The 57671-nt window shown below is 73.4% G+C and carries 53 protein-coding genes and 1 pseudogene (2 of these 54 only partly in view); 35 read left to right on the top strand and 19 right to left on the bottom strand.

The features are described from left to right. On the top strand, positions 1-7 hold the 3' portion of the coding sequence (locus EKG83_RS10785) for an SMI1/KNR4 family protein (RefSeq protein WP_170191986.1). It extends 497 nt beyond the left edge of the window; 7 of the gene's 504 nt are visible here — the last part of the coding sequence; the start codon falls outside the window, past its left edge; the stop codon is at positions 5-7. Between the two features lie 146 nt (positions 8-153). On the opposite strand, the gene EKG83_RS10790 is transcribed toward EKG83_RS10785, so the two are convergent. Next, positions 154-342 carry a hypothetical protein gene (locus EKG83_RS10790; protein ID WP_033435819.1) on the bottom strand — a complete coding sequence of 63 codons (189 nt, stop codon included), beginning with the start codon at positions 340-342 and terminating at the stop codon, positions 154-156. 336 nt (positions 343-678) lie between these two features. Here EKG83_RS10790 and EKG83_RS10795 point away from each other — a divergent pair, with 336 nt between their 5' ends. After that, positions 679-2760 carry a cellulase family glycosylhydrolase gene (locus tag EKG83_RS10795; RefSeq protein WP_084717198.1) on the top strand — a complete coding sequence of 694 codons (2082 nt, stop codon included), beginning with the start codon at positions 679-681 and terminating at the stop codon, positions 2758-2760. Between the two features lie 49 nt (positions 2761-2809). Here the strand turns inward: EKG83_RS10795 and EKG83_RS10800 are convergent, their stop codons facing one another. Next, positions 2810-3175: an RNA-binding S4 domain-containing protein gene (locus tag EKG83_RS10800; RefSeq protein ID WP_033435820.1), complete on the bottom strand. Its 366-nt coding sequence runs from the start codon at positions 3173-3175 to the stop codon at positions 2810-2812. 45 nt (positions 3176-3220) lie between these two features. Beyond that, positions 3221-4402: a serine hydrolase domain-containing protein gene (locus EKG83_RS10805; protein WP_033435821.1), complete on the bottom strand. Its 1182-nt coding sequence runs from the start codon at positions 4400-4402 to the stop codon at positions 3221-3223. 135 nt (positions 4403-4537) lie between these two features. On the opposite strand from EKG83_RS10805, the gene EKG83_RS10810 reads away from it, so the two are divergent. The 3 genes from EKG83_RS10810 to EKG83_RS10820 are packed head-to-tail and all read left to right on the top strand — an operon-like array spanning position 4538 to position 6703. After that, complete coding sequence (locus tag EKG83_RS10810; protein WP_033435822.1) at positions 4538-5641, top strand: sensor histidine kinase; 1104 nt, start codon at positions 4538-4540, stop codon at positions 5639-5641. Then, positions 5638-6318 carry a response regulator gene (locus tag EKG83_RS10815; protein ID WP_033435823.1) on the top strand — a complete coding sequence of 227 codons (681 nt, stop codon included), beginning with the start codon at positions 5638-5640 and terminating at the stop codon, positions 6316-6318. The genes EKG83_RS10810 and EKG83_RS10815 overlap by 4 nt, the downstream gene beginning before the upstream one ends. 7 nt (positions 6319-6325) lie before the next feature. After that, positions 6326-6703 carry a VOC family protein gene (locus EKG83_RS10820; RefSeq protein WP_033435824.1) on the top strand — a complete coding sequence of 126 codons (378 nt, stop codon included), beginning with the start codon at positions 6326-6328 and terminating at the stop codon, positions 6701-6703. Between the two features lie 120 nt (positions 6704-6823). Here EKG83_RS10820 and EKG83_RS10825 read toward each other — a convergent pair whose 3' ends face one another. The 4 genes from EKG83_RS10825 to EKG83_RS10840 all read right to left on the bottom strand — a co-directional run bounded on the left by EKG83_RS10825 (position 6824) and on the right by EKG83_RS10840 (position 11463). Beyond that, the gene (locus tag EKG83_RS10825; protein WP_033435825.1) at positions 6824-8017 is read right to left on the bottom strand and encodes an MFS transporter; all 1194 of its coding nucleotides are present in this window, start codon (positions 8015-8017) and stop codon (positions 6824-6826) included. Positions 8018-8103: 86 nt separating this feature from the next. After that, the gene (locus tag EKG83_RS10830) at positions 8104-9459 is read right to left on the bottom strand and encodes an MFS transporter (protein ID WP_153278888.1); all 1356 of its coding nucleotides are present in this window, start codon (positions 9457-9459) and stop codon (positions 8104-8106) included. A gap of 139 nt (positions 9460-9598) precedes the next feature. Then, positions 9599-10087 carry a MarR family winged helix-turn-helix transcriptional regulator gene (locus tag EKG83_RS10835; protein ID WP_033435826.1) on the bottom strand — a complete coding sequence of 163 codons (489 nt, stop codon included), beginning with the start codon at positions 10085-10087 and terminating at the stop codon, positions 9599-9601. Positions 10088-10140: 53 nt separating this feature from the next. Next, a complete protein-coding gene (locus tag EKG83_RS10840) occupies positions 10141-11463 on the bottom strand; it encodes a glycoside hydrolase family 6 protein (protein ID WP_282916602.1) in 1323 nt (440 codons plus the stop codon). 214 nt (positions 11464-11677) lie between these two features. Here EKG83_RS10840 and EKG83_RS10845 point away from each other — a divergent pair, with 214 nt between their 5' ends. The 4 genes from EKG83_RS10845 (at position 11678) to EKG83_RS10860 (ending at position 18544) form a co-directional block, all read left to right on the top strand. After that, on the top strand, positions 11678-14683 hold the full coding sequence (locus EKG83_RS10845) for a GH92 family glycosyl hydrolase (RefSeq protein WP_084717199.1): 3006 nt from the start codon (positions 11678-11680) through the stop codon (positions 14681-14683). 655 nt (positions 14684-15338) lie between these two features. Then, the gene (locus tag EKG83_RS10850; RefSeq protein ID WP_033435827.1) at positions 15339-16760 is read left to right on the top strand and encodes a serine hydrolase domain-containing protein; all 1422 of its coding nucleotides are present in this window, start codon (positions 15339-15341) and stop codon (positions 16758-16760) included. A gap of 36 nt (positions 16761-16796) precedes the next feature. Further along, positions 16797-17897, top strand: coding sequence for a sensor histidine kinase (locus tag EKG83_RS10855; protein WP_051767058.1), 1101 nt, complete (start codon positions 16797-16799; stop codon positions 17895-17897). Then, positions 17894-18544: a response regulator gene (locus tag EKG83_RS10860; RefSeq protein WP_033435828.1), complete on the top strand. Its 651-nt coding sequence runs from the start codon at positions 17894-17896 to the stop codon at positions 18542-18544. Before EKG83_RS10855 ends, EKG83_RS10860 begins: the two co-directional genes overlap by 4 nt. On the opposite strand, the gene EKG83_RS10865 is transcribed toward EKG83_RS10860, so the two are convergent. From EKG83_RS10865 to EKG83_RS10880, 4 genes are all read right to left on the bottom strand, one after another. Then, entirely contained in the window at positions 18534-19205 is a 672-nt protein-coding gene (locus EKG83_RS10865; RefSeq protein WP_211269332.1) for a MerR family transcriptional regulator, read from the bottom strand. The genes EKG83_RS10860 and EKG83_RS10865 overlap by 11 nt on opposite strands. A 153-nt stretch (positions 19206-19358) precedes the next feature. Continuing rightward, positions 19359-20306: a hypothetical protein gene (locus EKG83_RS10870; RefSeq protein WP_153278005.1), complete on the bottom strand. Its 948-nt coding sequence runs from the start codon at positions 20304-20306 to the stop codon at positions 19359-19361. Beyond that, entirely contained in the window at positions 20303-21136 is an 834-nt protein-coding gene (locus tag EKG83_RS10875; protein ID WP_051767059.1) for a TIGR02452 family protein, read from the bottom strand. Before EKG83_RS10875 ends, EKG83_RS10870 begins: the two co-directional genes overlap by 4 nt. A gap of 111 nt (positions 21137-21247) precedes the next feature. Then, the gene (locus tag EKG83_RS10880; RefSeq protein ID WP_033435830.1) at positions 21248-21886 is read right to left on the bottom strand and encodes a hypothetical protein; all 639 of its coding nucleotides are present in this window, start codon (positions 21884-21886) and stop codon (positions 21248-21250) included. A 17-nt stretch (positions 21887-21903) separates the two neighbouring features. On the opposite strand from EKG83_RS10880, the gene EKG83_RS46800 reads away from it, so the two are divergent. The 4 genes from EKG83_RS46800 to EKG83_RS10895 all read left to right on the top strand — a co-directional run bounded on the left by EKG83_RS46800 (position 21904) and on the right by EKG83_RS10895 (position 25113). Continuing rightward, positions 21904-22074, top strand: coding sequence for a hypothetical protein (locus EKG83_RS46800; protein WP_170191987.1), 171 nt, complete (start codon positions 21904-21906; stop codon positions 22072-22074). A gap of 32 nt (positions 22075-22106) precedes the next feature. Then, positions 22107-23600 carry an amidase gene (locus EKG83_RS10885; protein WP_153278006.1) on the top strand — a complete coding sequence of 498 codons (1494 nt, stop codon included), beginning with the start codon at positions 22107-22109 and terminating at the stop codon, positions 23598-23600. Between the two features lie 59 nt (positions 23601-23659). Beyond that, positions 23660-24508 carry an NAD(P)-dependent oxidoreductase gene (locus EKG83_RS10890; RefSeq protein ID WP_033435947.1) on the top strand — a complete coding sequence of 283 codons (849 nt, stop codon included), beginning with the start codon at positions 23660-23662 and terminating at the stop codon, positions 24506-24508. A gap of 74 nt (positions 24509-24582) precedes the next feature. After that, complete coding sequence (locus EKG83_RS10895) at positions 24583-25113, top strand: hypothetical protein (protein ID WP_051767081.1); 531 nt, start codon at positions 24583-24585, stop codon at positions 25111-25113. Here EKG83_RS10895 and EKG83_RS10900 read toward each other — a convergent pair. Further along, positions 25110-25796 (bottom strand): HNH endonuclease family protein, encoded by a 687-nt coding sequence (locus tag EKG83_RS10900; protein WP_033435948.1) that lies wholly within the window; start codon positions 25794-25796, stop codon positions 25110-25112. The two genes, EKG83_RS10895 and EKG83_RS10900, sit on opposite strands and share 4 nt — an antisense overlap. Positions 25797-26040: 244 nt before the next feature. On the opposite strand from EKG83_RS10900, the gene EKG83_RS10905 reads away from it, so the two are divergent. Continuing rightward, the gene (locus EKG83_RS10905) at positions 26041-26397 is read left to right on the top strand and encodes a DUF6292 family protein (protein WP_051767082.1); all 357 of its coding nucleotides are present in this window, start codon (positions 26041-26043) and stop codon (positions 26395-26397) included. Here EKG83_RS10905 and EKG83_RS10910 read toward each other — a convergent pair. From EKG83_RS10910 to EKG83_RS10925, 4 genes are all read right to left on the bottom strand, one after another. Beyond that, a complete protein-coding gene (locus EKG83_RS10910; protein ID WP_033435949.1) occupies positions 26394-26963 on the bottom strand; it encodes a hypothetical protein in 570 nt (189 codons plus the stop codon). The two genes, EKG83_RS10905 and EKG83_RS10910, sit on opposite strands and share 4 nt — an antisense overlap. Before the next feature lie 6 nt (positions 26964-26969). Further along, a complete protein-coding gene (locus tag EKG83_RS10915) occupies positions 26970-28121 on the bottom strand; it encodes an L-histidine N(alpha)-methyltransferase (RefSeq protein ID WP_033435950.1) in 1152 nt (383 codons plus the stop codon). A 323-nt stretch (positions 28122-28444) separates the two neighbouring features. Further along, the gene (locus tag EKG83_RS10920) at positions 28445-28624 is read right to left on the bottom strand and encodes a hypothetical protein (RefSeq protein ID WP_033435951.1); all 180 of its coding nucleotides are present in this window, start codon (positions 28622-28624) and stop codon (positions 28445-28447) included. A 127-nt stretch (positions 28625-28751) separates the two neighbouring features. Beyond that, positions 28752-29123: an ArsR/SmtB family transcription factor gene (locus EKG83_RS10925; protein WP_033435952.1), complete on the bottom strand. Its 372-nt coding sequence runs from the start codon at positions 29121-29123 to the stop codon at positions 28752-28754. Positions 29124-29208: 85 nt separating this feature from the next. On the opposite strand from EKG83_RS10925, the gene EKG83_RS10930 reads away from it, so the two are divergent. Next, positions 29209-30159: a cation diffusion facilitator family transporter gene (locus tag EKG83_RS10930; protein ID WP_033435953.1), complete on the top strand. Its 951-nt coding sequence runs from the start codon at positions 29209-29211 to the stop codon at positions 30157-30159. Between the two features lie 30 nt (positions 30160-30189). On the opposite strand, the gene EKG83_RS10935 is transcribed toward EKG83_RS10930, so the two are convergent. Continuing rightward, entirely contained in the window at positions 30190-32403 is a 2214-nt protein-coding gene (locus tag EKG83_RS10935; protein WP_033435954.1) for an Ig-like domain-containing protein, read from the bottom strand. A gap of 187 nt (positions 32404-32590) precedes the next feature. On the opposite strand from EKG83_RS10935, the gene EKG83_RS10940 reads away from it, so the two are divergent. The 5 genes from EKG83_RS10940 (at position 32591) to EKG83_RS10960 (ending at position 38419) form a co-directional block, all read left to right on the top strand. After that, a complete protein-coding gene (locus EKG83_RS10940; protein ID WP_228122564.1) occupies positions 32591-33622 on the top strand; it encodes a GDSL-type esterase/lipase family protein in 1032 nt (343 codons plus the stop codon). Between the two features lie 69 nt (positions 33623-33691). Then, positions 33692-34660 carry an efflux RND transporter periplasmic adaptor subunit gene (locus EKG83_RS10945; protein ID WP_051767083.1) on the top strand — a complete coding sequence of 323 codons (969 nt, stop codon included), beginning with the start codon at positions 33692-33694 and terminating at the stop codon, positions 34658-34660. Continuing rightward, entirely contained in the window at positions 34657-35349 is a 693-nt protein-coding gene (locus EKG83_RS10950) for an ABC transporter ATP-binding protein (protein ID WP_033435955.1), read from the top strand. The genes EKG83_RS10945 and EKG83_RS10950 overlap by 4 nt, the downstream gene beginning before the upstream one ends. Further along, positions 35346-36656: an ABC transporter permease gene (locus EKG83_RS10955; RefSeq protein WP_228122565.1), complete on the top strand. Its 1311-nt coding sequence runs from the start codon at positions 35346-35348 to the stop codon at positions 36654-36656. Before EKG83_RS10950 ends, EKG83_RS10955 begins: the two co-directional genes overlap by 4 nt. Before the next feature lie 950 nt (positions 36657-37606). Then, positions 37607-38419, top strand: coding sequence for a nitroreductase/quinone reductase family protein (locus EKG83_RS10960; protein WP_033434507.1), 813 nt, complete (start codon positions 37607-37609; stop codon positions 38417-38419). Positions 38420-38538: 119 nt separating this feature from the next. On the opposite strand, the gene EKG83_RS47620 is transcribed toward EKG83_RS10960, so the two are convergent. Together EKG83_RS47620 and EKG83_RS10970 are read right to left on the bottom strand one after the other, a co-directional pair. Continuing rightward, positions 38539-38763 (bottom strand): SRPBCC family protein, encoded by a 225-nt coding sequence (locus tag EKG83_RS47620; RefSeq protein WP_051766749.1) that lies wholly within the window; start codon positions 38761-38763, stop codon positions 38539-38541. A 136-nt stretch (positions 38764-38899) separates the two neighbouring features. Then, the gene (locus tag EKG83_RS10970) at positions 38900-39415 is read right to left on the bottom strand and encodes a TetR/AcrR family transcriptional regulator (protein WP_228122566.1); all 516 of its coding nucleotides are present in this window, start codon (positions 39413-39415) and stop codon (positions 38900-38902) included. Positions 39416-39825: 410 nt separating this feature from the next. On the opposite strand from EKG83_RS10970, the gene EKG83_RS10975 reads away from it, so the two are divergent. The 15 genes and pseudogenes from EKG83_RS10975 to EKG83_RS11040 form a co-directional block, all read left to right on the top strand. Then, on the top strand, positions 39826-40680 hold the full coding sequence (locus tag EKG83_RS10975) for a hypothetical protein (protein ID WP_228122567.1): 855 nt from the start codon (positions 39826-39828) through the stop codon (positions 40678-40680). A gap of 232 nt (positions 40681-40912) precedes the next feature. Then, a pseudogene (locus EKG83_RS10980) lies at positions 40913-41722 on the top strand (S1 family peptidase); the annotation flags it as partial. A 141-nt stretch (positions 41723-41863) separates the two neighbouring features. Then, positions 41864-42091, top strand: a complete 228-nt coding sequence (locus EKG83_RS49380; protein WP_322746689.1) for a proprotein convertase P-domain-containing protein — start codon at positions 41864-41866, stop codon at positions 42089-42091. Between the two features lie 342 nt (positions 42092-42433). After that, a complete protein-coding gene (locus tag EKG83_RS10985) occupies positions 42434-45256 on the top strand; it encodes a fibronectin type III domain-containing protein (RefSeq protein ID WP_228122568.1) in 2823 nt (940 codons plus the stop codon). Between the two features lie 132 nt (positions 45257-45388). Next, the gene (locus EKG83_RS10990) at positions 45389-47548 is read left to right on the top strand and encodes an ATP-binding protein (protein ID WP_153278008.1); all 2160 of its coding nucleotides are present in this window, start codon (positions 45389-45391) and stop codon (positions 47546-47548) included. A gap of 189 nt (positions 47549-47737) precedes the next feature. Further along, complete coding sequence (locus EKG83_RS10995) at positions 47738-49270, top strand: sensor histidine kinase (RefSeq protein ID WP_153278009.1); 1533 nt, start codon at positions 47738-47740, stop codon at positions 49268-49270. Continuing rightward, positions 49258-49899, top strand: coding sequence for a response regulator (locus tag EKG83_RS11000; protein ID WP_033434503.1), 642 nt, complete (start codon positions 49258-49260; stop codon positions 49897-49899). Before EKG83_RS10995 ends, EKG83_RS11000 begins: the two co-directional genes overlap by 13 nt. A gap of 79 nt (positions 49900-49978) precedes the next feature. After that, entirely contained in the window at positions 49979-51025 is a 1047-nt protein-coding gene (locus tag EKG83_RS11005; RefSeq protein WP_033434502.1) for a hypothetical protein, read from the top strand. Continuing rightward, positions 51022-51828, top strand: coding sequence for a hypothetical protein (locus EKG83_RS11010; protein WP_033434501.1), 807 nt, complete (start codon positions 51022-51024; stop codon positions 51826-51828). The genes EKG83_RS11005 and EKG83_RS11010 overlap by 4 nt, the downstream gene beginning before the upstream one ends. Further along, a complete protein-coding gene (locus EKG83_RS11015) occupies positions 51825-52145 on the top strand; it encodes a cupredoxin domain-containing protein (RefSeq protein WP_051766745.1) in 321 nt (106 codons plus the stop codon). The genes EKG83_RS11010 and EKG83_RS11015 overlap by 4 nt, the downstream gene beginning before the upstream one ends. After that, a complete protein-coding gene (locus EKG83_RS11020) occupies positions 52142-53233 on the top strand; it encodes a hypothetical protein (RefSeq protein ID WP_033434500.1) in 1092 nt (363 codons plus the stop codon). The genes EKG83_RS11015 and EKG83_RS11020 overlap by 4 nt, the downstream gene beginning before the upstream one ends. A 415-nt stretch (positions 53234-53648) precedes the next feature. Continuing rightward, positions 53649-54410: a bestrophin-like domain gene (locus EKG83_RS11025; RefSeq protein WP_033434499.1), complete on the top strand. Its 762-nt coding sequence runs from the start codon at positions 53649-53651 to the stop codon at positions 54408-54410. Continuing rightward, positions 54407-55528 carry a DUF6923 family protein gene (locus tag EKG83_RS11030; RefSeq protein ID WP_051766744.1) on the top strand — a complete coding sequence of 374 codons (1122 nt, stop codon included), beginning with the start codon at positions 54407-54409 and terminating at the stop codon, positions 55526-55528. The genes EKG83_RS11025 and EKG83_RS11030 overlap by 4 nt, the downstream gene beginning before the upstream one ends. 258 nt (positions 55529-55786) lie before the next feature. Beyond that, on the top strand, positions 55787-56920 hold the full coding sequence (locus EKG83_RS11035) for a DUF418 domain-containing protein (RefSeq protein ID WP_033434498.1): 1134 nt from the start codon (positions 55787-55789) through the stop codon (positions 56918-56920). A gap of 80 nt (positions 56921-57000) precedes the next feature. Continuing rightward, a protein-coding gene (locus EKG83_RS11040) for a serine hydrolase domain-containing protein (RefSeq protein ID WP_033434497.1) crosses the window boundary here: on the top strand, positions 57001-57671 show its 5' portion. 355 nt of this gene lie beyond the right edge of the window; the window shows 671 of its 1026 coding nt (coding positions 1-671); it begins with the start codon at positions 57001-57003; the stop codon falls past the right edge of the window.

A 57671-nucleotide genomic window follows, 5' to 3' on the forward strand; every position in this document is an offset into this window, starting at 1 on the left:
CCTGTAGTCGTCCGCCGCGGGACGACTGCCGGGAAAAGCTTGTCGCAGTCAAGGTAAACGCCGTGGCGTAATTCCTCGGCGCACCAACCCGTTCCGGGAACAACCGGGCACCGGTGGGGTCGGCGCCTGGTCCGACCCCACCGCCCCGGGACCTCAGGTCCCGGGTTGCTCGGTGCGCGACGGCTGGTCGAGCCCGAGTTCGCCCGCCTCCTCCGCGTCGGGCATCTCCGGGTCGCGCCAGTCCTGCGCGCGGGTCGGCTTGTTGCCGCGCAGCTCGTTCTCGACGCCCCGCTTGAGCTGGTCGTCGAGCATCGGGCCGTGCTGTGCGCTGCCTCGTTCCACGGTGGCTCCTCCGGTCGTAGGTGCCTGGACGCCTCGTGTACCCGCCCAGCGCCGGATTCCACCTCGCGGCGCCGGGCTTTCGCGCGACCGCGCGGCCCGCGTTCGACGGCCGGCTGGTCGATCGCGTTCGACGATCCGTCGAACGGGGCCGACGCCCGTTCGAGGGCGGAGTTGACGCGGGGGCCGGTCCCCGTCGATTTGCGTCGAATCCCTTGTGCCGGTTGTGCGGCGCGGTCAACATCTTGGCGAGGCAGCACCGGAACACGCCGTAGTGCCCGGTGGCAGACGCGCGTTCGGTTCCCTCCTCCGGCTGCCCCACGTGACAAGAGGAGCGTCATGGCCGATTTGCGCGGCAGGGCACGAACGGTTCGCTGGTGGCTCGGCCTGGCGGTGACCGCGGTCGTCACGGTGGTCACGGGCACCGGTCTGGTGGCCACGTCCAACGCCGAGGCGGCGGCGGGCTGCCGGGTGGTGTACACGACGCCCTCCCAGTGGCAGGGCGGGTTCAGCGGGAACGTCGCCGTGACCAACCTGGGCGACCCGGTCAACGGGTGGCGGCTGACCTGGACCTTCCCGTCCGGCCAGAAGGTCACGCAGGCGTGGAACGCCACCGTCACCTCGTCGGGCGCCGACGTCACCGCGGCCGACGTGGGCTACAACGCCGCCATCGCCACGGGCGCCACCGTGTCCTTCGGCTTCAACGGCACCTGGACGGGCGCCAACACGGCGCCGTCGTCGTTCGCGCTCAACGGCGTCACCTGCAACGGCGGCACCACGACGACGACCACCAGCACGACCACCACGACGACGACCACCCCGCCCGCGGGCGACGCGATGGCCGCGGTGGCCGCGATGGAGCCGGGCTGGAACCTGGGCAACTCCTTCGACTCGACCGGCGCCGACGAGACCTCGTGGGGCAACCCGCGCGTCACCGAGGCGCTGCTGGACAACGTGCGGGCGCAGGGTTACAAGAGCATCCGCATCCCGGTGACCTGGGGTCAGCACCAGGGCGCCGCCCCGAGCCACACCATCGAGGCGGCCTACCTGGCCCGGGTCAAGGAGGTCGTCGGCTGGGCGCTGGCGGACGGCTTCTACGTGATGATCAACGTCCACCACGACTCGTGGCAGTGGATCAACACCATGCCCGCCGACCGCACCGGCGTGCTGAACCGCTTCAACGCGACCTGGGCGCAGATCGCCACCGCGTTCCGCGACTCCCCGGCCAAGCTGGTGTTCGAGAGCGTCAACGAGCCGCAGTTCAGCAACAGCTCCGGTGACGCCCAGAACGCGCAGCTGCTCGACGAGCTGAACAGGTCGTTCCACTCGATCGTGCGGCGCTCCGGCGGCGGCAACGCCACCCGCCTGCTCGTCCTGCCGACCCTGCACACCTCGGCCGACCAGGCCCGGGTCGACGAGCTCAACACCACGCTCACCGCGCTGAACGACCGCAACCTGATCGCGACCGTGCACTACTACGGCTACTGGCCGTTCAGCGTGAACGTGGCGGGCGGCACGCGCTTCGACGCCACCGCGCAGAAGGACCTGGTCGACGCCTTCGACCGCGTCCACAACAGCTTCGTCGCGCGCGGCATCCCGGTCATCCTCGGCGAGTACGGCCTGCTGGGCTTCGACCGGCACACCGGCACCATCGAGCAGGGCGAGAAGCTGAAGTTCTTCGAGTTCCTGGGCTACTACGCCAAGACGCGGAAGATCACCACGATGCTGTGGGACAACGGCCAGCACTTCGGCCGCACCTCGTTCCAGTGGAGCGACCCGGAGCTGATCGCGATGATCAAGTCGAGCTGGGCGACCCGCTCCGGCACCGCGTCGACCGACCAGGTGTTCAGCGCCAGGTCGAGCGCGATCACGGCCAAGACGATCACGCTGAACCTCAACGGCACCTCGTTCACCGGCCTGCGCAACGGCGGCACCGACCTGGTGCGCGGCACCGACTACACGGTGCAGGGCGACCAGCTCACCCTGTCCGCCGCGCTGATCACGCGGTTGAGCGGGTCCAGGGCCTACGGCGTCAACGCGACGCTGTCGGCGCGGTTCTCCCAGGGCGTGCCGTGGCGGATCAACCTGATCACCTACGACGCGCCGGTCCTGCAGAACGCCACCGGCACCACCAGCGCGTTCTCCATCCCGACGGCGTTCCGCGGCGACCTGCTGGCCACCATGGAGGCCAGGTACGCCGACGGCTCGAACGCCGGTCCGCACAACTGGACGTCGTTCAAGGAGTTCGACCGGGCCTTCGCGCCGAACTACACCACCGGCGCCACCGCGCTGACCGCCGACTTCTTCGCCGAGGTCAACGACAACGCGCGGGTGACGCTCACGTTCCACTACTGGAGCGGCACGACGGTGACCTACTACGTCACCAGGTCGGGCACGTCGGTGACCGGCTCCACCGCCTGACCCGACGCCGCGAAGCGGGCCGGACCACCCCGCGGTCCGGCCCGCCGCGCTAGAACCCCTGCGTGCGGAACCGGTCGAGCACCCGGCGCTCCCGCTTGGTGGGCCGCCCGGCACCCCGCTCCCGCCGCGCCACCGGCACGACGACCTCCGGCGGCGGCGCTGGCGTGCGGTCGATGAAGCACGTGGCGGCGTCCGCCGCGCCCACCCGCTTCTGGATCACCCGCACGACCTCCACGACGCGCGTCACGTCGCCCACCCGCGCCCGCACCTCGTCGCCGGGCGACACCGTGGTGGCGGGCTTGGCCGGCCGGTCGTTCACCCGCACGTGACCACCCCGGCACGCGGCCGCGGCATCCGGTCGGGTCTTGGTCAGCCGGACCGCCCACAGCCAGCGGTCCACACGGGTGGACTCCACGCACCCATCATCGCACCGACCCCGGCGGACCCGCCCCGGCCGGGCTCACCTCGTGCCGCAGAGGGCGTGCTCGACCAGGTCGGACGTGATGTCCCCCGACGCGGGCACGCCGCTCGCCGGCACCGGGGAGTCGGTGTTGATCGACACCACGACGCTGCGCGAGCCGTCGTCGGTGACGCCGTTGCGGGTCATGAAGCCGTGGATGTCACCGCCGTGCGACCACGCGCCGCCGCACGCGTTGGGCACGTGCATGATCCCCAGCCCGTAGCGGGCACCGGGCCACACCTGGTCGAACGCCGGCGCGGGCACGGTCTTCCTCATCTCGGCCAGCTGCGCCGGGCGCAGCACCTCGCCGCCCATCAGCGCCCGGAGGAACCGGTTGGCGTCCCCGGTGGTGCTGATGATGTCGCCGGCCGCGCCGCCCCAGGACGGGTTGAACTCGGTCACGTCCACGGCCCGCCCGTACCGCGGGTCCTTCGGGTCGGCCTCCAGCCCCTTCTCCGGGAACCGCTGGTAGCCGACCGCGTGCGGCCTCGGGATGAGGGGCGAGGTGCCGGGCAGGTGGGTGTCGCGCAGCTTGAGCGGCTTGACGACGCGCCGGTCCACCTCCTGCTGCCAGGTGCGCCCGGTCACCCGCTCGATGATCATCCCGACCAGGGCGTAGCCGGTGTTGGAGTAGCTCCAGGCCGTGCCGGGCGCGAAGTCCGGCGGCACCTGCACGGCCAGCGCCACGGCCTGCCGGGCCGTCACGGTGTCGAACCGCTTCCGCTGGAACTCCCCCTCCGAGTACAGGTACGGCAGCCGCATCGTGTAGTTGTGCAGTCCGCTGGTGTGCTGGAGGAGCTGCCGCACGGTGATCCGGGAGCCGTCGTTGCCGTTGCCCGCGACCACACCGGGCAGCCACCGCTCCACGGTGTCCTCCAGGGACAGTCGCCCCTCGCCGACCAGTTGCAGCGCCGTCGCGGCCACGAACGTCTTGGTGTAGCTGCCGATGCGGAACTTCGCGTCCCAGGGGACCGGCGTCCCGCGAGCCACATCTCCCAGACCGCTGCGCACCTTGATGTCGCCACGAGGGGTGTCCACCTCCACCAGGACGCCGGGGGCGCCGGCGGCGAGCAACGCGTCCGCGTGGCGCTGCAACACCCGGTCGCGGGGTGCCGCGCCCGCCGCGCCCGCCGCCGTGATGCCGAGCACCGCGGTCATCAATGCCACCGTGAGTCGTTTCATGTCACTCGAAGTTAGGGATCGCGGCGGCCGCCGTCGTCGCCCCGGCACGGCATCTTCGCCTACCCCCGGCGGGGTAGCGGGAGATCAGCCCACGGGGTGGCGACCGGTGGGGCGGGGCCCGGCTAGGTTGGTCGGGTGCCCGTCGAACCCAAGGCGATCCACCTGGACGTGCTGCTGGCGGTGGTGCTGACCTGGCTGACCCTGGACACGGTGCGCAACTACGACGACGGCACCGTCGCGCCGGTCACCTACCTGCTCGCCGCGCTGACCGTGGCGCCGATCGCGCTGCGCCAACGCGCGCCGGTGACCACCGCGCTGGTCGTGCTGGGCGCCCTGGCCGCGTACAGCGAGCTGGGCCGGATGGCGTTCCCCAACGCGGGCGTGGGCATGCTGGTGTGCGTGCTGACCGTGGCCACCCTGCGCCCCCGGCCGGTGACCGCGGCGGTGTGCGCGACGGCCGCGGTCGTGCTGGTGTTCGCCTACATGAGGATGACGCCCGACTTCGCGTGGTCGGAGATCGTCCAGGCGGTGCTGGTGGTGTTCGGCGCGTGGGTGCTCGGCGAGGGCACGAAGCGGTGGGCGGAGCGCGCCGAGCGGCTGGCCGAGCGCGCGGCGCGGGCGGCGGCGGACGAGCGGGTGCGCATCGCCCGTGAGCTGCACGACGTGGTGGCGCACCACATGTCCGTGATCTCGCTGCAGGCGGGCGTGGCGCGGTACGTGCTGGACACCGACCTGGCCACGGCGCGGCAGGCGATCGGCACGGTGGGGGAGGCCAGCCGGGAGGCGCTGGCCGAGCTGCGCCGCCTGCTCGACGTGCTGCGGGTCGACCACGACGGCGAGCTGGCGCCGCAGCCCGGCCTGGCGTCGCTGGGCGAGCTGGTGGAGCGGGCGCGCGGCGCCGGGCTGCCGGTCGAGGTGGCGGTCACCGGCGAGGTCCGCGACCTGCCGTCGGGACCGGACCTGTGCGCGTACCGGGTGGCGCAGGAGTCGCTGACCAACGTGCTCAAGCACGCGGGCCCGGCGACCGCGCGGGTCGACCTGGACTACGGCGAGCACACGTTCACGCTGAAGGTGACCGACGACGGCGCGGGCGCGGCGGGCCCGGTGTCGCCGACCTCGCACGGCATCCGGGGCATGCGGGAACGCGCCGCCCTGTACGGCGGGGTGCTCACCGCGGGCCCGCGTCCGGGCGGCGGGTTCGGCGTGGTGCTGCGGCTGCCGGTGGAGGAGGCGGGATGACGATCCGGGTGCTCGTGGCCGACGACCAGGCGCTGATCCGCGCGGGCCTGGTCGCGCTGCTCACCGCCGCGCCGGGCTTCGAGGTGGTCGGCGAGGCCGCCGACGGCGCGCAGGCCGTGGCGCTGGCCGCGTCGACCGCGCCGGACGTGGTGCTGATGGACATCCGGATGCCGGTGCTGGACGGCATCGCCGCCACCCGCCGCATCCTGGCCGACGCCGGCGAGGACCCGCCGCGCGTGGTCGTGCTGACCACCTTCGACCTGCCCGAGTACGTCTACACCGCGCTGGGCGAGGGCGCGGCCGGCTTCCTGGTCAAGGACACGCCGCCGGAGCGCATCCTGTCCGCGGTCCGCACCATCGCGGCGGGCGACATCCTCATCGCGCCGCACATCACGCACCGCTTGATCGAGACCTACGCCCGGCACCACCGCACCACCGGCGCGGCCGCGCCCCTGCTGGCCGAGCTGACCGCGCGCGAGACCGAGGTGCTGCGCCTGGTCGGCAACGGCCTGACCAACGCGCAGATCGCGCAACGCCTGGTGCTCAGCGAGGCCACGGTGAAAACGCACGTCAAGCGCATGATGGGCAAACTGCGCCTGTCCAGCCGGGCGCAGGCGGTCGTGGTCGCCTACGAGAGCGGCCTGATCGTCCCGATGTCGAAGCCGCCCCTGACATGATCGCCCCGTGACCGTCGAACTCCAGATCGCCGTCGACTGCGCCGATCCCGCCCGCCTGGCCGCCTTCTGGTCCCGGGCCCTCGGCTACACCACCGAAGACCTGCCCACCGACGAGTGGCAGGCGATAACCGACCCCTCCGGCACGGGCCCGCGCATCCTCTTCCACCGCGTCCCCGAACCCAAGCTGACCAAGAACCGCCTCCACCTCGACGTCCGGGTGGGAGGCCCCCGGGGCACCCCCAAGCCCACCCGCCGCCCCCTGGTGGACGCGGCGATCCCCCGCCTCGTCTCCCTGGGCGCGACCCACCTGCGCACCGTCGACGACGAGGAGGACTACTTCGCCGTCCTGACCGACCCGGAATCCCACGAGTTCTGCCTCTGCTAACCCCCGCGTGTCATGCGCTCAACCCGCGCGAGTCATGCCCCCAGACCTCGCGAGTCGAACCTCCAGACCCGTCGTGTCGAACGCTCAGACCCCCCGAGTTCCACGTTCAGACCCCGAGGCTCAAGCCGGCAGCAGCACCCGGCGCCGCTCGACCAGCACCGCCACCCCGGCCACCGCCAACCCGGACAGGCTCAACCCCACGCCCACCCACGCCGTCGACGTGTACCCCCACCCGGCGGCGATCGCGGCACCACCCAGCCACGCCCCCGCCCCGTTGGCCAGGTTCAACGCCGAGTGGTTCGACGACGAGGCCAGCGACGGCGCGTCGGGCGAGGCGTCCATCAGCCGCACCTGCAACGCCGACGCCAGCACCTGCGTCACGAACCCCAGCAGGAACACCCACGTCACCGCGAGCACCGGCACCGACGCGGTGAGCCCGAACCCCAGCAGCACCACGGCCACCGCCACCAGCGACCCGAACAGCGCGCCCGTCACCGACCGGTCCACGAACCGCCCGCCGAACGTGGCGCCGAGCGTCATGCCGAGGCCGAACGTCGCCAGCACCCACGGCACCGCGCCCGCGGGCAGCCCGCCGACCTCGGTGGTCAGCGGCGAGATGTAGGAGTAGACCGCGAACATCCCGCCGAACCCGATCGTGCCGGTGACCAGCGCGAACCACACCGCGGGCCGTCGGAACGCGCGCAGTTCCGCGGCCACCCCCGCGTCCCGCGCCGCCGGCACCCTGGGCAGGTACCGGGCCAGCGCCACCGCGGTCGCCAGGGCGATCAGCGCCACCGCCAGGTAGGCCACCCGCCACCCGATCCGCTGCCCGGCCGCGGTCGCCACGGGCACGCCGACCAGGTTGGCCACGGTCAGGCCGACCATGACGCGGGCGACCGCCGTGCCCCGCCGCTCCGGCGGCACGAGGGCGGCGGCCACGACGGCGGCGATGCCGAAGTACGCGCCGTGCGGCAGCCCGGCGACGAACCGGGACACCATCAGCAGCGTCCCGTTCGGCGCCACCGCGGACAGGCCGTTGCCCGCGGCCAGCGCGATCGTCAGCGCGATCAGCAGCCCCTTGCGCGGCAGCTTGGCGGCCAGCCCGGCGATGAGCGGTGCGCCGACGACCACGCCCAGCGCGTAGAGGCTGATGGCGTGGCCGGCGGTGGGGATGGAGATGTCGAAGGTGTCGGCCACCTGGGGCAGCAGGCCCATGGTGGCGAACTCGGTGGTGCCGATGGCGAACCCGCCCAGCGCGAGCGCGCCCACCGCCCCACCCCGGCGGGTCGCGGCGGACTCGACGGTCGTGGTCATGCGATCGCTCCTGTCACCCGTGCCGCGTCGACGGTGACCGGACGTTGGTTAGCAAATGAAACTATCTTATTCGGTCGCGGGCGTGATCAACTCGTGCCGCTGCTCACACGGCGCGGCACCAGCACCGCCACCAGCAGCCCGGCCACCAGCAGGCCCGCCGACGTGGTGAACGCCGCGTGGTAGCCGGCGGTGAGGGCGGCGGGTCCGTCGGCGCCCCCGGCCAGGGCCTCCCCGGTGCGCGCCGCGGCCAGCGTGGACAGCACCGCGACGCCCGCCGCCATGCCGACCTGCTGCGTGGTGTTGAACAGCCCCGACACCAGTCCCGCGTCGTCCGGCGCGGCGTCGGACATGCCGAGCGAGGTCAGCGCGGGCAGGACCAGGCCGCCGCCCGCGACCAGCAGCATCACCGGCAGCAGGTCGGTCACGTAGTCCGCGTCCACCGGCACGGTCCGGAGCTTGAGCATCGCGCCCACCAGCAGCACCAGCCCGGCCACCAGCACGGTGCGTGCCCCGAAGCGACGGCTCAGGCGGGCCGACACGAACAGCGACACGACGCCGATGGAGACCGCGGCGGGCAGCATCGCCAGGCCGGTGGCCAACGCGCCGTAGTGCAGCACCTGCTGCATGTAGAGCGCGACGACGACCTGGAAGGCGAACATCGCCGACAGCGCCAGCACCTGCACCAGGTTCGCGCCCACGACGTTGCGGGAGCGCAGGATCCGCAGCGGCATCAGCGGGGTCGCCGCGGTGGCCTGCCGGACCACGAACGCGGCCAGCAGCGCGAGCGAGACGGCGCCCAGCCCCAGGGTGTGCGCGGCGAGCCACCCGTGCTCCTCGACCTTGACCACGGTGTAGATGCCCAGCACCAGACCGGCGGTGACCAGCACCGCGCCGATCACGTCGGCACCCGCGCGCAGGCCGGGGCCGCGGTCGGCGGGCAGCACCCGGACCGCCAGGGCGATCGTGGCCAGGCCGATGGGCAGGTTGACGAAGAAGATCCAGTTCCAGCTCAGCGCGTCGGTGAGCACGCCGCCCAGCACCTGGCCCAGCGACGCGCCGACGGCGCCGGTGAAGCTGAACACGCCGATCGCCCTGGCGCGCTCGGCGGGGTCGGTGAACAGGGTCACCAGGATGCCCAGCACCACCGCGGAGGCCAGCGCGCTGCCCACGCCCTGGAGGAACCGGGCGGCGATCAGCACCCCCGGGGTGGTGGCCAGGCCCGCGAGCAGCGAGGCGGCGGTGAACACCGCGTTCCCGGCCAGGAACAGCGACCGGCGGCCGAGCAGGTCGCCGAGCCGCCCGGCCAGCAGGAGCAGCCCGCCGAACGGGATCAGGTAGGCGTTGACCGCCCAGCTCAGGCCGGCGGGGGAGAAGCCCAGGTCCTGCCGGATGGCGGGCATGGCGACGGTGACGATGCTGCCGTCGAGGATCGTCATCAGCATCGCCGCGGACAGCACGGCCAGCGCCGACCAGCGGCCGGTCCGGGGTGCGTCGAGGGTGGTGGTCACGGTGCTCTCCTGTTCGTGGTGCGACAGGAGAGACGCTAGCAGATAGTTTCGTTACAGACAATCTTCTTCGGAGCTACCTCGTGCTCTCGCGGGCCCTCCGGGCGTTCGACGGCGCCGCGACCGGCGTGGACAGGTGGCCGGTGACCAGGCGGTTCATCGCCCGCAGCAGCACCTCGCGCTCGTCGGCGGGCAGGCTGTCCAGCGCCGCCCGGTGCACCCCGTCGACGATCCGCTGGCTCTGCCGGGCGACCTCGGCGCCCTTCTCGGTGACCGCGATGACCCGCGCCCGGCGGTCGGTGCCCGACGGGCGCCGCTCGGCCAGGCCGGCCTCCTCCAGCGCGTCGACCGTGACGACCATGGTCGTCTTGTCCATGTCGCCGAGCTCGGCGAGCTGGATCTGCGTGCGCTCCTCCTCCATGGCGTGCACGAGCACGCAGTGCATGCGCGCGGTCAGGCCGATCTCGGCCAGCGCCGCCGCCATCCGGGTGCGCAGGACGTGGCTGGTGCGGTCGAGCAGGAACGACAGGTCGGACTCGGTGCGGGCCGGGGCCATGGCAGACATGACCCCAGCGTAACCCCCTCGTCCCGTTCGGGATGATCTGTTGAAAAACGGTGTTACAGGGGCGGGTGCGCGTTGCGCAGCAGCTCCTGGAACCCGGCGGAGTGCCACGTTCCGGCCGGCGGCGTGTTCGGCCACGCCCCGCTCGGGTCGGGCGTGGCGTCGGGCCGGCCGGTGTAGTCCGGGTCGCACATCCGGTCGTGGTTCTCGCCGGGGTAGGGCAGCGGCACGCTCGCCCCGTCGGACAGCCCCGGCGGCTTCATCCACACGTACGCGTCCACCCCGGGCGCCGGCGACGCGACCGGGCGCTCGCCCAGCCCCGCGCCGACCTGGTTGCACCAGTTGGAGACCAGCAGCCGGCGGTCCAGCCGGCTCTCGTCCACGTACGTGTTGACGTTGGTCGACGTGCTCGACCGCGTCGGACGCTTCGGCCCGCCCCAGCCGTTGCGCGAGGTGTCCACCAGCACCCCGATCCCGGCGTCGAAGCCGTTGGCCACCAGCTCCCGCCGCAGGGTCGACGCGTAGGACAGCTCGTCGATGAACGGGTTCCAGTCCACCCACCTGGTCTGCAGGATGGGCTGGCCGCCGACGACGGACTTGGTGATGTACTCCTCGCGCAGCACCGAGTAGTTCGCCGTGTTGGCGATGACCCCGTGCACGTTCGCCGGGGTGCTGCCGGCCGCGTTCACCGCCCGCGCCAGGACCTCCAGGAACGGCTTCCGGTTGTCCGACCAGCCCAGCACCCCGTGGTGGCTGACGTCGACGTAGTTGTACACGTTGGGGATCGCGCCCAGCGCCGCCAGCGCGTACCCGACGCCGTTCACGTACGCCCCGTTGGCCTTGACCGCCTCGCACCGCTGCGTCCAGTCGGGCCGCCACGCCGTGTGCGTGACCAGGTACGGCAGGGAGTGCGGCTCGACCACCGCCACGACCCGCAGCCCCGCGTACGCCGGGTCGCGCAGGGTCTCGGCGATCGGGTCGACGAACTGCGCCCGGTAGGCCGGCAGGTCCTCGGTGCCCAGCTCGCCGTTGCTCGCCAACCGACCGCAGTCGCGGCCCGGCAGGTCGTAGAGCACCAGCTGGACCAGGTCGGCGCCCTGGCGCAGCGCCTCGTCCAGGTGGTCGCGCAACCCCATCCGGCCGGACTCGCCGCGCACGGCCGCGATGCTGTCCAACCACACCCCGGTCGGCCGGTCCGCCACGGCGGCGCCACCCGGTTCGGCGGCGGCCAGGGCCGACCACTCGGGGTTGACGTAGACCCGGGCCCCGGCGTACGGGTTGTCGACCCGGCCGGTGGCGCCCGCGGTGTCGACCAGCCCGAACGCGAGCACGGCCGTGACCAGCGCGGAGCGGAGCAGGTGGCGTCCGAAAGACCTCATCACGGTGCTGACCCCCATCACGACGTTGTGCGGGTGGCGGTACTTTCACGTTACAGCTACGCCTGATCGCGCATCAGCGCCGAACGGATTTCCCACGTTCGGATGACCGGCGGATGACGTGCCCGCGAACTGTCCGGCGAACGGCCACGACAACCGGACAAGATCGCCGCCGAGCCTTCCGACGGGTCCCCGCCGTTGGGTAAGACCTCTGGCCATGCGGGGAATCACAGCGGGACTGGCGGCCGTCCTCCTCATCGGCACGGCGGTGCCCGCGACGGCCGAGCGGGGGCCGGTGCGCGACGCCACGGCCTACGTCGACCCCCTGATCGGCTCGGCCGGCGGCGGCAACACCCACCCCGGCGCGGTGCGGCCGTTCGGCATGATCTCGTGGAGCCCCACCAGCACCCGGGGCGACCAGACCAACACCGGCGCCGCCAACGGCTACTCCTACGACGCCACGCGCGTGCGCGGGTTCAGCCTCACCCACGTCAACGGCGCGGGCTGCCACCCCGGCGCGGCCGGCGACGTGCCGATCATGCCGTTCGTCGGCGAGGTCGCGAGCTCGCCCACCGCCGACGTGCGCGACGAGGTCTACGCCGCCGACTTCCGGCACGAGGACGAGTCCGCCACGCCCGGCCGCTACCGGGTCGGCCTGTCCTCGGGCGCCTCGGCGGACCTGAGCGTCACCACCCGGGCCGGCATCGGCGACTTCACCTTCCCCGCCGACCGGCCCGCCGCCCTGCTGTTCCGCGTCTCCAACTCGCTCAACGGCAGCGAGGACGCGTCGGTCACCATCGACCCGGACCGGCGGACCGTGTCCGGCTCCGTGCTCACCGGCGCGTTCTGCGGGCGGCGCGCCAACGGCGGCGCCAACAACAAGAAGTCCTACTACCGGCTGCACTTCACCGCCTCCTTCGACCGCGCCTTCGCGGGCACCGGCACCTGGGTCGACGGCGAGCTGCGCCCCGGCACGACCACCGCGTCCGGCGGCGAGGGCTACGAGACCGGCGCGGCGCGCCAGGGGCGCGGCTCCGGCGGCTACGTCACCTTCGACACCTCGACCGACACCGACGTCCGGGTCCGCGTCGGCATCTCCTACACCAGCGCGGAAGCCGCCCGGCGCAACCTCGACCGCGAGATCGGCCCGCGCGAGGCGGTCGACTCGGTGGCCGCCGACGCCCGCCGCGAGTGGGCCCGCCAACTGCGGTCCGTGGAGGTCGCCGGCGGCACCGACGAGCGGCGCACGGTCTTCTACACCGCGCTCTACCACGCCTTCCTGCAACCGAACGTGACCAGCGACGTGGACGGCACCTACCTCGGCGGCGATCGGGAGGTGCACCGCCTGGAACGCGGCCAACGCGCCCAGTACGGCAACTTCTCCGGCTGGGACCAGTACCGCGCCCACACCCAGCTGCTCGCCCTGCTCGAACCCCGGGTCGCCTCCGACTACGCCCAGTCGCTGCTCAACCTGGCCCGCCAGAACGGCGGCGTGTGGGACCGCTGGGTGCACGTCAACGGGCCCACGCACGTGATGACCGGAGACCCGTCGGCACCCGCGCTGGCAGGTATGCACGCCATGGGCGCGCGGGACTTCGACGTGCGCGCGGCGTTCGACTCCCTGGTGCGCCAGGCCACCACGCCGCACCCGGACGGCCTGTCCGACAAGGGGTGCCCGGGCCAGTGCGAGGGCCAGCGCCCGAACCTGGCCGAGTACCTGCGCCTCGGCTACGCGCCGCAGGACACCTGCCACTGCTGGGGCGGCGCGGCCGAGACGCTGGAGGACGCGGTCGCGGACGCCGCCCTGGCCGACTGGGCCGCGCGGCTCGGGCGGACCGACGTGCGCGACGCCCTGCTGCCGCGCGCGAGCTGGTGGCGCAACACGTTCAACCCCTCCGCCGGCGACACCGGGTACCAGCAGGCGCGCAACTCCGACGGCACCTGGACCTGGCCGTTCAGCCCGTCGTCCGACCTGGGTTTCGCGCAGGGCACCAGCGCCACCTACACCTGGATGGTCCCGCACGACGTGTCCGGCCTCGCCGCCGCGATGGGCGGGCGGGACCAGGCGGCCCGGCGGCTGGACGCCTTCTTCCGCAAGCCCGACGGCTCGTGGGCGACCGGCGGCGACGGGCTGCGCTACGACCCGACCAACGAGCCGGGCATTCACACCCCGTGGCTGTACAACGCCCTGGGGCAGCCGTGGAAGACGCAGCAGACCGTGCGGGTGATGGCCTCGCTGGTGTACCGGACCGGGCCCGCCGGGCTGCCCGGCAACGACGACCTGGGCACCATGTCGGCGTGGTACGTGTTCGCGGCGCTGGGCATCTACCCGCAGACGCCCGGCCGCGCCGAACTCCTCTTGTCCAGCCCGGTTTTCCCCTACGCGCGGGTCAACCGCACCGGTGCGCCGCCGCTGACCATCAAGGCCCCCAACGCATCCGACACGAACGTGTACCTCCAAGCCGTCGAGCTTGACGGTCGGGAGCACACCGCGCCATGGTTGCCGGAGAGGTTCGTGGCACGCGGTGGCGAGCTGGTCGTGGACGTGAGAGCCACCCCGAACACCACCTGGGGCACAAGGGATCTGCCCGTCGACCACGTGCTGCCGGCAACAGGGCCGGTGCCGAACCTCCCCACCGCGTGCACGGCCTCCGGGCCGTGGTGCGCACAGGACCTGGGAGGTCAGTACGATGTGGACGGAGCAGCGGCGGCAGACGCCAAGCAGCAGGGCGACCTCGACGGGAAGGGCTGGAGCTTCCCCGCCGAGCAGCTGCCCGCACCGGGCACGCGCCAGGTGGGCGACGCCACCTTCACCGCGCCCGACACCAGCGGCACGGCCCGCAACTTCCTCACGGCGCGCGGCCAGCGCCTGCACCTCACCCCGGGCCGCCACGCCACCCTGGAGGTCCTGGCCACCGCCGTCAACGGCGACCAACGCGTCACCGCCACCACCGAGTACGCGGACGGCACCACCACGGCGACCGAGCTGTCCCTCACCGACTGGGCGGCACCGGCGGCGCGCTTCGGCGAACGCACCGCCGTGACCGCGACGACCCGCTACCGCACGGACGGGACGGCCGACGGGCGCACGGTGCGGATCTGGCGGTTGAGCGTGCCGCTCGACCCGACGCGCGAGGCCACCTCCTTGGTGCTGTCCGCGAACGCCAACGTGAAGGTGTTCGCGCTCAGCACGGGTGCACCCCAGGAGGTGGGCTCACGCTGAGCCGACCGGGTGCGCGCCGAGCCGACCGACCTCGCCGTCGAACTCGCCCGGCGTGCGCCCGCCGAACTAGTTCAACACCCGAGCACCGCCCTGCGCTGATCTCCCTGCCCTGAACCGAAAATCGGTCATCGCGGAGCGGTGTACCGGCGGTGTCACCAACACAGCCGCCAACTACGACCAGGAGGTGCCGTTCTCCACCACGTTCGACGAGCACTTGGCCGAGTGGACACCCGACTGCTGGACGCTCGTGTTCTCCGTCCCGACCCCAACGCGGACTGCGGGTGGTGGGCCGCCCACGGACGGCTGGTGGAGGAGTTCGAACGGCGGGTGCCGCCAGGCTCCGGTCACGGACCGGAGCTGTCGTTCGGGCGGAATGCGCAGTCCGGCTTCGGCGCACCTCCCGCCTGCGACACACGCACCTCCCGACTTCAGCAGCCCAGCCCGACCTCGGCACGCACCTCCCGACTCCGGCACGCACCTCCCGACTTCGGCGGACCCAGCCCGACCTCGGCACACCCAACCCGACCTCGGCATACACATCCCGACCGCGACACACCCACCTCACCCTCCGCACACGCACCCCTAACTTTCGTCAGGGGTGCTCCGGCAAGTCGTCGGATGTGGCAGAAAGGAGCTGATCCTTAGGTTTTCCCTCGTGAGAACGACACTTGTGGCCCTGGTCGCGGGCCTGATGGCGACCCTGGCCCCGCTGCCCGCCGCCCACGCCGAACCGGCCGTCGACCCAGCCGCCTTCGACACCTACCTCACCGACGCCCTGCACGACACCGGCCTACCCGGCCTGGCGGCGGTGGTGACGCAAGGCGACCGGATCGTCCACGCCGCCGGCTACGGGCACGACTCGGACGGCAACCCGGTCACCGCCGACACCCCGATGCGCGTCGCGTCGCTGAGCAAGTCGTTCACCGCCCTCGCGGTGATGACGCTCGTCGAGGACGGCCGAGTCGCGCTGGACGAACCGGTGGCGCGGCAGCTACCCGGCTTCACCATGGCCGACCCGCGGTACGAGCGGGTGACCGTGCGCCACCTGCTCAACCAGACCTCCGGGTTCTCCGACACCACGATCGATGTCGAGGACCTGGCCGGTTCCGGGTCGCTCGCCGGGTACGTCGCCGGGCTCGCCGACCAGGCGCTGGCCGACGACCCCGGCACGCGGTACCGGTACTGCAACGCCAACTACGAGGTCGCGGCCCGGCTGGTGGAGGTGGCGAGCGGTCAGGGCTTCGCCGACTACCTGCGGTCGGCGGTGTTCGGTCCGCTCGGCATGGGGAGCAGCGGGGTCACCGAGGCCGAGGTGCGGCCGGCGGACGGCTACATCTCGCTGTTCGGGGCGTGGCTGCCGCGCGCCGAGCTGCGGGGGCTCCGCGGCTCCAGCGGCGCGGGCGGGGTGATCACCACCGCCGCCGACATGGGCAGGTGGCTGATCTCCCAGACCGGCAACGGCGTGCCGCTGGTGTCGCCGGACGGGCTGCGCACGATGCACGCCTCGTCCGACGTGGCCGACTACGCCATGGGCTGGGCGCCGGACGAGGACCTGGACGTGCTCGTGCACTCCGGCAACCTGTTCACCTACACGGCGGCGCAGGCGATCGACCCGGCCACCGGCTACGGGTTCGCCGTGCTGGCCAACAGCGCCGCGCTGCAGGACGACACGTACGCCGTCCTCCAAGGGCTGCTGGCCATCAGCCGGGGGCGGGCACCCGGCGAGGTCGGTGGCGGGCGGCAGCTGTTCGAGCTGGTGCTGGGCCTGCTCGCGCTGGTGGCGCTGGGGCTCGGGGTGCTGGGCGTGCGACGTGCCGGGACGTGGGCGCGACGCCGGGCGGGCACGCCCACGTGGCGTGCGGCGCTGCGGTGCGCACCCGCGCTGCTGCCGGTGGCCGTGCTCGTCGGCTACCCCGACCTGCTGTCCGTGCTGATGGGCGGTCGGGCGGTCACCTGGGCGCAGCTGACCTACTTCCCGCTGCCCCTGACGGTCGCGGTGGTCGTCGCGGCGGCGGCCGGTGCGACGGTGGTGGTGGCCCGTGCCGTGCGGCTGCGCTCGGCGCGGACGGCGGCCTGAGAGACTGCCTGGCGGCAGGTCGGGGAGGGGGATCGGGTGGTCAACGGCGTGGCGCTGGCGGTGCTCGCGGTGGCGGGTGTGCTCAACGGTCTGGGGCTGGACTCGGTGCCGCTGTGGCGGCAACTGCTGTTCGTGGTGCTCGCGATCCTCGCCTACCTGCACGGACGGCACCTGCCGGTACCGCGCGGCTGGGTGGTGCTCGTGGTCGGCGGCGCGGTGGGACTGGTGGTCACGGCGGTGCGCCCGTCGGAAGGCGTCGGCGTGCTGGGTTCCCTGGGGCTGTTCGTCGCGCTGCCCCGGCTGGCCGGTCAGTTCCGGTTGCAGCAGGCCCAGCTCATCGAGGTGGGGCGGCAGCGGATCACCCAGCTGGAGCGGGAGCGCGAGTGGGTCGCCGAGCGCGCCAGGCTGCGGGAACGCGGCCGGATCGCCGCCGACGTGCACGACTCGGTCGGTCACGAGCTGGCGCTGATCGCCCTGCGCGCCGGCGCGCTGGAACTGACCGCCGACACCGAACGCGGCCGAGCGGCGGCGGCCGAGCTGCGCGCGTCGGCCGTCGCGGCCACCGACCGGCTCCGCCACGCGATCGGCGTGCTGCGCGAGGGCGCGCCGCCGCTCGAACCACCCGACGAGGAGGTGGGCGAACTGGTGGCCCGCGCCCGCCGCGCCGGCCTCCGGGTCACCCTGAGCGGGTCGCCGGGGCGGTTGCCCGCGCTCGTGGACCGGGCGGTGCACCGGGTCGTCCGGGAAGCACTGACCAACGCGGCCCGGCACGCGCCCGGCGCACCGGTGGAGGTGCGGGTCGAGCGGGCCAGGACCGAGTTGGTGGTGACCGTGACCAACCCGCTCGTCGGACCGGGGACCGGCCTGGCGACCGCGGGCACCCAGAGCACCGCGGGCACCGCCAGGAGCGCAAGCACCACGACCACCGCCGCCACCACCACCGCGGTGACCGCACCGGATGAGACATCATCGGCCGAGGAAGACCGCCGCGACAGCGGCAACAGGGGTGGCAGCGGGCTGGCGGGCTTGGCCGAACGGGTCCGGCTGCTGGGTGGCACGCTGCGGTCCGGCCCGACCGCCGAGCGGTTCACCGTGACCGCCCACCTGCCGATCGACCCCGTGGAGCGTGACCGGTGATCCGGGTCCTGCTGGCCGACGACGAGGCGGTGGTCCGGGCCGGCGTGCGCGCCATCCTGGACACCGACCCCGGCATCGAGGTGGTCGCCGAGGCGGGCGACGGGCACGAGGCGATCGACCTCGCCCGCCGCCACCGCCCGGACGTCGTGCTGCTGGACGTCCGGATGCCGCGACTGGACGGCCTGACCGCCCTGCCCGAGCTGCGCAGGGCCGTGCCGGACGCGGCGGTGGCGGTGTTGACGACGTTCGACGAGGACGAGTTCGTGGCCCGGGCGCTGGGCGGCGGCGCGAACGGGTTCCTGCTCAAGGCCGCCGACCCGCGTGAGCTGATCATCGGCGTGCGGGCGCTCGCGGACGGTGCCGCCTACCTGTCGCCGCGGATCGCCCAACGGCTCGTGGCCGAGCTGCGCGGCGGTGGGCTGTCGCGCCACGAGGGTGCCCGGGCGCGTGTCACCGCGTTGACCGCCCGGGAGCGGGACGTGCTGGCGCTGCTCGGCGAGGGCTTGTCCAACCAGTCCATCGCCCGACGGCTGACCCTGTCGGAGGGCACGGTGAAGGCGCACGTGAGCGCGATCCTCCAGGCGTTGGACGTGGAGAACCGGACGCAGGCGGCGATCCTCGCCCACGATGCCGGTCTCACGCGCTGAGGTAGCGGTGCAGCGCGCCCGCCGCTTCGAGCATGACCAGCGCGCGGGCCGCCAGGTGCGCCTCGCGGTCGGTGATGGCGGCCCGCAGGGCCTCGGTGCCGCCCGCCGCGCGGAACTCGTCCATGATCGGCTTGATGCGCGGCAACGGGTAGCGCGCCTGGCGCAGCATCGCCACCAGCCGGGCGTCGCGCACGTCCGCCGGTCCGTAGACGCGGTACCCGTCGGTGGTGCGGGCCGGGGCGAGCAGGCCCGCCGCCTCCCACACGCGCAACGCCGACGGCCGCACACCCAGCTTCGCGGCCAGGTCACCGACGTGCAGCCCGGCGCGCGGCACGGTGTCCGGCGGCCGCCCGGCCACCGCCTCCAACGCCTCGGCGGTGGCCTTGAGGGCTTCGCGCTGGGCGTGCGCGGCCGCGTGCGCCTCGTCGACCGCCGCCAGCGCCGTCAGCGAGTCACCGGCGTGCACGGCGCGCATGATCGTCCGGGCCACGGCCCACCCGTAGCCGCGGCCGAGCAGGCGGTAGGTCAGCAGCGCCTCGCGGTGCCGTTCACCGAACACCCGGTAGCCCGCGGGGGAGCGCTCGGCCGGGGGCAGCACGCCCGCGTCGAGGTGGTTGCGCACCTGCTGGGGCGAGATGCCCGCCGCGCGGGCCAGGTCCACCGGTCGCAGCGCTGCCTCCGCGGTCGACGTGGGGGTTGCCGGGCGGTGTCGCAGGCCGGTCCGGCGCAAGCCTCAAGCTAGCACTGCAACGACCTCGTCGAAGCCGCGCCGGGGAACGAGGCGGGCAGCTCACCCGGAGCCGCCCCGGGCTCCTCAGCCGAACAGCGCGGGCAGATCACCGCTGTGCCACACCGTGAACACCCGACCGACCTGCGCACCGGGCACGGCCGGCACCAGGACCCGCACCACGCCGGTCTGGTCGGCGGGCTGCTCGACCCGCGCACCGGGCAGCACCGCCGACCACGGCTCGCGGGCGCCCTGACCGGTCTCCAGGTTGTCCCGCACCCGCCCGGCGAGGGCCTTGGGGTTCTCGTCGGGCACGCACACCACCTCGGTGGCCTCGCCCGCGGCCGTCGTGCGCACGCCCGCCGCCATCGGCAGCCCGGTCTTCGGCCTGCTGACCAGCGCCGCCGACACCTCGCCCAGGCACCGCGCCAGCTCACCGACCATCGGGTCGTCGGCCAGGGTCCGGCCACCGGGCTCGGTGACCCACCGCAACGCCTCCGCGCCGGTGGCGTGGGCCACCGACCCCGCCTGCACGCGAACCCGCTGGAACCCGGTCACGACGCCCTGCCGCGCCAGCGGCCCGTCCGGGGAGATCTCGTCGTCGCCGGCGGTGGTCCAGGTGCCGCCGTCGCGCCGGCCGCCCAGGGCGGTGAGCTTCGCGTCGACCGCGGCCACGTCGACGTCCATCCGCAGCACGGCCGCCCAGGAGTCCCGGCCCACCTGCACCGCCGTCGTCGCCAGCCCCGGGTCGAAGCCGACCACGTCGGCCAGCACGCGGTGCTGCGCCGCCACCCGCGAGTACCCGTAGCCGACCAGGCCGAGGAACCGCCCGTCCCGCTCGGCGAGCGCGCGCAGCGCCGCCACCTCCCCGTACTCGACCTGCGTGGCGGACCCGTCGGTGGCCCGCACGCCCGCCAGCGCGCCGAGCAGCCCGGTCGCCGGCGGTGCCTGGGGCACGTCGGCCTCCGCCGCGCACCCCGCCAGGAGGACCGCCACCAACGCCACGCCCCAACGCCTGCCCACCGGTCGGCTCACCGGTCGGATGTTAGGGCGGCGGTCGGAACCGCACCCCCGTTTCGGCCGAACACCCCGGTGAACGCCTCGAACGTCGGCGCACCGCGCCGCCGCTCCAGCACGGCGAACGTCACGTGCTCGAAGAACGGGTTCTCCCGCAGCGCCGCCCGGAACGCCCCGGCCACGGCCACCGGGTCGTTGCCGAACACGCCGCAGCCCCACGCGCCGAGCACCAGCCGCCGGTGCCCGTGGGCGGCGGCCACCCGGAGCACGCGGGCGGCGCGCCGCTCCAGCACGGCCGGGACCTCGGGCAGCAGGTGGGGCTGGGTGCGGGCGATCGCGGCGCGGTTCGGCGCGGCGGCGGTGAGGAACGAGACCGGGTGCGGCTCGGGCAGCAGCGCCCCGTCGTCGTCGCGGAACACCGGCACGCCGGGGGAGTGGATCACCCGGTCGCTGTAGGTCAGCTCGGCGTGCGCGCGGTGGTGCGTGTAGAAACCGCCTGCCGCCAGCAGGCACGGGTACAGCGCCGAGCTGCGCGCGAGGCTCTCCTCCTGCGCCTGCGCCCCGTTGAGGAAACCGCCGCCCGGGTTGCGCGCCGAGGCGAACACCAGGCAGGCCGCGTCCCCCAGCCGACGCGCGGCGGCCAGGGTCGACTCGCCGGTCACCTCCACCGCGGCCGCACCGCGGAACTCCGGCACCCCCAGCGGGTCGTCCGGCTCGTGCAGGCGGGTACCGGCGACGGCGCGACCCACGGCCGCCCGCACGTCCACCTCGACCCCGCCGACGCGGTAGGAACCGCGCTCGGCGATCTCCACCGCTTCCCGGGCGAGCGCCCGCAACCGACTGCTCACGACGGCCATCGTGGGTGCCGGGCCGCCGGCCGGGCAACCGGGTTTCCCACCGGGCCGACCTGTTCGGACCGGCCGGCTCAACCGCGCCACCCCGCGCCCTGCCCCGCCCGATCACCCCTCGACCGGGATCTCCACCGCGATCTCCTCGCCCAGCCGAGCCCCGCCCAGCAGGTCCAGCTCGTCACCGCTCCAGAACCGCCCCGGGTCGTACCAGTTCGCCCGCCGCCCGCCCGGCAGCAACCCCATCGCCTCGTACGTCACGGCCACCACCTCGGCGCAGTAGGCGGTCTCCAGCGTCGAGTCCGCGGTGCGCCGCAGGTTCGGCAGCCGCCCGCGCAACCACCGCGTGGCCAGCCGCGCCGTGGAGGGGAAGGGGGTGCCGTTGAGCCGGGCCACCGTCTTGAGCACGGCGTCGTCCTGCTCGCGGGTCGTGGCCCGGTCCAACTGGCGCAGCCAGGCCCGCTGCCCGTACTTGCGCGCCCACACCAGCACCGCCTCCCGCAGGTCGTGCAGCTGCACCCCGCGGTGGTGGGTGCCGGTCCACACGTCGGGCAGCGAGCGGCCCAGTTCGGCGTGCCACATCAGCGGCGGCAGGTCCTCGACGGCGACGGTCATGCCCACGTGGTTGACCGGGCTGTTCGTGGTCACCCGGATGGCGCGGTCGGCCGCCGAGCTGCCCCGGAACAGCCACACGTCGCCGGTGCGGGTGAGCTCGACCGCCTCGTCCAGACCGATCTTCGTTCCAGCCACGCCGGTAGCCTAGGCGGATGCGGTGGTGGAAGCTGCTCGGCCTGGCCGGTGTCGCGGGTGTCGCGGCGACCGGCGCGGTGATCGCCCGCGCGGAGCGCAAGCGCCGCGCCTACACGCCCGACGAGGTCCGGGCCCGCCTGCACGCGCGGCTCGCGGAAACCTCCAACGGACGACCATCGGGGGGTTGACCCGGACGGGCGGCGGGTCTGGGCTGGACCGCATGCGATCCCTGTTCGCGGCGCTGCTGTGCGCGCTCCTCGTCGCGCCGCCCGCCCACGCCGACTCCCGCCCGGCCCTGGACCTGGACGCGGCCACGATCCCGCAGTTGGCGCGGCGGATGGACGCGGGTTCGTTGACCTCGGTCGAGCTGACGCGCGCCTACCTGCGGCGCATCGACACCGTGGACCGGAGGGTGCGGTCGGTGCTGGCGGTGGATCCGGAGGCGTTGCGGCAGGCGGCGGAGAGCGACCGGCGGCGGGCCCGCGGTCAGGCGCGGGGGTTGATGGACGGCATCCCGGTGCTGCTCAAGGACAACATCGACACGCGCTCGGGCGGCACGGCGGGGTCGCGGGCGTTGCGGGTGCCGCCGCGTGACGACGCGGAGCTGGTCAGGCGCCTGCGCGAGGCCGGCGCGGTCGTGCTGGGCAAGACCAACCTGTCGGAGTGGGCGAACTTCCGCTCCACGCGCTCCACCTCGGGCTGGTCGGGCGTCGGCGGGCAGACCAACAACCCGTACGTGTTGGATCGCAACCCGTGCGGGTCGTCGTCCGGCTCCGGTGCGGCGGTGGCGGCGTCGTTGGCGCAGGTCGCGGTCGGCACCGAGACCGACGGCTCGATCGTGTGCCCGTCCGGCCAGAACGGCGTGGTGGGCCTCAAGCCGACCCTGGGCCGGGTCAGCGGTGACGGCATCGTGCCGATCTCCGCGCAGCAGGACACCGCGGGCCCGATGGCGCGGCATGTCGTCGACGCGGCGATCCTGATGTCCGCCCTGGAGGGGCGCGGTGCCGACTACGCCCGCGCGCTCACCCCCGACGCGCTGCGCGGCGCGCGGGTCGGCGTGTGGCGCAAGGCCGGGCGCGACGCCGAGGTGGACCGGGTCGTGCAGTCGGCGGTGGACGTGCTGCGGCGCAACGGCGCCACCGTGGTCGAGGTCGAGCTGCCCTACCAGGACGAGATCGACGCGGTCGAGTTCCCCGCCCTGATCACCGAGTTCAAGCACGACCTGGAGGCGTACCTCAAGTCCCGGCCCGGCGTGCCGCGGACCCTCACCGAGCTGATCGCCTTCAACGAGGCCGACCCGGTCGAGCTGAGCAGGTTCGGCCAGGAGCTGTTCCACGAGGCGGAGAAGGCACCGCCGATCACCGACCCGACCTACCGCGAGCAGCGCCGCACCGCCACCGACCTGGCCCGCCGCTCGATCGACGAGGTCCTGGCCGCCCACCGGCTGGACGTGGTCATGGCGCCCACCAACAGCCCCGCCTGGCGCACCGACTACGCCAACGGCGACGCCTACGTGCTGGGTTCCTCCACCCCCGCGGCGGTCTCGGGCTACCCGAACGCCACCGTCCCGGCGGGCTTCGCCGGCCCGCTCCCGATCGGCGTGTCGTTCATGGCCGGCCACGGCGCGGACGCGCGGGTCCTGCGGTTCGCCGCCGCCTTCGAGCGGGCGGCACCGGTGCGCCGCGCACCCGCCTACCTGCCCACCGTGTCGTGATGATCACAGAGAGTTAGTTCCGGCGTGCGGATCCCCGAAGTCGGTGCCATGTTGATCCCATGGTCGCTGTGGTGTTGGGAACCGGTTTGATGGGTGCCGGGATGGCGCGCAGCCTGCTGCGCGCCGGCCTGGAGGTGGTGGTGTGGAACCGCCGCGCCGACAAGGCCCGTCCGCTGGCCGAGGCGGGTGCGCGGGTCGCCGAGGACCCCGCGTCGGCGGTCGGGGACGCCGACGTCGTGATCACGATGCTCTTCGACGCCGACTCCACCGCCGAGGTCATGGCCGAGGCGCTGCCGGCGGTCCCGAAGGGCGCCACGTGGTTGCAGTGCGCGACGGTCGGCCTCGACGGCGCCGAGCGGCTGGCGGCGCTGGCCGCCGAGCACGGCGTGGACCTGGTGGACGCGCCGGTGCTGGGCACCCGCCAACCGGCCGAGCAGGGCCGGCTCACCGCCCTGGCCGCCGCGCCCGAGGCCCTGCGGGAGCGGGTGCGGCCGGTGCTCGACGCCGTCGCCAGCCGGGTCGTGTGGGCGGGCGAGCGCCCCGGCGACGGCCAGCGGCTCAAGCTCGTCGCCAACTCGTGGGTCCTGTCGATCACCGCGGCCACCGCCCAGGCCGTGGCGCTGGCGCGCGGGCTCGGGGTGGCGCCCGGGGCGTTCCTGGAGGCCATCTCCGGCGGGCCGGTGGACAGCGCCTACGCGCAGACCAAGGGGCGCGCCATGGTCGACGGCGACTTCACGCCGTCCTTCGGCGTCGACGGGGCGGCCAAGGACAGCGCGCTGATCGTCGAGGCCATGGGCGCCGCCGGCACCGACGACCGGCTCATGCGCGTCCTGCACGACCACTACCGCGCCGCCTACCGGGGCACGCCGGAGGACATGGCCGCCGTGGTGCGGGCGTTCGGCAGCTGAGTTCACCCGTTGGTGGAAGTTACCGTCGAACCGGGTACCTGTGCCGGGGGAAGGGGTCGTGAGGAGGCGGGCACGTGGGAACCGGTGGCGTGGTCGCGGCGGCGGCCCTGGCGGGCGCGGTGGCGGCGGGTGCGGGCGGGCTGGCCGCGTCCGCGGACCCGGACGAGATCTGGCAGGGCACCGGGCTGCGCGTGGTGGACCGGGCGGCGCGCTCCGACACCGAGTGCGTGCCCCACTCGTTCGGGCAGTTGCGGCAGTTGCTGACGGCCACGCCGTGCGTCGCGCTCGACCGGGTGCTGTTCACCCTCACCGACGACCGGGGCGGCACCATCGTCGTCTCGGTCGCCTGGGTGGAGTTCGGCGACGCGGACGCCGCCCGCGAGTTCAAGCGGGTCGAGGACATCCACGGCACGGGCGACATCACCCCGCTGTCGGGGTCGCTGCTGCTGATGAACGACGTCCCGTTCAGCGCGTACAACTACGACTCGGACACCCTCGACGGCACGACCGTGGTGGTGGCCGAGACCGAGGCGGTGTCGGGCGGGTTCACCGCCGAGTACCTGGACGACGTCGCCGGGATCGCGGTCCGCACCCCGCGCCCCTAACCGCAGGTGGCCAGGGCCTGCTCCAGCGCGGTCCGCTCGGCGGCCGTCACCGTCAGGCCGTACTGCGCCTTGATCCCCGCGTAGATCCGGCCGTACTGGCAGGCGTACGCCCCGTTCGGCGGCATCCACCGGTCGGGCGTCTGGTCGCCCTTCGCCTGGTTGACCTTCCCGGCGGTGGCGACCAGGTTGCGCAGGTCGTTGGCCGCCGCCACGCGCCGCTCCCGCGGCCACCCGGCCGCACCGCTGCGCCACATCTCCGCCAGCGGCACCACGTGGTCGATCTGGATCTTCGACACGCCGGTGACGGTCTCCCCGGTGTACGGGTCGAGCAGCGTGCCCGACTCGACCCCGCACCGCCCCTCCTTGCGCCGCACGTCGGTCAGGTCGCGCGCCAGCACCTGGCTGCGCTGGTCGCACCCGTCGCCGTCCACGTCCTCCCACGGCCGCCCGAACACGCACCCCTCGCCGTTGTCGCAGTCGCGCGCGTAGCCCTCCATCCGGCCGGGCTGCGCGACCGGCAGCTGCGCCAGGAGGGTCCGCGCGGTCGGCGCGTCCGGGGTGCCCTCGGGCACCCGGTCCACCGCGGTGCCGCCGGGCGCGGCACCCGGCAGGGTGTCGACCGCCTCACAGCCGGTCACCGCCAGGAACAGCGCGGCCAGCGCGGCCGCAGTCCGCCGCAGCATCTCGGCACACCCTCCCCGGTCGTCGGTGACCCGCCCGTACCCGGGCCGCGACCGGGGAAAACGCCGGTGGTCCGCGCGGAGCAGGCCGTGCCGACACCCGGCCGCACCGCGTTGGGCCACGCGGCCCGACGCGGTCGCCACCGGTGAGGTAAACGAAACGCGCATGTTTCGAACCCACTCGTTCGGGCTACCCGGGAACGCGTCGTGAGGACGGCGCGTTCCGGCGGTGGTTCGGGGGTGCGCGATGGACTGGGAGTTCGACGAGAACGTGATCCGTGCACTGCGGGCGTACGTCCTGCGGGTGACCCGTGCGCTCGGGCTCAGCGGTGAGTCCTCCTACGTCCAGGAGGACACCGCGTACCTGGCGCTCGACGGCAGGCTGCCCGGGTTCCCCGATCGGGACGTGGCGCTGCTGTGGGACGCCGAGCGGGGCTGGGCGCTGGCCCTGGAGAGCGACAGCTCGGAACCGCCGTTCGTGGTGGCGCGGATGCGCGACCGGGTGCGGCCGGAGCCGATCGCGGTGGCGCGGTGGGTCGAGGGCCTGGAGCTGATGACCGACAAGGCCGTGGCCGCGGGCGACGAGATGCTGGCGGCCAGCTAGTCGGACGTGCGGGAGTCGAGGTAGGTCTGGGTCTCGTCCAGGAGCGAGCGCACGTCCCGCATGAAGCTGCCGGCGCCGTGCAACGCCTCGTGGAAGCGCTCGGCGGACTCGGTCGACGCCGAGGTGAACACCAGCATCTCGGTCAGCTCCAGCCGCCGGTTGACCGAGCTGACCGCGCTGCGCCAGCGGTGCAGCAGGTCGATCAGCTCCGCGTCCCGGCGCGGGGTGAGGGCGCCGGAGGCGAACGCCGAGTCCACCGCCGACTGGATCAGCCGCGGGTACACCCGCCGCCCCGGCGGCGCGCTGGGCCGGAACGCCTCGCCGTCCAGGGTCTCCCGGTTGCGGGCCATCTCCAGCCGGATCGACTCGATGGCCTGCTTGCGCTGCTCGCGCTGGGTGGCCCAGCGCTCGGCGAAGATGCCGGTGATGCCCGCGAGCAGGGCGAGCGAGTTCACCGCCGGCTCCCAGCGCCCACCGGGCGGTGACACGGCGAACCAGGCCACGCCCAGCGCCGTCGCCACCGCGAGCGCGCCGAACGTCAGCACCGTGATGGCGATGCGCGTCATCGGGGGTCAGTTCTCCCAGATGTCGCGCGCCGGGTCGTCGCCGCGCCGCGGCACCCCGCCCGGTGCGAGCAGCAGCAGGTCCATGCCGAAGCCGTGCGCGGAGCGCGCCACCTGGAAGTCCGAGTGCGTGACCGCGACCCGGCGCATGCCCGCCTCGGCCACCACCCGGTCCAGCGCCGACCGCGCGTACTTGCGGGTCAGGTAGAGGCGGATGGTGTCGTGCTCGGGGAAGGGCACCCGGTTCCGGTCGGGCAGCATCACCACGAGGTCGCCGCCGGTCTGGTTCTGGTAGACGACCTTGACCTTCAGCGCCCGGTCGCCCTCCACGGAGCCGTGGAACCGGACCGAGTCCAGGCGGATGGTCAGGTCGGTGTTGTGCATCAGCGCGCTGGTGACGAACTTGCGGTAGGCGTGGCTGCGCTCGTACTCCTCGACCGCCTCCCCGGCCAGCTCCTCCGACAGCGCCTCGGTGGTGGCGACCTCCAGCAGGAACAGGTCCTGCGGGCGCGTGATCGAGGTCAGGTCCGCCAGCAGCTCGGCGTCCCGGTCGAAGTTCGCCAGCGTGTTGCCCAGCAGCGAGTACAGCACCGGCTCGTCGCCCACGACCCGGTGCACCAGGTCGCGGAACGCGGCCAGGTTGTCCCGGAGGGAGAAGTCCAGCTGCACCGGCGCCACCCGGTGGCCGCGCAGGCCCAGGCCGGTGGTGGCCTGCTGGGTGCCCAGGCGCAGCATCTCCGAGCTCATGTCCACCGGCACGTACAGCAGGTCGGGGTGGCGGTCGAGCAGGTGCGACAGGACCAGCCGGTCCTTGTGCCCGGTGCCGACGCCGAAGCTGACGTGGTGGAACCCGGCGCCGACGTGGTCGCGCACCTCGTTCCAGCGGCGGGTGAACGAGTCCAGGCTCTGCTTCATCACCAGGTAGAACGGGTCGGCGCAGGCGTGCGCCCAGGCGATGGTCGGGCCGATGCCCCAGTAGGCGTAACCGGAGGTGATCTGCTTGCCGTCGCCGGTGGCGGAGGGCTTGCCCAGCAGGTCGCTGGTCAGCGCCGCGAGCTTGTCCCGCTGGTCCTCGCCGACCAGGACCAGGGACCAGGCGAAGTCCGCACCGTCGATGGCCTTGGCCAGGTCGTCGACCAGCCGCCGCTCGCTCGCCGCCACTCGGCCTCCTCCGCACGCCGTCGCTCTCCGCAGCCTACCGACCACGGCCTCCGGGGACCGGGCGATCGGGTGTCCCGGCGGGGCGGGGTCGGGGACCGGGCGCCGGCACTCCCCGGGGCGACCGCCCCGACGCGCGCACCGCCCGCCGCCGGGCCGGTGCCCCCGCTCGACCGTCCACTTCGGAGCCCGCAGCCCGGTCGCGGTCCGCGACCGCTGCCCGGGTGCCCTTCGTCGTACGTCGCGAGGGGCGGAAACTCGCCTATATACAAGGAAAGGGGCCGTAGGCTGTGCCTACGGCCCCGTCGGGGGGTATGCGCCGGGGTTCACCCGCTCGCCGGCCGGAGCTCGCGGCCGGAGGCGGTCAGGTGCTCCCAGGTGCGACCGCGCTGGCTCGGCGGCGCCGAACCGTCCGCCGTGCACGTGGGGTACACCAGCCCGAAGGGCACTGGCTGGTAGAACTCGTCGCCGCTGCGGATGTCGATCAGGTCTCCCACGTGTGCCATCACAACCTCCCGAACGAATGCCGGAGGTGCCCGTCATCGGCTCCTCGTTGAACTGGGTGGGGGAGCCTCGGATACCCTTTCGCCAGGGCGTATATGCCTTGTACGCTGCGACAACAGGGTGAAAACGTCAACGCTTGTGGTGTGCGACCTCCTGCTCCGGGTCCGCCGCGGGCGGCAGGTCCCGGTCCACGTGGTCGGCATGGAAGAGCGCTTGCGCCAGCAGGCCCTTCACGTGGTCGTTGGCCGCCGAGTAGTACACGAACGTGCCCTCGCGCCTGCCCTTCACCAGACCCGCCAGGCGCAGCTTCGCCAGGTGCTGGCTGACCGCCGTCGGCGCGGCGCCCGCGACCTCGGCGAGGCAGGCCACCGACGACTCCCCCTGCAGCAGCGCCCACAGCACCTTGATCCGCGTGGGGTCGGCGAGCAGCCGGAACGACTCGGCGGCGAGGTGGACCTGTTCCTCGTTGGGCATGTCGAAGTCCGGCAGCGCGCTGTGCATGTCGTCAGCCTAACTACTTGCGTATCTGCGTGACTACGCAGATAGTCTAGCAGGGGAGCGCCGAGGTCGAGCGGAGGACGCAGCGGTGACGGGCAAAGGGCACGGCCACGGGCATGGCCACGGACACGGGCACGGGCACCGTTCGGTGGACCGCGTCGACACGGCGTTGGAGAGCAGCCGCAAGGGCATGCGCGCGCTGGTGGTGTCGTTCGCCGCGCTCTTCGCGACCGCCCTCGCGCAGGCCGTCCTGGTGGCGCTGACCGGTTCGGTCGCGCTGCTCGGCGACACCGTGCACAACTTCGCCGACGCCCTGACCTCGGTGCCGCTGGCCATCGCGTTCGTGCTGGGCCGCCGCGCGGCGTCCCGCCGGTTCACCTACGGCCTGGGCCGCGCCGAGGACCTGGCCGGCGTCGCCGTGGTGCTGGTGATCGCCGCGTCCGCGGTCTACGCGGGCTGGGAGTCGGTGCGCGGCCTGCTCGACCCGCACCCGGTGCGGCACCTGTGGGTCGTCGCCGCGGCGGGCGCGATCGGCTTCCTGGGCAACGAGCTGGTCGCGCGGTACCGCATCCGCGTCGGCCGGGAGATCGGCTCGGCCGCCCTGGTCGCCGACGGCCTGCACGCCCGCACCGACGGCTTCACGTCCCTGGCCGTGGTCCTCGGCGGCGCCGGCGTCGCCCTGGGCTTCCCGCTCGCGGACCCGCTGGTGGGCCTGGGCATGACCGCGGCGATCCTGTTCGTGCTGCGCGACGCGGCGGCCGAGGTGTTCGGCCGGCTGCTCGACGCGGTCGACCCGGCCTCGGTCGACCTGGCCCGGCACGCCGCCGAGCGGGTCGAGGGCGTGGTGCGGGCCGAGCGGGTGCGGATGCGGTGGACCGGGCACGTGCTGCGGGCGGAGCTGGCGATCGCGGTGGACGCCGGGTTGAGCGTGGCGCAGGGGCACCACATCGCGCACGAGGTCGAGCGGCACCTCAAGCGGGCCGTGCCCCGGCTGGCCGCGGTGACCGTCCACACGGAGCCGGCCACCGCGCCGGCGTGAGGACCGGTCGGTGCCCCTGCGGGACGCGGATCACCCGCCGGCCGTGACCGGGGCCGGGCGCAGCAGCGTGATCCGGTTCGCGCCCAGCTCCGTCACGTACAGGTGGCCCGTGGCGGGGCTCTGCGCGATGTCCAGCGGCTGGTTGAACCCGGTCATCCCGGGGGTGCCCGTGGTCCGGTTGGACAGCGCCCCGGTCGGGCCCACGTCGAAGTACTGGATGTCCTGCCCGGACGAGTAGCGCACCACCAGCAGCCTGCCGTCCAGCCGGCCGCCGAACGCGGTGCCCCGGTACTCGACCACCCCGTTCGCCGAGGCGTGCAACCCCGCGTCGTAGGTCCCGGCGAGGTCGAGGTTCCGGTCCGGCGCGGTGCCCACCGGGTACGCGTCGGTCTGGAACGGGTCGGTGCCCGACGTGGGGTTGCCCCCCGCCAGCACCCACTCGCAGCGCACCGGCGCCGGGTGCCCGTAGTACCGGCCCGGCTTGACGTCGAACACGTAGTCGGTCTCGGCCTGCGGGTTGTTCGTCACCGCGGGCACCGCCGGCCCGGTGTACGGGCCGTCGGGCCGGGAGGCGCAGGACGCGGGCAGCGGTGACGGCGTGGCCGGCGCGTTGCCGCCCGCGGCCGACCCGTTCGTCGGCACGTACAGGTGGCCGTTGCGGTGCCAGTGCAGGTCGTAGGCGTTGCGGACGCCCGTGGCGTGGATGGTCAGCGGCGCGGAGGCCGCGTACGGGTTGTACGAGCCGCCGGCCTCGGTGCGCACGTTCACCGGCAGCGACGCGGGCAGCCGCGCCGGGTGCAGCTTCAGCACGGCCGCGCTGAGCAGGTGCTCCGGCCGGTTGCCCCAGGTGGTGTCCGGCGCGCCCATGGCGTTCATCGACCCCTGGGTCAGGTACAGCCCGCCGTCCGGCCCGAACGCCAGCGAGTTCGTCTCGTGGTCCTTGACCGACCGCGGCAGGTCGGTGACCACCTCGGTGTAGGTGCCCAGGTCAGGGCCGCTCAGCCGGGCGATCTTGCCCGACCAGTCGGGCGCGTTGGACGTGCCGCCGTAGTTGTCGGTCACCCACAGCACCGGCGCCGACGGCGTCGAGGCCGGGTCGAACGCCAGGCCGATCACGGTCCGGTTCGGCGCGCCGGGCAACCCGGCGGCGACCGCGTGGTCCCGCACCGAGGTGATCACCGTGGCGGCACCCAGCGTGCCGTCGGCGTTGACCGGGAAGCGGTGGACGTGCCCGGTGAACGTGGCCGCGTACAGCCGCCCGTCCGGCCCGAACGCCACGCTGGTGAACGGCGCGCCGGTGGCCACGCCGAACACCTGCTCGAAGGCGACCGGCCCGCCACCGCCCGCGGTGCCGGTGGTGAACACCGAGGAGAACGGCTGGAAGGCGTTGCCCGCCACGTCCCGCACCGCCTCGGTCACCGAGAACCGGTACTGCGTGGAGGCGGCCAGCGGCGCCAGCGGCGACACGTTGATCACGTCGCCCCCGCCGCTGGTGATCACGTTGGCGGGCACCGCGGCGCCGTCGGACACCCTGGTCAGCCGGACCGCGGTCGACGACAGCGTCGCCGGGTCCACCGCGCCCGCCGGCAGCCGCAGGTCGGCCACCACGCTGGAGGTCGGCGCCACCCCGGTCGCCAGGTTCGCCGGCGTCACCGCGCGCACCGACGGCGAACCCTCCGGCAGCCCGTCCACGTCGACGTAGTTCAGCTTGGTGTTGGTGCCGCCGCGCGGCGACAGCGTCAGGCGCCCGTCGGTCACCGTCACCACCCGCGTCGCCACCGCGTGCTTGACGGCGGAGGTGGGCTTGAACGCCGCGACCGCGTTCTGGTCCTCGACGTTCAGGTAGTGCGTGCTGTCCACGGCCGTGCCCGCGTCGCCGACCGCCACCGTGACGCGGTACGAGCCGCTGGGCACCGCCAGCTCCCAGCTGCCCGGCGTCGCCACCCCGGGCGACGAGGCCGGCAGCTGGGCGTGCACCAGCGTGGCCAGCCGCACGTCGCCGGTGCCGCCGCGGTTGCGCCCGTTGCCGACCAGCGACAGCGGCGTGGTGGTGCCCAGCGCCACCCAGCCGTAGGTCTGGCCGTTGGCGCGGAGCCCGTAGGGCTCGCCGAAGTCCCGCGCGTACCCCGACGGCGGCGTGGTGGCCTGGTCGGAGAAGTTGACCCGGGCGGTGAGCACCACCGCCTGCGCCACGCCCACCACCTGCGAGCCGAGCACCAAGAGAGCCACCAGCAGGGCGCGCATACGGCCTCCTCGCGACGGGGAGCACAGCGTCGCAAAGCACCGCGCCACCGCGAACCGCCGAAGGGCGGCCCGCCCTGCGGACTCCCGAACCGCCCGAACCGCCGCCCGAACAGCCTGTTGTCACGCTGTGACCGCCCCCTTACCGTCGGTGGGGACCAGTGGTCGACAACCTCAGTGGGGGTCCGCGGTGTCGAGGAAGATCTGGGCTGCCGCGGCGGGCGCCGCACTGGTCGCCGCCGGAGTGCTGGTCACCATCCCCCTCACCGCGGGCGCGGTGGACGACCGGCAGACCGCGGTCGTCTCGCTCGGCGACAGCGCCATGTCCGGCGAGGGCGCCGGCTCCTACGAACCCGGCACCGAGGGCGAGAACGGCAACTGGTGCCACCGCTCGACCGCGGCCATGGTGCACCGCACCCAGCTGGCCGACCGCACGGTCAACCTGGCCTGCTCGGGCGCCGACTCGGCGAACGTCTCGCTGGCCGACACCGTGCACTACACCGAGGGCTCGCAGGCCCGGCGGCTGATCGACGTCGCCCGCCAGTACCGGGTGACCGCGGTCGTGGTCCAGGTCGGCGCCAACGACGACGTCCAGTTCGCCGACACCATGCTCGACTGCGTCCTGGCCTGGGCCAACCCGTTCGGCCCGGCCTGCCGCGCCGAGCTGGAGCAGCAGTGGCCCGCCCGGCTCGCCGCCATGGCGCCGAAGGTGGAGAACGCCCTGCGCGACGTCCGCGCCGCGATGACCACCGCCGGGTACCGCGACGAGCAGTACCAGCTCGTCCTGACCTCGTACGCCTCCCCGGTGACCGAGAAGATGGACCGCCTCCTGCACGGCCCGCAGGGCTGCCCGCTGCGCCTGACCGACGCCCAGTACGGCCGCACCGTCGCCGTGCCGCAGTTCAGCGAGGCGCTGCGCGGCGTGGCGTCCCGCACCGGGGTGAGGTTCCTCGACTTCTCCCGCGCCACGGAGAACCGCGAGGCGTGCAGCAAGGGCGAGAGCAGCGCGGGGGAGTGGCAGCGCCGCCTGACCGTCGACCCGGACGCCCTGGTCAAGGGCGGCCTCGACGCCATCGGCCTGCACCTGGCGCAGCAGTCGTTCCACCCGAACGCCGACGCGCACGCCCAGCTGGGCCGCTGCATCACCGAGTTCGTCACCAGCGGCGCCGGCAGCGCCCGCTGCCTCCAGGGCGCCGACGGCAACCTGCACGCGGTCCAGTAATCCCCGCGCAACCCCCACCACCGCCCGGGCGTCATACCGGTAGGTTGGTCGGGGATCTTGGGGGGACCGTTGTCGAACAACGCCTTCGTCCGCGCGTGCGGACTCACCGCGGTGGTGCTCACCGCCGCCGCCTGCACCTCGACCGGCGCCGAACCGCAGGACCCGGGCCTGGCGCCGCGCGGCACCGTGCAGACCACGGCCAAGCCGACCAGGCAGGACCTGTCGAACGAGGTCAGCCTGACCGGCACGGTCACCATGAACCCGGTCTTCGGCATCGCCTCGCCGGTCGCGGGCCAGATCCGCTACCTCGACGTCCAGGCGCCCACCGCGACGCCGACCAGGCCGACCCGCTTCGCCACCGTCTGGCAGGACGGCAAGCCCAACAACGTCGACGTCCCCGCCGGCGCGACGTTCGGCGGGCGCCTGGTGGACGACCGCGCCACCGTCACCGCGGGCATGCCGATCGCCTCGGCCAAGTACGCGGGCTACGGCATCGTCGCGGACATCGACGGCGAGCAGGCGTACCGGATCGCCGACGCCGCCCAGGGCACCGTGCGGGCGCAGATCAAGAACGGCCCCGGCCCGTTCCCCTGCGCCCTGCTGGGCACCATCGCCGCCCTGCCCCAGGGCACCTTCCCGGCCCCGCCGCCCGAGCAGCCGCCCACCGACACCGCGGCCCCCGCACCACCACGGCAGCAGGAGGACCCCGACCGGCAACCCTCGGCACCCACCGGCCTGCGCCTGGTCTGCACCGCCCCCGCCGACGTGAAGCTGATCAACGGCGCCACCGCGACCCTGGAGGTGGTCACCGCCACCGCGCAGAACGCACTGGTCGTCCCGGTCGAGGCGGTCGCGGGCGGCCAGGGCAGGGGCAAGGTCGACGTGGTGACCCCGGACGGCGGCAAGGAGACCAGGGACGTCGAACTGGGCCTCACCGACGGCAAGGTGGTGGAGGTCCGATCCGGCCTGACCGGCGACGAGACCCTGGCCGTGCCCGGCCCCGACCTGCCCGCCGCACCACCCGAGGCCGGCAAGTGACCCCGCTGCTCACCCTCACCGGCATCACCAAGACCCTCAAGGGCCAGGAACAACCCCGCACCATCCTGGCCGGCGTCGACCTGACCGTGCACAGCGGCGACAGCGTGGCCATCCTGGGCCGCTCCGGCTCGGGCAAGAGCACCCTGCTCAGCCTCATCGGCCTGTTCGACCGCCCGGACGAGGGCAGCTACCTCCTGGGCGAGCGGGACATCACCCGCATCCCCGAACGCAAGGCCGCCGCCCTCCGCAGCGCCGAGTTCGGCTTCGTCTTCCAACGCTTCTTCCTGCTCAAGCACCTCACGGCCGCCCAGAACGTGGCCATGGCCCTGGTCAACGGCCAAGGCTGGCTACCCCGCCGCAAGCGGAAGGCGAAGGTCATGGCGGCCCTCGACCGCGTGGGCATCGCCCACCTGGCCAAGCACAAACCCCCCAGGCTCTCCGGCGGCGAGCAGCAACGCGTGGCCATCGCCCGAGCCCTGGTCCGGGAACCGCACATCATCCTGGCCGACGAACCAACAGGCGCCCTGGACACCGAAACGGGCAACCTGGTGGTGGAAGCCCTGCGCCAGACCACGGACCAGGGCTGCGCACTGGTGCTCGTCACCCACGACCAGGACCACGCGGCGAAGATGGGCAGAACGCTCCACCTGACCGACGGCCGCCTGGCCCCTCGGCGGGTGACGGCGTGATCGGCCTCTCCGGCCGCCTGAGGTCGTCCCTGATCATCGGCGGACAAGGCATCAGAGCCCGCAAGCTGCGCACGTTCCTCTCCATGATCAGCCTCTTCATGGGCGTACTGGCAGTGGTGGCGGTCCAAGCAGGCTCGGTCCTGGCCAACCGAGCCCTCCTGGAGGACGTGGAACTCCAGCTGGGCAAAGACGGCACAAGGCAGATGTACCTCTCCCCGGAGGGCGAGTCCGTCCCCCTGACCCTGGACTACCTCAAGGACCGCACCGACGCCGTAGCCATGACCAGCACCACGGCGATCATCGGAGAACCAGGCGTAAAACCCCTCAACGAGGGCGGCGGCCCGATCGACGAACCAGGCGGCTACGGCGGCCCCGGCATGACGTGCGACGAATCCGGCTGCCGCCCGGTGGCGAACCCCAACGAAGGCGCCCCACCAGGCCAAGCGGTCCAACTGACCCTGGTGGCCCTGACCGGCGACATCCGCCAGTTCCGCCCCTTCCGCACCACCTGGGGCAACTGGCTGGACTTCGAAGGCGCCCCGTCCCTGGCCCCGAAACTGGTCCTCAACGAGCAAGCGGCCAAAGCCTTCACCCGCTACCACGTCCCAGCGGAAATGCGGGTCCAAGGCGCCCCCACCAACCCCACCCCCCAATTCACCGGCGTGGTAGACGACGGCGGCTACGCCCCGGCCGCCTACGTCCGCGTCGACGAACTCCTCAACTGGCTCCCCACGACCAGCATGAGCGACCCCAACGCCGGTCCGGGCCTCCAGGTCATGATCGACCCCACCGCCACCGAGGTGGAGCACGTCCTCAAAGCCAGGCTGGTCGCCGCAGGCATCCCAGAGGACCAAATCTCCGTCACCACGGTGGAAACCCTGGAACGCATGTCGACGGAACTGGCCCTCATGCGCTGGATCTTCCTGGGCATGGCCGCCCTGGTCCTGCTGATCGGCGTGGCAGGCATCCTCAACGTAGGTCTGGCAACGGTAGGCGAACGGGTGGAGGAATTCGCCCTGCGCAGAGCAGTAGGCACCCCCCGCCTGCTACTGGCAGGCATAGTCCTGGCGGAAACCCTGCTGACCGGCCTGCTGACAGCAGCCCTGGCAATCGGCACAGCAGTAGTGGGCCTACAAGCAGCAGGCACCCTCTTCAGCTCCCGCTTCCCCTCCCTGGAAAACATGCAGTTCCCCTGGCAGGCAGGCGTAGCCGGCGTGGTGGCAGGCTTGGTAGCCGGCATCCTGGGCGGCCTGATCCCCGCCCTGCGCGCAGCCAGGATCCCCATCGCCACGGTCATGCGAGCCTGACCCACCACAAAAGTCCTCGGTGGACACCCCAACCCCCACACCCACTTCACGATGCCCGACCGGTCGACACACGGTGCCGGACCGGAGGACACGCGGTGTCCGACCGGAGGACACACCGGTCCTGAACGTAGAACTCGGGGGTCCGGAACGTTCGACACGACGGGCCTGAAGGTTCGACTCGCGCGGTCTGAACGCATGACTCGCCGGGCTTGAACGCATGACTCGCCCGGGCCCAACGCATGACTCGCGCGACCCAAGCGCATGACTCGCCCGGCTTCAATGCATGACTCGCCGGTGGGAGCGTGACCACATACGGGAGTGGCGTGTTTGTTCACTGGGGGGTTGCTCGTGGTCTCCCGTATGGCCTGGGCGCAGCCCTACCGCGCTTGTCAAGGGTCCCGCACGCTTTTCGCGGGGCCCTTGACAAGGGTGGTTGCCTCCGGCAGGCCATGCGGGAGGGCACGAGCCCGCTTTTCCCCCCGGCGGCCTGCCCAGCGGCGAGCGCCCGCCCGTGAACTGACCGCTGTGCGCCAAGAGATTGCCACTCCCGCCATTCCCGGATAAGCTCAGCCCGTGACTGCCGGGTCGGCCATGTGCCAAGCACGAGAGAGTCACCCGGCTACGGCGTGACCACCGGGCGGGCTCGCAGCCCGCCGTTCCGCTACACCTTCGCCCACTTCAGGGCCTCTCACGGGTTCCCACGCGCTTCAACGCGCGCACAAGCTGAACCCGCAAGCTGCACGCACAAGCCTGCACGCACAAACCTGTACCTAACGAGCGTGCACGCGCCAGCGTGACATCGCCTCGTGCGCTAACGCCCTCACGCGCCCGCGCCCCAACGCCCCACAGCGCCACAGCGCCAAAGCGCCAAGACCTCAATCAAGCGCGCCCAAAAAGCCGCACACCCGCGGCCACCCAACCATGCCCAAAAACAGCCCCGGAAAGCAGCCATGAACTTCAACCAACAAGTGATCGACGAGTTCCGAGCCAACGCCGGCCGAGTAGGGGGCCCGTTCGAAGGAGGCCGCCTGATCCTCCTCACCACCACCGGCGCCAAAACCGGCAACCGCCACACCACCCCCGTCGGCTACCTCCCCGACGAAACCCGCATCCTCGTCATCGCCTCGGCCGGCGGCTCCCCGAACCACCCGGCCTGGTACCACAACCTCAAAGCCAACCCCATCGTCCAGGTGGAAGACGGCGTCTTCACCTACGACGCCAAGGCGACCATCCTCCCCACCCCGGAACGCGACAAGGTCTGGGCCAGGGCGGTGGAAGCCGAACCGGCCTGGGCCGCCTACCAGGCCAAGACCACCAGGCGAATCCCCATCGTCGCCCTGGAACAGGTCTCCGCCGCCCCGCCCAACGCCCCCACCTGGGGCGCCGCCCTCAAGCTGGTCCACGACGCCTTCCGCCGAGAACTCCAAACGATCCGCCGCGAGGTGACCACCTCGGGCCCGACCCTGACCGCCCAACTCAAGATCAACTGCCTGACCGCCTGCCAAGGTCTCCGCATCCACCACACCGCCGAGGACTCGGGCACCTTCCCCCACCTCCGGAACAGGTTCCCCGAACTGACCCCGACCCTCGACCGCCTCCACCAGGAGCACGAGAGCATCTCCGCCCTCCTGGCCGACCTCCAGCAGGTCCTGGCCCAGAACAACCCGGCAACCCTCCACACCGAGGTGGACCGCCTGATCACCGCCCTGGAAGCACACCTGACCTACGAGGAGGAAAACCTGATCCCCTTCTTGGACGCCTAGAGCAACAGCAGCGAACACGACGTCCGACACGAGGGGTTCGAACGTCTACCGCCGACAACGGGCCCGGTCTCCAAGGGCCGGGTCCGCCCACCCAAACCCGCACCCTCCACACAGGACGATCACGTCAACCGGGGCACCCCTTCGACAGACTCCTCGGTGGTGACCACCACCGACCCGCTCCCGGTCTCCGAGAACGTCCACACGTGCACCTGCTCGATCTCCTGGGCCGCCCCACCCCAACAAGTCCGCCACAACGGCTCAACCTCGTACACCGCGGACGTAACGCTCAACCCGTGCGTCTCCCAGGAAAACGCCGCCCCCACCTCGAACTCCCCGCCCAGCACGGCCGATCGATCTCCACAGCCCGCCCCCAAAAGACTGGTCAATCACTCACAAAAACGCCCGCCAAACCCACCGCCGACCCATCGCCGACCCACCCCGAGTCCACCACCGGCCCACCCCGAGCCCGCCCCCGCCGACTCAGTAGTGGCGAATCCCGGCCGCCAACGTCCGAGCCCAGGGCGCGTCAACCGAATCCGCGTCGACCGCCACCACGAGGTGGCACAACATCCCCCGGGAGAAGAACTCCTGCACCTGCGCCTCGCTACCCCCGGACACCCCGCGCACGTACTCCAACCCCCGCGCGTACCCCCGCTGCACCACCTCGCGCACGGCGGGCTCCGACAACGCCGCGCACTGGGCGTGCATCTGGACCGACAGCAGCGAACGCTCCTCCGAGATCAACCGGGCGTACGCCTCGCCCATCGCGTCGAGCACCGCCTCCGGCGCACTGCTCCGAGCCGCGGCCACCCCGTCGGCCAGGCTCTCCCGGATCCGGGCGAAGCAGTGCTCCACCACCGCGACGAACAACGCCTCCTTGTCCGGGAACAACCGGTACACGTAAGCCTGCGAGATCCCCGCCGACTTGGCGACCTCACCGGTGGTGGTGCCGTAATAACCACGAGCCGCGAACGCCCCCAGGGCAGTCCGCAGCACCGTGTCACGACGTTCCTCGGCAGTGGAGAGCCGACGCTCACCGGTAGCTCCAGCCATAAGTGTAACCAACCACTCACACCCACCCCTGTCAAGTACGCCCCCCTTGCCCCCGGGTCTAGGGTCGCCACATGGCGCGTGGCCGATCAGTCGCGGTCCTGGCAGTCCTGCTGGCCCTCCCGGCCTGCGGCGAGCCAAGGGAGAACACCCCACTCCCCGCCCTGGCCTCCCTGGCCGACCCCACGACAGCAACAGCGGCACCCACCACCACCGCACCCACCACCCGCCCAACCCCACCCAAAGCCGGCAACCCCGACGGCAACGCCCCGATCCCCCCGGAAGCAGCCGCCAGCACCGCACCCCCGACCCGCGTCATAGGCAACGGCACCCCCACCACCTGCACCTCCCAAGCCGTGGTGGAAGCGGTAGCCGCCGGCGGGGTCATCACCTTCGACTGCGGCCCGAACCCGGTCACCATCACGATGACCGCGACCGCCAAGGTCCGCAACGACTCCGCCCGCGAGGTGGTCCTGGACGGCGGCGGCCTGGTGACCCTCAGCGGCGCCGGCCAACGCCGCATCCTCTACCAGAACACCTGCGACCGGGCCCAGGGCATCACCACCTCGCGCTGCCAGGACCAGGACCACCCCCGCCTGACCATCCAGAACATCACCCTCACCGACGGCAACTCGACCGGCGACCGCACCGAGGGCGGCGGCGGTGGCGCCGTGCTCGTGCGCGGCGGCCGCCTCAAGGTGGTCAACTCCACCTTCCTGCGCAACAGGTGCGACCAGGACGGCCCGGACCTGGGCGGCGGCGCGGTGCGCGTGCTCAGCCAGCACCAGGGCCTCCCGGTGCACGTGGTCGACAGCACCTTCGACGGCGGCACCTGCGCCAACGGCGGCGCCCTGAGCAGCATCGGCGTCTCCTGGGTGGTGCTCAACAGCGTCCTGCGCAACAACTCCGCCACCGGCCGGGGCGCGAACCCGGCCCGCGAGGGCACCCCGGGCGGCGGCAGCGGCGGCGCCATCTACGCCGACGGCAACGCGTTCGGCGTGCGCATCGCCGGCAGCCTCGTCGAGGACAACCACGCCAACGAGGGCGGCGGCGCGGTGTTCTTCGTCAGCAACGACCGCACGGGCACGATGAGCATCGAGGGCTCCACCCTGCGCCGCAACCCCAGCGCCGGCTTCGAGACCCCCGGCTTCAAGGGCATCTTCTTCCTGGGCGCGGCCGCCCCCCTGGTGCGCGGCTCGACCATCCAGTAGCCCCACAGTCAGACCTAACGGTCAACCCCGACAGCCAACCCCGACGGCCAGGCGGAACTCCCGTCGAAAGTCGGATTGTGGGCAGCCCACCCGCCACGCACGATGATCGCACCGGCAGAGGGGCCGGTCAGAACACCTCGCGATCCGGACCACACCTGCGATCCGGACAACACCCTGCGATCTCGACGCCCGGCCACCCTGCGAGCACCACCGAAGGCCGGGCGCGGGAAGGATCACCGTGCGCAACACGACCAAGAAGGCGATCGCCCTGGCCACGGGCATCGCCGCCACCCTGGCCGCCCTGACCGGCCAGGCCGCCGCCGCACCGCCGCAGCCCGACCCGGGCGGCGTCTCGCCCATGGTCGTCGGCGGCACCCAGGCCGCCAAGGGCGAGTTCCCCTGGATGGTCCGCCTGTCCATGGGCTGCGGCGGCTCGATGCTGACCGAGCAGCTGGTGCTGACCGCCGCGCACTGCGTCAGCCGCACCGGCAACAACACCTCCATCACCGCCACCTACGGCGTGGCGGACCTCCAGGACACCTCGCGCACCACCCGCACCTCGACCTACGTCCACCGCTCGCCCACCTACGACACGGCCACCGGCGGCGACTGGGCGATCATCAAGCTGGCGAGCCCGATCACCGGCGCCTCCCTGCTCCCGATCGCCACCACCAACGCCTACAACACGGGCGTGTTCACCGTGGCCGGCTGGGGCGCGACCCGCGAGAACGGCTCGCAGTCCCGCTACCTGCTCAAGGCCCAGGTCGACTACATCGACGACACCACCTGCAAGAACGCGGACCCGTACTACGCGGACCTGATCCCGTCCGCCGAGCTGTGCGCGGGCAACCTGGCCGCCGGCGGCGTCGACACCTGCCAGGGCGACTCCGGCGGCCCGATGTTCCGCCGCGACGGCAGCGGCGCGTGGGTGCAGGTCGGCATCGTCAGCCACGGCAACGGCTGCGCCCGGCCGGACAACCCCGGCGTCTACACCGAGGTCAGCACCTTCGCCGCGGCCATCAAGCAGGCGGCGGCCGACCTCGGCGGCACGCCCAACCCGCCCACCGGCAAGGTCTTCGAGAACACCGCCGACGTCGCCATCCCGGACGCGGGCGCGGCCGTCTACAGCAACGTGACCGTCAGCGGCGTGAGCGGCAACGCCCCGTCCGCCCTGGCCGTCGGCGTGGCCATCAAGCACAGCTGGAGCGGCGACGTGGTGATCGACCTGGTCGCCCCGGACGGCTCGACCTACCGCCTGAAGAACTCCAGCAGCTCCAGCACCCCGGACGTGAACACCACCTACACCGTCAACGCCTCCTCCGAGGTCGCCAACGGCACCTGGCGGCTCAAGGTCCAGGACGTCTACCGCGAGGACACCGGCTACATCGACTCCTGGAAGCTGACCTTCTGAGCCGTCCGGCCCCACACCCACCGTCCGGCTCCACATCGACCGACCTGCTCCACACCCACCGACCGGCCAGGGCCCAACCCTGGCCGGTCGGTCTTTTTCCGCCCAAACCTGTAACCGCGATCGCAAAACCCGCAAGCAACTTTGTGCGCCACGTGACAAACAGCCACATTTGGCTTGTTCGTGCAGGTCAACCCCGGTGCAACTATCCCGGCATGACAAGTTTCCGCACGCCCTTGCGCCCCTGTTGGGGCGTGGTTAATTTCCCCTCTGCAGCGCACTTCGCGATTCACACCACAACCGCCCCTTTTTTCGCGTGCGCTCGGCGTCAGAGAGGACGTTGCCGTGAGATCAACCAGACAAGCCACAGCGCTCGCCGCGATAACCGCGGTGGTGGCCGGCCTCGTGGTCGGCGCGGGTACCGCGGCCGCCGCACAGGGCGACCTGACCCAGAACTACACCTGCCCGTTCCCGCTGATCGGCGACCAGAACGTCACGGTCAACATCAAGACGACGCAGCCGGCCACGATCACCACGGGCACGTTCACCCCGAAGATCGACATCACCGCGGTGTCCAACGCGGGCGCCACGGCCACCCAGGGCCTGCGGCTGGTCGGCGCGGAGACCATCCAGGGCTCCGCCCGCGCCACCTCGACCGTGACCGCGCCCGGCGACCAGGGCCGGCTGACCGTGCACGTGGTCAGCGACGTCCCGAACCAGCCGATCCCGGCGGTCGGCAACGACCTGGTGGTCAACGCCACCGGTGCCGCGCCGGGCCTGCGCTTCGACGAGCCGGGCACGGCCACCGTCGAGGTGACCGACCTGGTGCTCACCATGACCCCGCTGCGGGCCGACGGCACGCCGACCGACCTGGGCACGTTCGTCGCCGACTGCACCCCGGCGGCCGGCCAGGGCACCGTGCTGCAGACCTACCAGGTGACCGGGCCCGAGGTGGCTCCGGAAACCCCGAGCGGCGTGGGCCAGACGCCCCCGCTGCGCCAGACCTACACCTGCCCGCTCCCGCTGATCGGCAACCAGAACGTCGTCGTCGACATCGACACCGACGACCTGCCCGACGAGGTCGCGGTCGGCGAGTTCACCCCGCCGATCCGGATCGCCGCGGTGTCCAACGCCGGCCCGACCTCGACCCAGGGCCTGCGGCTGGTGGGCGCCGAGACCATCCAGGGCAAGGCGGTGGCCACCTCGCTGGTCTCCGCGCCGCAGGGCCACCAGGCCGTGGCGGTGGAGAACACCGTGCCGAACCAGCCGATCCCGCCGGTCGGCAACGACCTGGTCATCAACGCCTCGGGCACCGCGCCCGCGCTGCGGTTCGACCAGCCGGGCACGGCGACCCTGTCCGTGCACGACCTGGTGCTGACCATGACCCCGCTGCGTGCCGACGGCACGCCCACCGGCCTGGGCACGTTCGTCGCGGACTGCACGCCCACCGCGGGCCAGCGCACCGTCCTGCACACCTTCACCGTCGTCGCCGCCCGGGACACCGAGGCCCCGACGGCCCCGGCCGGCCTGACCGCGGGCGAGCCGACCCAGGGCAGCGTGCCGCTGTCCTGGACCGCCGCCACCGACAACGTCGGCGTCACCGGCTACGACGTCTACAACGGCGCCACCCTGATCAAGTCCGTCGAGGGCACGTCGACCACGGTGGACGGCCTGGCCGCCGACACCGAGTACACCTTCACGGTCCGCGCGAAGGACGCCGCGGGCAACACCTCCCAGGCGAGCAACGCCGTCACCGCCCGCACCAAGGCCGCGCCGGACACCAGCGCGCCGACCGCGCCGGGCGACCTGGCCGCCACCGGCGCGACGCCGACCAGCGTCTCCCTGGCGTGGGCGGCGGCGAGCGACAACGTCGGCGTCACCGGCTACGAGGTCCTCAACGGCACCACGGCGGTCGCCACCGCGACCGGCACCACCGCCACCGTCGACAACCTGACCCCCGACACCGAGTACACCTTCACCGTCCGCGCGAAGGACGCCGCGGGCAACACCTCCGAGGCGAGCAACGCGGTCACCGTCCGCACGCCCGCCACCCCCGACACCGAGGGCCCGTCCGCGCCGACCGACCTCACCGCCACCGGCGTCACGCAGTCCAGCGTCACGCTGTCCTGGACCGCCTCGACCGACAACGTCGGCGTGGTCGGCTACGACGTCTACAACGGCGCCACCGTGGCCAAGACCGTCCAAGGCGCGGAGGCCACGGTCGACGGCCTGACCCCCGACACCGAGTACACGTTCACCGTCCGGGCGAAGGACGCCGCCGGCAACACCTCCCAGTCGAGCAACACGGTCATCGCCCGCACCCGGCAGGCACCCGACACCAGCGCACCCAGCGCGCCGGACAACCTGCGCTCGCCGGCCCAGACCAAGGACAGCGTCGAGCTGGCCTGGGACGCCGCCACCGACAACGTCGGCGTGGTCGGCTACGAGGTCCTCAACGGCACCACGCCGGTGGCCACCGCGACCGGCACCACCGCCACCGTCAACGGCCTGACCGCGGACACCGAGTACACGTTCACCGTCCGGGCGAAGGACGCCGCCGGCAACGTCTCCGGTGCGAGCGCCGCGCTCAAGGTCCGCACCAAGGCCGAGCAGAACCCGCCCACCGTCGACTACGGCTACAAGCTCGACGGCAGCACCGGCATCAAGGCCGCCAACGGCACGGTCGCGCTCAAGGGCGGCATCGACGCGAAGCTGGACCTGACCAGCGGCGCGTTCCAGGCCGACCTGGTGCTCGACCCGACCTCGGGCCGCTTCAAGGCGTTCGGGTTCGTGCCGGTGCGGGCGAACATCGAGTTCGTCCAGGCCGGCAAGACCACCGGCACGCTGGCCAACGGCGCGCTGAAGGCGACCGCGAACGTGACCGTCAAGCTGCCGCGCGTCACCGTGCTCGGCATCCCGGTCAGCACCAGCCCGAACTGCCGGACCAAGACCCCGGCGCAGATCCCGCTGGACTCGCGCCCCGGCTTCGACCCGCTCGCCGGCGGCACCCTCACCGGCACCTACACCCTGCCCGCCCTCACCGGCTGCGGCCCGCTCAACGGCCTGATCAGCGGCCTGACCGCCGGCCCGGGCAACACCATCGAGGTCAAGCTGGCACCGCGCACCCGCGCGGTGAAGGCCCCGCACCCCGGGCACCGCGGCCGGTGAGACCAGCGCACACCGAGGACCAACCGCACCAGACCTGACGGACGGCCCACAACGGCCCCGTCGCCCGTCTCCCGGCGACGGGGCCGTTCACGTGCACCTCCCACCACCGCCTGCCGCGGGCATGATGGGGCAGTGGCACGCGACACCGGTCGTCCTCCCCGTCACCCTCACCCGACCAACGCCGTGGACGGCGTGGTGCACGGGGTGGTGCTGCAAGCGGAGACGGTCACCGGCGGAATCCACCACCACTGGACGCCGGTGGCCGCCACACCCGGTCCCCGGGGCACCCCCTCCCCACGCCAATTGCCCTCCCCACCGGCTTCGTTCACCGGTCGGCGGCGCGAACTGGACCTCCTCACCGGAGCGCTGGACCGACCGGGCGGCACCGCGGTCGTCTCGGTGATCGGGGGAGCGGGCGGGATGGGCAAGACGTGGCTCACCCTCCACTGGGCCCACCGGCACCTGGACCGCTTCCCCGACGGCCAGTTGTTCGCGGACCTCCGCGGGTTCGACCCGTCGGGGGAACCGCTGTCCCCGACCGCGGTGGTGTGCGGTTTCCTGCACGCCCTCGGAGTGCCCTCCTCCGAAATCCCGGCCGAGCCGGACGCCCGGGTCGGGTTGTACCGGACCCTGACCGCGGGCAGGCGGCTGCTGGTGGTCCTGGACAACGCGGCGGACGCGGCGCAGGTCGCGCCGCTGCTGCCCGGTGGCTCGTCGTCGGTGGTCCTGGTGACGAGCCGGTACCACCTGGCGGGTCTCGTGGTCGCCAACGGCGCGGGTCGGGTGGAACTCGACGCCCTGACCGACGCCGAGTCGAGGGAGCTGCTGACCCGGCACCTCGGCGCCGAGCGGGTCGCCCGCGAACCCCGCGCGGTCGACGAGCTGGTCGACCGGTGCTCCGGACTGCCCCTGGCGCTGTCGATCGCGTCGGCCCGCGCCCTCGACAACCCGGACTTCCCCCTCCGCGCCGTCGTCGGGGAACTGGCCGATGAGCAGACCCGGCTGGACGGCTTGGACGGCGGGGACGACGCCACCAGCGTCCGGGCGGTGTTCTCCTGGTCCTACCGCCGGCTCGCCCCCGGCGCGGCCAGGCTGTTCCGCCTGCTCGGGCTGCACCCCGGCCCCGACCTCCAGGTCCACGCGGCGGCCTGCCTCGCGGACGTCCCGGTGCACGAGGTCCGCCCGGTGCTCCGGGAGCTCTGCCGGGCGCACCTGGTGGCCGAGCGGTCACCCGACCGCTTCTCGTCGCACGACCTGCTCCGCGCCTACGCGGCCGAACTGGTCCTCGGCGTGGACGGCGAGGCCGAGCGCCGTTCCGCGACCACCCGGGTGCTCGACTACTACCTGCACTGCGCGGACCTCGCCGACGCGCTGCTGCCGACGGCCCGGAGCGGCCCGCCCGTCACGCCCGGGCGCCGCCCGCGATCCGCGCCCGCGCTGTCCGCCGCGGCGGACGCGTCGGAGTGGTTCACCACCGAGCGCGCGAACCTGGTCGCCGCCGCCGAACTCGCGTCCGCGCAGGGCCTGCTGGTGCACGCCTGGCAGTTGCCGTACCGGTTGTCGCGCTACTTCTGGCTGCGCGCGGACCACGAGACCTTGCTGGGCGTCACCGAAGCCGGGCTGGCGGCGGCGACCCGGCTCGGCGACGACGACGGTCGTTTCGCCATGCTGTTCAACCGCGGTGTCGCCCTCCAGCAGGGCGGGCGACCCGAGCAGGCCCTGTCGTCGTTGCGCGAAGCGCTGGAGGTCGCCCGGACCACGGGCGACCCGGAGCAGCGGGCCCGCGCCGTCGGCACCACGGCGGACGCGTTGCAGGCCCTGGGGCGCAACGGGGAAGCCGAGGCCCACTACCGCGAGGCGATCAGGTTGAGCCGCGCGGCCGGAGCGAGGTGGGCCGAGGCGAACGCCCACCACAACTCCGGGCTGTCCCGGTGGGAGGCCGCCCGGCACGCCGACGCGGAGCGGTCGCTCCGGCGGGCGCTGCGGCTCTACCGCGAGCTGGGCGATCGGTGCGGCGAGACGAGGTGCCGCGCGGACCTCGCCCTGCTCCTGCTCGAAGTCGGTGAGCACGGGGCGGCGCTGCGCAACGCCCGGGCCGCCCTGACCACGGCAGCCGGGATGGCGTCGCCCTACTACCGCGGGATGGCCCACGACCGGTTGGCGGTGGTGCTCCACCGGCTCGACCTCCCCGGAGCGGTCGAGCACTGGGAGGAGGCGCTGGCGCTGTTCTCCGAGCTGGACGCGCCGGAGGCGGAGCGGGTGCGCGCCCGGCTGGCCCGCACCCGGCGCTGAGGGCGCTCCGACACCCTGCCGCCCCGACCCTGCCGCCCCGACCCTGCCGCCCCGACCCCGCCGCCCCGACCCCGCCACCCCAACCCTGCCGCCCCGACCCCCGCCGCCGCCCCGACCGCCATCCCACCGCCCGGACCGCGGTACCGAGTTCCCCCGCTCGTCCACCGCCCCACCGCTACCTTGGGCACCATGCTCCTGGAACCCGCGATCTTCGCGGTGGGGACCGTCTACGTGATCGCCGGCGTGGTCAGCCGCCGCGTGCAGCCGCGCAACCGGATGGGTGTCCTGCTCGTCCTGATCGGCGTGGGCTGGGTGCTCGACTCCACGGTGGTGGACGACCGGACGTTCCCGCTGCTGCTGGCCGCCAAGGCGTGGCCCGCCGTGCTGGGGCACGCCGTGGTGGCCTTCCCGACCGGCCGGCTGCTGACCCCGCTGCGGCGGTTCGTGGTGACCGCCGGGTACGCCGAGGCCCTGGTGCTGACCGCGGCGGCCTACCCGGCGGTCCGGCCGCCCCTGGCCGTCGAGCTGCTCCGCTGGGAGACGGCGATGACCGCCACCGTCGGGCTGGGCATGCTGGCGCTCCAGGCGCACCGCTGGACGATCAGCAGCGTGGCCCAGCGCCGCACGCTCACCGCGATGCTCGGCGCGAGCGCGGTGGCGGTGGTGGTGTTCGTCGGGTGGGAGCCGATGGAGCGCGCGGGCCTCGACCCGCCCGTGGTGGTGCTGATGCTCGCGCTCGGCGGCATCCCGTTCGCCTACCTGGTGGGGCTGCTGCGCCGGCGGATGGACCGCGGCGGCGTGGCCGACCTGGTGGTGCGGCTCAGCGGCGACCCGCGCCGCGCCGGCGTGCAGGAGGCGCTGGCCGCCACGCTGCGCGACCCGAGCCTGCGCGTCGCCTACTGGGTGGCCGACCAGGAGCGGTACGTCGACGCCGACGGCAGCCCGGTGGCCCCGGACCCCGCGCACACCAGGGTGGCCCGGGGCGGTTCGCCGGTGGCCGTGGTGCTGCACGACCCGGGGCTGGACCTGGAGCTGGTGGACGCCGCGTGCGCCGCGGTCGGCCTGGCGCTGGAGAACGAGCGGCTCACCGCCGAGCTGCGCGCCAAGGTGCGGCAGCTCGCCGAGTCGCGCGGCCGGGTGCTGCGGGCCGCGGAGGTCGAGCGGCGGCGGGTGGAGCGCGACCTGCACGACGGCGTGCAGCAGCGGCTGCTGAGCGTGGCGATGACGCTGGGGCTGGCCGAGACCGTGCCGCCCGAGCGCGGCCGGGCACTGGCCGCCGAGGCCAAGCAGGCGGTGCTGCAGAGCATCGACGAGGTGCGCGCGATGTGCCACGGCATCCACCCGCCGGTGCTGACCGAGCGGGGCCTGCACGGCGCGGTGCGCGAGCTGACCGCGCTGGCCGAGCCGCGGGTGGAGCTGGAGCTGGACCTGCCGGCCGAGGTGCCGCCGCAGGTGGAGACCACGGCCTACTACGTGGTGGCCGAGGCGCTGGCGAACGTGGCCAAGCACGCCGAGGCGTCGCGCACGAGGGTGTCCATCACCGGCGGCGGCGGGCAGCTGCTGGTGGCGGTGGAGGACGACGGCCGCGGGGGAGCGGACCCGGAGGACGGCTCGGGCCTGCGCGGCCTGTCCGACCGGGTGGAGGCGAACGGGGGGACGATGCGGGTGGTCAGCACGGCGGGCGGGACGAGCGTGCGGGTGGTGCTGCCGTGCGGGTCGTGATCGCGGAGGACTCGACGCTGCTGCGCGAGGGGCTCACCAGGCTCCTCGCCGAGGCGGGCTTCGAGGTGCCCGCGGCGGTGGAGGACGCGCCGGCGCTGCTGGCGGCCGTGGCCGAGCACCGGCCGGACGTGGCCATCGTGGACATCCGGATGCCGCCGACGCACACCGACGAGGGCCTGCGCGCGGCGGTGGAGCTGCGCCGGCGGTACCCGGCGACCGGGGTGCTCGTGCTGTCCCAGTACGTGCGGGTCAGCTACGCGGCGGAGCTGCTGGACGCGGGCGCGGACGGGGTGGGCTATTTGCTCAAGGACCGGGTGTCCGACCTGGCCGAGTTCACCGGGGCGGTCCGCCGGGTCGGCGAGGGCGGCTCGGCGTTCGACCCGGCGGTGGTGAGCAGGCTGCTGGTGCGGCGGCGCGACGACAGCGACGGCCGGCTGACCGACCGGGAGCGGGCGGTGCTCGCGCTGATGGCGGAGGGCCGCACCAACCAGGCCATCGCGCAGCGGCTGTTCATCACCGAGCGGACCGTGGAGAAGCACTGCACCAGCATCTTCACCAAGCTCGACCTGTCGGCCAGCCCGCACGACCACCGGCGCGTGCTCGCCGTGCTGCGCTACCTCAACGCCTGAGCGGTGGTGCGGTTAACCGCACCACGGGGTGGGGGTGGCACGGTTACGCCGTTCGCCCCGGCTCCGACAGGCTGGTCCCATGTTGCAACTGGGGCGGCAAGAAACCGGGGTGGAGCGGCCGCGGGCCGGGTACCGCACGGACCTGGTCACCGTGCTGCTGGGCACGTGGTTCTCCATCGGCCTGTTCCTCGACGCGTGGGCCCACTCGAACGTCCCGGAGCTGGAGACGTTCTTCACGCCGTGGCACGCGGTGTTCTACTCGGGCTTCGCCGCGACCGGCGCCTGGATCTGCTGGGTGGTGTGGCGCAACTACCAGGCGGGCGCGCGCGGCCTGGCCGCCGTGCCGGTGGGGTACGGGCCGGCGGTGGTCGCGCTGCCGATCTTCGCCGTCTGCGGGTTCGGCGACTACCTGTGGCACACGTTCATCGGCATCGAGCAGGGCATCGACATCCTGTTCAGCCCGACCCACCTGGGCCTGATCACCTCGATGATCATGATCGTGACCACGCCGCTGCGCACCGCGTGGGGCAACCGCGCCGTGATCGCGCCGACGCTGGTCGGGTTCCTGCCCGCCGCGCTGTCGCTGGCGTTCGCCACGTCGCTGGTGCTGCTGTTCGCGCAGTACGCCGATGCCACGGTCTACGGCCCCAACGGCATCGTCTCGGCGTTCACCTTCGACAAGGGCGAGGGCGGTTCGGCGCGGGCGGGGCGGCTCGCCGCCTCGATCATGGTCACCAACCTGGTCCTGCTGGTGCCGCTGCTGCTGGCGGTGCGCCGGTTCCGGCTGCCGTTCGGCACCGCGACCCTGCTGACGTTCGTGGTGATGCTGCTCAGCACCGCGGTCGCCAACTACGGGAACCTCAGCACGGCCTTCTCGTTCCTGGCCGCGGCCGTCGTCATCGACGTGCTGCTGGCGGTGCTGCGCCCGTCGGAGGAGCGGGTGCGCGAGTACCGGCTGTTCGCCGCCGCCGCGCCGCTGGTGACCTGGGTGCTGTACTTCGCGGTGGCCGGCGTCGTCCAGGGCCGGATGCCCGGCGTGACCGAGATGTGGACCGGCGCCCCGGTGATGGCCGCGCTGCACGGCCTGCTGCTGGCGGTGGTGCTCGTCCCGACCGCCCGCCGGTGAGGGCCCTCCTGCTGACCCTGCTCCTGCTGCTCACCACCGCCGGCCCGGCCCACGCGCACGCGGGCGGCCTCGTGCCGCAGGACCACCTGAGCCGGGTGACCGCGGTCGACCCGCCGCTGCCCGGCGTCACGGCCCGCATGGTCAACCACGGCACGCAGCTGGAGGTCCACAACGGCGGCCCGGCGCCGCTGCGCGTGGGCGACCGCGAGGTCGGGCCCGGGGAGACCCTCCGCTACCGCGACGAGCGCACCACCGCGCCGGAGTGGGAGATCCCGCTGAGCGCGTCGGGACCGGGCACGCCGGGTGCGGGCACGTCGGTGGTCCGCGGCCGGGTCGACACCGAACCGGGCCCGAACCCGCTGTGGTGGCTGCTGCTCACGGCCGCGCTCGCGGTCGGCGGCTGGTTCCTGGGCCGCGGCCCGCTGCCGCTGGCCGCGGGCGTGGTCGCGGTGACCGCGGCGCACGCCTGGCACGCGGTGGGCTCGACGCTCGCGGTGACCGGCGGGTCGTTCGTGCCGCTGCTGCTGGGCGCGAGCGGGGTGGGCCTGGTGGCGTGGCCGCTGGCGGTGGTCGCGCTGGTCGCCGCCGCCCGGCGCAGGCCCGCCGCCGCGTTCGTGGCGGCCGTGGTGGGCGCGATGCTGGTGGTGGCGGGCGTCCCCGACTTCGACAGCTTCCGGTTCTCGCAGCTGCCGTTCGCCGGTCCGGCCGACCTGGACCGGCTGCTCGTGGCCCTGACGCTCGGCGGCGGCCTCGGCCTGGCCGCGGGCGGGTTCAACCGCATGAGAAGGGAAGTCCCCCGGTGATCCGCGTCCTCCTGCTCGTCCTGCTCGCCGTCGCCGGCTGCTCCGCCGCGCCCGCCGAGGCGCCCGCCGGGCCGCTCGTGCTCCGGCTGTCGGTCGACGAGGCGTCGCCGCGGCGGGTCGAGGCGGTGCGCGGGCAGGCCGTGGAGCTGACCGTCACCAGCCGGGAGCCGGTGGAGGTGCACGTGCACGGGTTCGACGTGCTGGGCCGGGCCGAGGACGGCAAGCCCGCCGAGCTGCGGTTCACCGCCGACCGGACCGGCACCTTCGACGTCGAGGCCCACCCGGACACCCTGCTGGTCCAGCTGGTGGTGCGGTGACCGCGCTGGCGCACGGCGTCGGCGCGCGGCACGACCTGCCGCTGCCGCTGGACCTGGTGCTCCAGGGCGCGGCGGTGGCGCTGCTGGCGTCGTTCCTGGCGCTGGGGCTGCTGTGGACGGAGCCCCGGTTCTCGGCGGTCCCGGACGAGGAGGGCCGGGACCGGTGGCCGGTGCGGGCGGCGGTGGCGGTCGGCCTGCTGCTGGTGCCCGCGGCGGCGTGGCCGCACCTGGTGTTCGTGCTGCTGTGGGTGGGCGTGCCGGTGCTGTCGGTGCTGGTCGGCCCGGTGTGGCGGGTGCTCAACCCGCTGCGCCTGGCCACCCGGTTCTCCCTCGGGCGCGCCTACCCCGAGCGGCTCGGGCACTGGCCCGCCGCGGTGGGCCTGTTCGCGTTCACCTGGGTCGAGCTGGTCGAGCCGGACGCGTTGCCGTGGTTCCTGGTGGCCCACGCCGCGGTCGGCGTGGCGGGCGGCGTGGTGTTCGGGTCGACGTGGTTCGAGCGGGCCGACGGGTTCGAGGTGTTCTCCACCCTGCTGGGGCGGCTGTCCCCGCTGCGCGGCAACCCGTTCCGGCGGCTCGTCGCCACGCCCGTGCGGCCCGGCCTGGTGGCCGTGGTGGCGGTGCTGCTCGGGTCCACCGCGTTCGACGGCCTCGGGTCGGCGCCGAGCTGGGAGCGGCTCGGCGTGCCCGACGCGCTGGGCCTGCTCGGGGCGGTGCTGCTGGTGGCGGGCACCTACCTGCTGGCCTGCCGGGCGTTCGGCGGGCGGTTGGCGCACTCGCTCGTGCCGATCGTGGCGGGGTACGTGGTGGCGCACTACTACTCGCTGCTGGCCGTGGAGGGCCAGCGGGCGGTGGCGCTGCTGGTCGGCGCGACCGGCTTCGTGCCGGACGACGCGCCCGCCGCGCCCCTGCTGGTGGCGTCGGTGCAGGTGGGCGCGGTGCTGGCGGGGCACCTGCTCGGCGTGGTCGCGGCGCACGACCGCGCGCTGCGCCTGCTGCCGCCGCAGCGGCACCTGACCGGCCAGGTGCCGCTGCTGGTGCTGATGGTCGGGTACACGTCCGGGGGACTGGCCCTGCTGTTCGCCGCGTGAGCACCGGTCGGCGTGACCACGCGGACCGGTGCTGCGCGAGACGACACGAACCGGTGATTCGGAAAAAGGCGGGACCCGGTGATCCGCGTCGAGGCCCTGACCGGTGGACGAAACGCGCCCACGAACCGGTGGGTGAACGCGGGACCACCGAATCGGGCAGTGCTCGGCAACTGTCGGTCGTGCCCGCGCCACCACGGCTGGGCCAACCGGGTAGCCCCGTCGGGCCTGCGGGACCGCACTCCGGCGGTCCCGGGCAGGTCTGTAACCCGTTGCGGTGAAGCGCTGTCACCTGTCCGTTTAGCTTTCCTGGGCACACGGATGAATGAGCTTGTTCCCGCTGACGGGCGATCACTACGTTTCAAAATGTGAAATTTGCGGATCTGTGGAATTCGTCCTGCGGTGCGAGAGGGCCGAAATGAGCATCTACCTCACAGGTCTGCTGTGGGTGGGTGGCGCGGCCGTGGTCGCCGCGCTGCTGGCCTACCTGATCCGCAGGTACGGCGACGAGGGCGGCAGGCCCGACAACAACGAGGCCGCCGGGCAGGTCTTCACGATCGTGGCGGGCCTGCAGGCGGTCCTGGTCGCGTTCGTGCTCATCGCCCTGTTCGACGCCGTCACCCAGGCGGGTGAAGCGGCCTACCGCGAGGCGGACAGCCTGGTCGCGGCGACGTGGGCCAGCGACGCGCTGTCCGCCGAGACCGGCGACGAGGTCCGGCGGCTCTCCCGCGCCTACGCGACCACGGTGATCGACGACGAGTGGCCCGCCATGCGGGCGGGCGCGGACTTCCCCACCGCCACCGGCTGGGACCAGCTCGACGAGCTGCGCCGCCTGGTGGCCCAGGCGCCCGCGGACGGCGAGTGGCAGGTCGACCGCAAGACCGAGGCCAGCGACCAGCTGTGGGAGGTCTACGAGGCCCGGCAGGAGCGGCTGGACGCGGCGGGCGGCGCGATCAGCACGGTCGTGTGGTTCGTGCTCATCGCGGGCAGCGTGCTGTCGATCGTCCTGGCGCTGCTGTTCGGCGGCCCGCTGATCCGCACGCACGTGGTCATCGTGGCGACCCTGGCCGCGACCATCACCCTGCTGCTGTTCGCCACCTACCAGCTGCAGAACCCGTTCGGCGGCGGCGCCGACGTCTCGCCGGACGCGTTCGAGGCGGCCATAGAGCGGTTCGGATGATCGAGTTCCTGGCGCTCGCCGCCTGCACCGCCATCCAGGTGGAGGCGGGGGCGCACGGGCCCTCGTCCGTGTTCCAGGTGCAGTACCCCGCCGGTTCGGCCACCCCCCTGGGCACGCTGGACCGGCGGCTCAACGCCATCGGCTACTCCCACGCCCAGAACCTGGTCTACGGCGTGGACGACGACGGCAGGCTGGTCGCGCTCGACCGCTCGGGCCGGCTGGTCGGCACCCCGTCCCCGCCGGTGCACCTGCTGCGGCACGCGGTGGCCGGCGCCGTGGTGGGCGAGCGGCTGGTGGTGCGCGTCGGCCCGTGGCTGTACTCGGTGGGCATCGACCCGGGCAGCGCCGACTACGGGCGCATCTCGCACGAGGCGTCGCTGTGGCCGCCCGCCGAGGGCCTGGCCGTGGACGACTTCGACCTCAACGCCGCCGACGGCCTGCTGTACGGGGTGACCACGCACGGCCAGGGCGCCACCGTGGTGACGGTCGACCCGACCACCGGCCGGGTGAACCGGGTGCCGGGCACGGGCAGGCTGCCGGGCGGCAGCGGCTACGGCGCGGTGACGCTGAGCGGCGACGGTTCCCTCTACGTGACGAACAACCGCCACGACGGCCGCAGCGTGCTCTACCGGGTGGCGCTGGACGGCTCGGGCGCGGTCACCGAGATCTCCGTGCGCCCCGGCCTGAACACCACCGACTCGTCGGGCTGCCTGGCCGCGCCGCCCGTGGTCGAGCCGCCGCAGCCGACCCCGACGCCCACCCCGCCCCAGCCGACCCCGCCGCAGCCCACCCCGCCGCAGCCGACCACGACCACCCCGCCACCGGGGGCCCAGCCCGTCGTCCCGCCGCGCGTGCCGCCGCCCGCGCCGCCACCGAACCAGCCGAACGAGCCGGTCCCGCCGACCCCCGAGCCGCCACCCGGCTCCGAGCCCGCGCCGCCCCAGCAGCAGACGCCGCCACCGCCGCCCGGGGATTTCAACCTGCCCGAGCGGAAGAACGCGTCCCAGGCGGCGGAGGTGCGCCACAACGTGCGCGACCAGCGCCGCTGGAGCATGGCGGCGATCCTGCTGATCCTCGGTGCGGGCGCGCTGGCCCGGCAGTCCGCCCGGCGGCGCTGACGCCCCCGCGCACACCCGGCCGCCTGCCCCACGACGTCGTGCCGGCGGTCCTGGAACGCGCGCTCGGTGACCCCGCGCGCAGGAGCCGGCGCGTGCCGCGGCGGACCTGTCCGACGTGGACGGACGCGCCCCCCGACGGACTGGGGGCATCCGCTTCCGCCTGCGCCGCCGACCCGCCGGCACTCCTCCGAAGGTAGGACCCGCGCGAGTACCGTCGAAGGACGTGGCCGGGGCGTTCACCGCCCTACGTTTCCGGGCATGGGTGGAGGACGGATCGCGGCACTGGACGTGCTGCGCGGGGTGGCGATCCTCGGCACGCTGGGCATGAACGCGTGGGTGTTCACGCACCCCGGCGGGCCGGCGGGGTTCATGGCGGACCCGGGGAGCACGGGCGACGCGCTGCTGCGCGTGCTCAGCAACGGCAAGTTCCTCGGCCTGCTGTCGATCATGTTCGGCATCGGGCTGGCGATCCAGCACCGGTCGGCCGTGCGGCGCGGCCGGCGTTGGCCGGGGTGGTACCTGTGGCGGTCGGCGTTGCTGCTGCTGGAAGGTCTGCTGCACTACGTGCTGATCTTCGAGTTCGACGTGCTCGTGTTCTACGCGCTGGTGTCGGTGCCGGTGGCGTTCCTGGTCGGCCGGAGCCGCCGGGTGCAGCTGGGCTGGGCGGTCGGCGCCGGGGTGCTGCACCTGTCGTTCGTCGGGTTGCTCACCCTCGGGCTGCTCGCCGGCCGGGCGCGGTTGAGCGACCCGACGTTCGTGCCGGGCACGGACACCTGGCCGGGGCAGGTGCGGGACCGCCTGGAGTTCTTCTGGGCCTTCCGCGCCGAGGGCGTCTTCGTGCTGCCGCTGGGCACGGTGCTGTTCCTGGCCGGCGCGCTGCTGTTCGGGGCGGGCGCGCTGGAGGGCTCCGCCCGCGGCCGGCTGCTCCGGCGGCGGTTGACGGCGTGGGGCCTCGGGCTGGGCGTGCCGCTGAACCTGGCGACCACCCTGGCCGGGCCGGCGTGGTTCGCCGTCGACCGGTACGTCAGCGCGCCCCTGGTCGCGTTCGGCCTGCTCGGCGGGATCGCCGCGCTGGTCGAGCGGATGCGCGCCGAACCGGGGTGGCTGCGCCGGGGCGTCACCGCGGTCGGGCGGTCGGCGCTGAGCTGCTACATCGCCCAGAACGTCCTGGCGTCGGTGCTCTGCTACCAGTGGGGGCTGGGCCTGGCCCGGCGGTGGGGGCACCTGGGCGCGTGGTTCACCGCCGGGACGTGGCTGGTGGTCTCGGCGGTGCTGCTGCTGGGCGCGTCGTGGTGGATGCGGCGCTTCGACCGCGGCCCGGTGGAGGCGCTGTGGGAGCGGCTGTACCGGGCCCCACAACGACTTCTAAGCCCACGTGAGGTTTTCCGCTAGATCACCCCTGAGGTTTTCCCCAGTGAACTCGGCGGTCCACCACATGGTCCGCCGAGTTCCCCCTCCGTAGCGTCATCCCCATGAAGATCACCTCCCTGCTCCTGGCCACGACCCTGGTCACCGGCGGCACCCCGCCGGCCGACCAGCTCGACTCCTGGGTGGCCAACCACTGGGCCTCCGCGGCCCTCGTGCGGGTCACCGACGCCACCGGCACGACGGCGCACGCGGCCGGCGAGGCGCGCGTGGACGGGCACTTCCGCATCGGCAGCGTCACCAAGACCTTCGTGGCCACCGTGGTGCTGCAACTGGTGGACGAGGGCCGCGTGGCGCTGGACGACCCGGTGGCGCGGTACGTCGACGGCGTGCCGAAGGGCGACCGGATCACCGTGCGCCAGGTCCTGGACCACACCAGCGGCCTCTACGACTACGCCCACGACGAGGGCTGGTCCACCAACCGCTGGCGCGGCACCGCCAGGTTCCGCTCCTACCGGCCGCAGGAGCTGCTGGACGCGGCCTTCAGCCACCCGTCGAACTTCGACCCGGGCCAGGGCTGGCGCTACTCCAACACCAACTACGTCGTGGCCGGCCGCATCATCGAACGGATCACCGGCAGGCCCTACGGCGCCGAGATCACCACCCGGATCATCGAACCGCTGGGCCTGGAGCACACCAGCCTCCCCGGCAACCGCCCCACCCTCCCGCACCCCCACGCCCGCGGCTACACCGAGGTGGACGGCCGCCTGGTCGACGC

Source organism: Saccharothrix syringae (genome assembly GCF_009498035.1).
Taxonomy (GTDB): Bacteria; Actinomycetota; Actinomycetes; order Mycobacteriales; family Pseudonocardiaceae; genus Actinosynnema; species Actinosynnema syringae.

Excerpts from the sequence above, each read along its gene's own strand:
- EKG83_RS10805 (WP_033435821.1), bottom strand. The coding sequence starts at position 4,402 with ATGAAACGACTCACGGTGGCATTGATGACCGCGGTGCTCGGCATCACG.
- EKG83_RS10845 (WP_084717199.1), top strand. The coding sequence starts at position 11,678 with ATGCGGGGAATCACAGCGGGACTGGCGGCCGTCCTCCTCATCGGCACG.
- EKG83_RS10885 (WP_153278006.1), top strand. The coding sequence starts at position 22,107 with ATGCGATCCCTGTTCGCGGCGCTGCTGTGCGCGCTCCTCGTCGCGCCG.
- EKG83_RS10795 (WP_084717198.1), top strand. The coding sequence starts at position 679 with ATGGCCGATTTGCGCGGCAGGGCACGAACGGTTCGCTGGTGGCTCGGC.
- EKG83_RS10910 (WP_033435949.1), bottom strand. The coding sequence starts at position 26,963 with ATGACGCGCATCGCCATCACGGTGCTGACGTTCGGCGCGCTCGCGGTG.
- EKG83_RS10960 (WP_033434507.1), top strand. The coding sequence starts at position 37,607 with ATGAACTTCAACCAACAAGTGATCGACGAGTTCCGAGCCAACGCCGGC.
- EKG83_RS46800 (WP_170191987.1), top strand. The coding sequence starts at position 21,904 with ATGCGGTGGTGGAAGCTGCTCGGCCTGGCCGGTGTCGCGGGTGTCGCG.
- EKG83_RS10835 (WP_033435826.1), bottom strand. The coding sequence starts at position 10,087 with ATGTCTGCCATGGCCCCGGCCCGCACCGAGTCCGACCTGTCGTTCCTG.
- EKG83_RS11035 (WP_033434498.1), top strand. The coding sequence starts at position 55,787 with ATGGGTGGAGGACGGATCGCGGCACTGGACGTGCTGCGCGGGGTGGCG.
- EKG83_RS10925 (WP_033435952.1), bottom strand. The coding sequence starts at position 29,123 with ATGCACAGCGCGCTGCCGGACTTCGACATGCCCAACGAGGAACAGGTC.
- EKG83_RS11030 (WP_051766744.1), top strand. The coding sequence starts at position 54,407 with ATGATCGAGTTCCTGGCGCTCGCCGCCTGCACCGCCATCCAGGTGGAG.
- EKG83_RS10830 (WP_153278888.1), bottom strand. The coding sequence starts at position 9,459 with ATGCTGATGACGATCCTCGACGGCAGCATCGTCACCGTCGCCATGCCC.
- EKG83_RS10825 (WP_033435825.1), bottom strand. The coding sequence starts at position 8,017 with ATGACCACGACCGTCGAGTCCGCCGCGACCCGCCGGGGTGGGGCGGTG.
- EKG83_RS10840 (WP_282916602.1), bottom strand. The coding sequence starts at position 11,463 with ATGAGGTCTTTCGGACGCCACCTGCTCCGCTCCGCGCTGGTCACGGCC.
- EKG83_RS10815 (WP_033435823.1), top strand. The coding sequence starts at position 5,638 with ATGACGATCCGGGTGCTCGTGGCCGACGACCAGGCGCTGATCCGCGCG.
- EKG83_RS10900 (WP_033435948.1), bottom strand. The coding sequence starts at position 25,796 with ATGCTGCGGCGGACTGCGGCCGCGCTGGCCGCGCTGTTCCTGGCGGTG.
- EKG83_RS10935 (WP_033435954.1), bottom strand. The coding sequence starts at position 32,403 with ATGCGCGCCCTGCTGGTGGCTCTCTTGGTGCTCGGCTCGCAGGTGGTG.
- EKG83_RS10890 (WP_033435947.1), top strand. The coding sequence starts at position 23,660 with ATGGTCGCTGTGGTGTTGGGAACCGGTTTGATGGGTGCCGGGATGGCG.
- EKG83_RS10995 (WP_153278009.1), top strand. The coding sequence starts at position 47,738 with ATGCTCCTGGAACCCGCGATCTTCGCGGTGGGGACCGTCTACGTGATC.
- EKG83_RS11005 (WP_033434502.1), top strand. The coding sequence starts at position 49,979 with ATGTTGCAACTGGGGCGGCAAGAAACCGGGGTGGAGCGGCCGCGGGCC.
- EKG83_RS11025 (WP_033434499.1), top strand. The coding sequence starts at position 53,649 with ATGAGCATCTACCTCACAGGTCTGCTGTGGGTGGGTGGCGCGGCCGTG.
- EKG83_RS10905 (WP_051767082.1), top strand. The coding sequence starts at position 26,041 with ATGGACTGGGAGTTCGACGAGAACGTGATCCGTGCACTGCGGGCGTAC.
- EKG83_RS10920 (WP_033435951.1), bottom strand. The coding sequence starts at position 28,624 with ATGGCACACGTGGGAGACCTGATCGACATCCGCAGCGGCGACGAGTTC.